A 57671-nucleotide genomic window follows, 5' to 3' on the forward strand; every position below is an offset into this window, starting at 1 on the left:
AGGTAGACCGGAAGGACTGCTGGACTGCATACAAGTGAGAATGCCGGTATGAGTAACGAAAAGATCAGTGAGAATCTGATCCGCCGAAAACCTAAGGGTTCCTGAGGAAGGCTCGTCCGCTCAGGGTAAGTCGGGACCTAAGGCGAGGCCGAAAGGCGTAGTCGAAGGACAACAGGTCGAAATTCCTGTACCACCGTAAATCGTTACGAGCGATGGGGGGACGCAGTAGGGTAGTGACGCAGACTGATGGATGTCTGTCCAAGCAGTGAGGCTGATGTGTAGGCAAATCCGCACATCGTTAAGGCTGGGCTGTGATGGGGAGTGAAAATTACAGTAGCGAAGGTCATGATCTCAGACTGCCAAGAAAAGCCTCTAGCCAGATGAAGGTGCCCGTACCGTAAACCGACACAGGTAGGTGAGAAGAGAATTCTAAGGCGCGCGGAAGAACTCTCGTTAAGGAACTCGGCAAAATGACCCCGTAACTTCGGGAGAAGGGGTACCCCGGTAGTGTGAATAGCACGAGGGGGTCGCAGTGAAAAGGCCCAAGCGACTGTTTAGCAAAAACACAGGTCTGTGCGAAGCCGCAAGGCGAAGTATACGGGCTGACGCCTGCCCGGTGCTGGAAGGTTAAGGGGAGTGGTTAGGAGTAATCCGAAGCTATGAACCGAAGCCCCAGTAAACGGCGGCCGTAACTATAACGGTCCTAAGGTAGCGAAATTCCTTGTCAGGTAAATTCTGACCCGCACGAATGGCGTAACGACTTGGGCGCTGTCTCAACGAGAGATCCGGTGAAATTTTAATACCTGTGAAGATGCAGGTTACCCGCGACAAGACGGAAAGACCCCATGGAGCTTTACTGCGCCTTGATATTGGATTTGGGTACGATCTGTACAGGATAGGTGGGAGCCTAAGAAGCATGAGCGCCAGCTTGTGTGGAGGCAACGTTGGGATACCACCCTGATCGTATCTAGGTTCTAACTTGGTACCGTGATCCGGTGCGAGGACAGTGTCAGGTGGGCAGTTTGACTGGGGCGGTCGCCTCCTAAAGAGTAACGGAGGCGCCCAAAGGTTCCCTCAGAATGGTTGGAAATCATTCGCAGAGTGTAAAGGCACAAGGGAGCTTGACTGCGAGACCTACAAGTCGAGCAGGGACGAAAGTCGGGCTTAGTGATCCGGTGGTACCGCATGGAAGGGCCATCGCTCAACGGATAAAAGCTACCCTGGGGATAACAGGCTTATCTCCCCCAAGAGTCCACATCGACGGGGAGGTTTGGCACCTCGATGTCGGCTCATCGCATCCTGGGGCTGAAGTAGGTCCCAAGGGTTGGGCTGTTCGCCCATTAAAGCGGTACGCGAGCTGGGTTCAGAACGTCGTGAGACAGTTCGGTCCCTATCTGTCGTGGGCGTAGGAAATTTGAGAGGAGCTGTCCTTAGTACGAGAGGACCGGGATGGACATACCGCTGGTGTACCAGTTGTTCCGCCAGGAGCATCGCTGGGTAGCTATGTATGGAAGGGATAAGCGCTGAAAGCATCTAAGCGCGAAGCCCACCTCAAGATGAGATTTCCCAATTAGTAAGACCCCTTGAAGACGACGAGGTAGATAGGCTGGGGGTGGAAGTGCAAAGAATGCATGGAGCTGACCAGTACTAATCGGTCGAGGGCTTATCCTAAATATTAAAATCGCAAAGATTGTTTCGTATCTAGTTTTCAGGGAGCAAATCCTTGAGGAGAACCTGACGCTTGTTTCTTGATTCATACTTCCGTGTTGAACCCAAGTGAACGCGAAGAGCGAATGGATTTTCCGAAGATTTTAAGTCGCATGTCCTTTCTAAGGGCTGATATTTTGCTGGTGAGTATTCACTGAAGATATCACAGCGCAAAAATCACGTTTGGTGGCGATAGCGGAGGGGTTCCACACGTACCCATCCCGAACACGACCGTTAAGCCCTCCAGCGCCGATGGTACTTGGACCGCAGGGTCCTGGGAGAGTAGGACGCCGCCAAGCGAACATCCTTACCTCAGGCAACTGAGGATTGTGTTTACTACTAATGGTTACTATTCCCTGATAGCTCAGTTGGTAGAGCACTCGACTGTTAATCGAGTTGTCACAGGTTCGAGCCCTGTTCGGGGAGCCATTGCTCTCATAGCTCAGTAGGTAGAGTGCATCCATGGTAAGGATGAGGTCACCGGTTCGATCCCGGTTGAGAGCTTGTTTATTAAGGCCCGTTGGTCAAGGGGTTAAGACACCTCCCTTTCACGGAGGTAACAGGGGTTCGAATCCCCTACGGGTCACTTTATATGGAGATTTAGCTCAGCTGGGAGAGCATCTGCCTTACAAGCAGAGGGTCGGGGGTTCGATCCCCTCAATCTCCACCATTCATTTTTGAATGTGTATATAATGTGTGTAAATTACAAATCATATAAGAATGTTGGGGATTAGCCAAGCGGTAAGGCAACGGACTTTGACTCCGTCATGCATAGGTTCAAATCCTATATCCCCAGCCATTTATATGAGCCATTAGCTCAGTTGGTAGAGCACCTGACTTTTAATCAGGGTGTCGAAGGTTCGAGCCCTTCATGGCTCACCATATAATCACATGCGCGTGTGGCGGAATTGGCAGACGCACTAGACTTAGGATCTAGCGTCCTTGACGTGGGGGTTCGAGTCCCTTCACGCGCATTGATTTTTTGCGGACGTGGCTCAGCGGTAGAGCATCGCCTTGCCAAGGCGAGGGTCGCGGGTTCGATTCCCGTCGTCCGCTCCATATTTTGCGCCCTTAGCTCAGCTGGATAGAGCGTTTGACTACGAATCAAAAGGCCGGGAGTTCGAATCTCTCAGGGCGCGCCATTTAAATATCGGGATGTAGCTCAGCTTGGTAGAGCACCTGGGTTTGGACCAGGGGTCGCATGTTCAAATCGTGTCATCCCGATACTTTATATGCGGGTGTAGTTCAATGGTAGAACTTCAGCCTTCCAAGCTGATAGCGTGGGTTCGATTCCCATCACCCGCTCCAATTATTTAACGTAAAGTCTGGTTCAGTAACTAGGCTTTTTTTTGTATATGCAGATATAATTAATGGATCATTATGTGTATTACTTAATGTATGTTTGTTACTAGATTGTACTTGCTTTTATGCAATTGCAAATAAATATTGGATACATTGATTAACATATAGAAGCAATAAATCAGCTTATCCACATGTTGAATAGATCAAGAGAATCTCTAGAAATACGACAAGAAAAGCAGTATTTTACATTAAAAGTTACAAAAAACCTGTATTTTCTATTACAAAACTAAAGATTTTCACTGAATTTTATTGTATTATGTTATGAAGGTGTCATTTTTTACGTAGAATTTGTAATTAGCTGGAGATAGGAGGATAAGCATGACAGAAATTACGGTAACCGCGAACAAAAGCAATTCTAACAACTTGTTGCGCCGGGATGTGCGGTTTCTTGGTAATATACTCGGGGAGGTTCTCGTCCATCAAGGAGGTAATGAACTTCTAGAAGTGGTAGAAAAAATTCGTGAAACCAGTAAGGCTTTACGAGCAGAATATACGCCAGAGTTGTATCAAGAATTCCTTAGTATGATTAAGCAATTAGATTCTGAGAAGCGCCATCAAGTGATACGAGCTTTTGCAGTTTACTTTCAATTGGTGAACATTGCGGAACAGAACCACCGAATTCGTCGCAAGCGTGACTACGAAAGATCTGCAGGAGAGACTGTGCAGCCAGGATCTATCGAAATGGCTGTTAAAACTTTGAAGGAAAAAGGGTTTGAATACAATGATGTTGAAGAAATCCTAAGTTCTCTTTCACTTGAGCTTGTTATGACTGCGCATCCTACGGAAGCCATGCGTCGTGTTATTCTGGATATACATAAACGTATATCGGAAGATGTCATGCTATTAGATAATCCTATACTAACGCTCCGGGAACGTGAACAGCTGCGGGAGAAATTGCTTAACGAAGTCATTACTCTGTGGCAAACGGACGAACTGAGAGATCGTAAACCTACTGTGCTGGATGAAGTAAGAAATGGAATGTACTATTTCCACGAAACTTTATTCCATGTACTACCTGATGTTTATGAAGAACTAGAACGATGCTTACAAAAGTATTACCCAGAAAATCGCTGGCATGTACCTACGTACCTGAGATTTGGCTCCTGGATTGGTGGAGACCGTGATGGAAATCCATCGGTAACTTCTGATGTGACTTGGGAGACACTCCGAGTGCAACGTAAGCTTGCTATACGCGAATATAAACGTATTTTAATTGAGCTGATGGGGAATTTAAGTTTCAGCACTAATATCGTAAACGTATCGGAAGAATTAATGGCTTCTATTGAAGAGGATCGAAAACATGTTGTCATTAAGAAAGCAGACATATGGCGTAATGAGAAAGAACCTTACCGTATTAAACTTGCTTATATGATAACTAAACTTAGTAATGTTTTGGATGAAAGCAAATTGGGTCAGCCGGATCGGTATGACTCGCCAGAGGAATTAATTCATGATTTGAAAGTGATCGATTGTAGCTTGCGTCATCATTATGCTGACTATGTTGCAGATACGTATATCAAAAAGACGATTCGCCAAGTAGAACTTTTTGGATTCCACACTGCTACGTTAGATATTCGTCAACACAGCCAAGAGCATGAAAATGCGATGACAGAAATTCTAGCTCATATGAACATTGTGGAAGATTATTCAGCACTCAGTGAGGAAGAAAAGATTAATTTACTTGCTGGTTTGCTCAATGATCCGCGTCCATTAACATCATCTCACTTTATGTACAGTGAGAATACACATGAATGCTTGGAAGTGTATCGTACCATCTACCGGGCTCAAAAAGAGTACGGAAAGAACTGCATAACTAGTTATCTGATTAGTATGACACGAGGTGCAAGTGATCTGCTCGAAGTAATGGTCCTCGCTAAAGAAGTTGGGTTATACCGTATCGACCCTGATGGTACTGTTGTATGCTCCATTCAGTCCGTACCTTTATTCGAGACGATTGATGACTTACATGCTGCTCCGCAAATCATGAAACGTCTGTTTGATTTGCCAGTCTATCGTAAAAGTGTCCTAGCAAGAAATGACGTACATGAAATCATGCTTGGATACTCTGACAGTAATAAAGATGGTGGAGTAGTCACAGCGAACTGGGAACTGCTTGTAGCCATGAATGATATTACGGCGATGAGTAAAGATTACGGAGTGAAGTTGAAATTCTTCCATGGACGCGGTGGAGCTCTTGGACGCGGTGGAATGACATTAAATCGCAGTATTCTGGCTCAACCGTCTCATACCATTGGTGGAGGTATTAAAATTACCGAACAAGGAGAGGTTATCTCTTCTCGTTATTCACTTAAAGGTATTGCTTATCGCAGCCTAGAGCAAGCTACATCTGCACTATTAACATCAGCGACTGCTGCTCGTACGGAGAAAGTCGATGAAAAAGAAGCAGGGTGGAAAGAGATCATTAGGGAGATATCCGAAGTTTCACTGGAAAAGTACCAAGATCTTATTTTCCGAGACAAAGATTTCTTCGATTTCTTTAAAGAATCTACTCCTTTACCTGAGATTGGGGAACTAAACATTGGTTCTCGTCCATCTAAGCGTAAGAATAGTGACCGATTTGAGGACCTGCGTGCGATTCCATGGGTGTTTGCATGGACACAGAGCCGTTACCTCTTCCCGGCATGGTACGCCGCTGGTACGGGTTTACAGAGTTTCTACCAAGGTAAGGAAGAGAACCTGAAGGTTCTGCAAGATATGTACAATAACTATCCTTTCTTTAGTACCTTGATAGATACAGTTCAAATGGCAGTAGCAAAAGCCGATATGAATATCTCTAAACAGTATACTTATATGGTTAAGGATGAAGAAGTACGTAATCGGATTGTGGGACTTATTAAAGAAGAATATAAGTTAACCAAAGATCTGTTACTTAAAGTGACAGGACAACAAGAGATTTTAGATAACGTGCCTGTTATTCAAGAATCGATTCGTTTACGGAATCCGTATGTTGATCCGTTGAGTTATCTCCAGGTACAACTCCTTAGCGAGCTACGTGAACTGCGTGAGCAAGATGGCGATGATGCGGAGTTACTTCGTGAAGTATTGTTAACCATTAATGGTATTGCTGCGGGATTACGAAATACAGGTTGATAAGTCGTTAAATACAAAATGAAATCATGACTAGAAGTTTTTCAATAAACGGGGGATCTTGCAAAAGAGACCCCGGTTTTTTTTGTGATATTTTTAATGGATTCTTGGCTGAAATGGATTGCAATTTAGGTGTACATCGATTACGATTTGAATGATGTAGGTAAGCCAAATAGGGCGGTACGAAAGACCCATCAGCAAGTCTGGGGGAATAGATGGTGGACAATTTAGAAAAAAGGTTGGTCAAACTCATACTCAAGGGAGATCAGCGAGCGTTTGCTGAGCTTGTTGAGTTATACAAAGACAAATTATTTCATTTGGCATATCGTATGCTCAATAATCGGCACGAGGCGGAAGATATTGTACAGGAAACTTTTTTACGGGTATATCGGAATATGGAGAAATATGATCCTGAACAGAAGTTTTCTACATGGATATACCGTATTGCTACGAACTTGTGTATCGATAGGTTAAGAAGAAAGAAGCCTTCGTATTCACTTGATGCGGAAATTGGTGAGCAGGAAGGAACAGATGGTTATGCCATGCTCCCAAGTGATGATCGTACACCGGAAAGTGAAGCTCTATTATCAGAGACGCAACGAATTATTCGAGATGCCATTGAAACTTTGCCAGCAAAGTATAAATCCATTATGATACTGCGTTATTTGCAGGATCTTTCTCTTCAGGAGATTAGTGAAGTATTGGACATGCCGGTAACAACGATCAAGACAAGAGTACATAGGGGTCGTGAGTTTTTACGTAAAAAACTTGAATATAAACTCTAGGTTGTTTTGTTATTTATAAATTTAATGAAACGATCTTGATCGTCACTGCGTATAACATGAAAACGAGTCTTATGTTTAATACGTAGTTACGCAAACAAGTTTATTTATAGACGTGAGACTTCATAGATCTTGAGGAAAGGATATGCTCATATGGATTGCAATGAAATCACCTCTTTAATGCATGAATATTTAGATGATGAACTTTCGACTGCCCAGAAAAAGGGGCTCGAGAATCATTTGTCAATGTGTCCTGACTGCCGCATGCTTTTTAAAGAGTTAGAACAGACGGATATGCTGCTTTATGCTATGAAACATTATTCCCCGTCTGCTTCAGATGAGCTGACTGATCGGATCATGAGTGCTGTACCACAACCGAAGAAGCAGCAACCTTGGCTGAAATGGGTGAAGCGACATCCGGCATTTACTGCTGCTGCTGTATTTTTGTTAGTCATGTTGTCCAGTACTCTTAGCTTCTGGGATCAGAGCGATCAGCTGATTGTTAAAGGCAGTGATCTGGATCAAATCGTAATTGAAGGGAATAATGTTATTATTCCAGAAGGCAAGTCTATAAACGGCGATTTAACCGTGGAAAATGGGACTGCTCAGATATATGGCAACGTAGAAGGGAACCTTACGGTTATTGATGGTTCTTACAATATGCAAGCTTCTACAGCACATGTTTCCGGGCAGATCAAGAGCATAGACCAGGCACTTGATTGGATTTGGTATAAGGTAACAAACATCATGTCCGTTGTAGCGTATCGCTGAGAAGGTATTAATTGGTAGTCGTTAAGCAATATTTTATAAACATTACCAGGGCACCTCGGTCATGAGGGGCTCTTTTTTTCATAGAACAGGGCATATTTATAATAAATGGGTAATTTGATGGTTGCTCGCTTGCAAGTTGTACTTTAACGTTATAACCTAGATATAAAGAAGAACATACTATAACTACAACTTAAATAGCGTTTACTCAACAAGGGGATAACGGGGGCAAAAGGATGAACTATTTTGCGGACTTAACATGGCAAGAGTCCATTAAAGACATTATAGATATATTAATTGTAGGCTACATTATATACCAGATCATCCTGCTTGTTCGGGGTACACGTGCTGTACAATTGCTGAAAGGGATACTCTTACTTGTGGTGATTTGGGTTGTCAGCACCTGGTTTAATCTCTACACATTAAAGTGGCTCATGAACCAATTCTTTACTTTCAGTGTGGTTGGTCTATTCATCATCTTCCAACCGGAGCTCCGCCGTGCACTTGAACAGTTAGGACGAGGTAAATGGTTTAATCGGATCAGTGCAGATAATGAGGAATTTAGCAGGTTTACGAATGAATTAATTAAAGCCATAAACTACTGTTCTCGCCGTAAGATCGGGGCTTTAATTGTCTTTGAACGAGAGACGGGGCTCAATGAATACACGGAATCAGGTATTAAGATGAACTCTGTGTTAAGTTCGGAACTGCTCATTAATATATTCATACCGAATACACCGCTTCATGACGGGGCTGTTATTCTACAAGGGAAACAGATTGCGGCGGCAGCTTGTTATTTACCTTTATCGGAGAATCCTTTCATTAGTAAGGAGCTGGGCACACGTCACCGGGCGGCCATCGGGGTTAGTGAAGTTGCCGATGCTGTAGCCATTGTAGTTTCTGAAGAAACTGGTCAGATTTCGCTTGCGATTAATGGTCAGGTGGTAAGAGATATTAAAGAAGAATCACTCATTTCTAAATTACATGAAGAACTTCGTCCATCTTCTACTCTTAAAGAGAAGCGCAACCCGTTCTGGAAACGGAAGGGGGGACGTCAGTAATGGATAAATGGTTCAATAATAACAATTTTGCCAAAATATTGGCGTTAGCGGTCAGTCTTTTATTGTGGGCTATGGTTCATTCGAACGATGTTACACCAACACCAACAACAAATACTTCCATAGAACCTCGTGCGATTGATAACGTCAAAATCGAAGCTTATGGAATTGATTCATCAAAATATGTACTGACATCCATGAGTGAAACGGAAGTAGAAATGCAGGTCAGGGGTCAGCGTTCTGTACTCACTTCTGTATTTACGGATGAATATAAAGTAAGACTAGATTTAAGCAATGTTAGTGCGGGTACAACGACGCTTCCTCTTAGTCATGTGGTTCCAAAAGGTGTGGAATTTGTGTCGATGGAACCTTCGAGTGTAACAGTTACGATTGAGGAATTATCGTCCCAAGATTTCGAAGTAAATGTGGTTACCACAGGAACACCCGCAGAGGGATATGCAGCAGGGACACCGGTTATTACGCCAAATGAACCTGTAAGAGTTACTTTGCCAGATAGTCAACTTGCTGCTGTGGGGAAAGTTCAAGGTACGGTTAATATTGATGGGGCGACTGAGAATGTAACTGAGAAAAAAGTGAAGTTAGTGGCTTATGATCTGGAAGGAAAAGAGATAGAAGGAGCGGTTATTGAACCAGCTACAGTCTCTGTGGATATTCCAATATCGGAGAAGTTTACTAAAGTTCCTTTAAAAATTCAGTATGAAGGTCAACTCCCCGAAGGGCTTACTTTAGCTAAAGTGGATTCAAGTGTGAGTGAGGTAACGTTGTTCGGAAGCCAAGAACAGCTAGTAGGGATAGAGTCCTATAGTGGAGTGTCTTTGGACCTTAGCACACTGAAAGAGGCCGGTACGGAGACAATTAATGTGGACTTGACGCCGCCCTCTGGTTTTGAGAAAATCGAGCCGAGCTCTGTTGTACTTACGGTGACTGTTGTTGCATCGGAAGAATCGTCTATTAGCGAAAAAACAATTCAGAACGTTCCCGTTACTCTTCAGGAACCTGGGGGCAGTTTTACTGCGACAATAACTCGTCCCCAGAGTGGAAATAAAGATATAACGGTTTCTGGTCCGAGTGATATGCTGGATAATGTGGATGCTAGTGATATAAAACTTGTGGCGGACGCGAAAAACCTCAAGGAAGGTAACCATGTAGTTTCGTTACAGGTAGAAGCACCTGATTACGTGACGGTTAAAACTTCTTCGGCGGATCTTAAAGTTTCCATACAGGTTAAGGATGATTCTGAAGAAACATCTACAACTCCGGCTGAACCTGAAACGAAGCCGAATGAAGATAGCGGAACGGAAACACCGGATAATCAAGATCCAGAAGAGGATACAGATGCTGGAACCTCTGATGGAAGCACTGAAGAAAATACGGAAAGCGATTCAGAAGAAAACGATAGCTCAGCTGGAGCGAATTCCTCATCAACAGAATAGAAACACTGTATAAGCCATTATTATATTTTTTTTACAAAAGCAGATATGAAAACGAATTTTAATAATTTGATGAAGATGATATAAAAAAAGAGGGGTAAACAAACAATGGGGAAATATTTTGGTACCGATGGAGTTCGTGGAGTTGCCAATAAAGAATTAACAGCTGAAATGGCCTACAGTATTGGCCGCTGTGGAGGGTATGTACTAGCTGGCGGAGTAGAACGTCCAAAAGTCGTAATCGGTATGGATACACGAATCTCTGGATTGATGCTGGAGTCTGCTCTAATCGCTGGTCTATTATCCATCGGAGCAGATGTAATTCGTCTTGGTGTAGTATCTACACCAGCGGTAGCGTATTTGACGCGAACTCTTAAAGCAGATGCGGGAGTAATGATCTCAGCATCTCATAATCCGGTACAAGATAACGGCATCAAATTCTTTGGTGGCGATGGTTTTAAACTTTCTGATGAGACTGAAAATCGCATTGAAGATTTGATGGATGCTTATGAAGATGAACTCCCACGTCCAATCGGGGGTAATTTAGGTGCGCTTACCGTTAATGATCAGGCGAAGTTCGAATATCTTGACTTCTTGAAAACAACGGTTTCATCCCGTTTTGACGGTATGAAAATTGTACTAGACTGTGCACATGGTGCTGCTTATGAACTTGCTCCTAAACTATTTGCTGACCTAGGGGCAGAAGTGATTACAATTGGTGCGGAACCAACGGGCCTTAACATCAATGATCACTGCGGGTCTACACATCCGGAGCAACTAAAAGAAGAAGTTCTGCGTCATGGTGCAGACCTTGGACTTGCTTTTGATGGCGATGCAGACCGTCTGATTGCCATTGATGAGACAGGGGCAGAAGTAGATGGTGACTTTATTCTGTGTATTTGCGGCGATGCAATGAATCGTGCAGGCAAATTAAAAGACGGAACTATTGTTTCCACGGTTATGAGTAATATTGGATTCTATAAAGCAACTGAGAAACTAGGACTTAAGACGGCAAAAACGGCAGTAGGCGACCGTTACGTGATGGAAGAGATGCGCCGCGGGGGATATAACCTGGGCGGAGAACAATCCGGACATGTAATCTTCCTTGATTACAACACGACGGGTGATGGTATGCTGACAGGTATTCAGCTGGTGAATACTCTTAAAGAGTCTGGTAAAAAACTCAGTGAGCTTAAATCGATCATGAAACAATATCCTCAGGTTCTTGTGAATGTTCGTGTAGAAGACAAGAGTAAGTTTGAAGGTAATAAAGGCATTGAAGAAGCCATTATTGCAGTAGAAAACAAGCTTGGCGATAACGGACGTGTCCTAGTAAGGGCATCGGGAACTGAATCACTCATTCGTGTTATGGCAGAAGGTCCAGACCGTGACGAATTGGAACAATTTGTGGAGCAGATTGCAGTTGTCGTGAAAAAAGAGCTTTCTGTATAAACAAATAAACATAAAAAATGAGCCTGCGAGACTAATAAGGGTTTCCCAGGCTCTCTTTTATGGGTATAAATGATGAAAATGAATGTAAGGTATAAAGCGCCATTGCAAAACTCACATGAGATGCATATAATGAGTTGTGTGATTCAGATACAGAAAGTGAGGATTGTGAGGTTACAACGTTTTAAAAGCGCCAGAACTTGTACCAGCGTACGGAACCAGTTGTTGGAATAACAATTGGACGGATGGGCAAGTTGACGAGGTGGAGGTGTTCGGATTGTTCGGCGGGGACCTCCCGGTATTCCACCATACCGTTAATTCGAGTACGGAAAAGAAACAGGTGACTGTTTTTACAACGAATCGATAGGTGATTAAAAATATAAAATTAGAACATGCACGAGGAGAGCATCTTTGCTTAATACTACATGAGGTTGATATGCATTCATCGTGACATGAATCATTATAGAAAATACGGATTAGCTAAAGTAGCTAGGTGCTATCATTTCAGGACATCGTCTTATGAAAAGCTGTGAAATTTACCGTAAAGGGTTTGTCACCCGCATATCAGACAACTATTTCCTCATGCTTATTTTTGCAAAGTATGCATTCATCTCCTTCGCATGATTCAAAATCGGAGGAATTTACCTATGTGTGGAATCGTTGGATATATCGGAACTAAAAATACGCAAAATGTACTAGTCGAAGGTCTTAAGAAATTGGAGTACCGTGGTTATGATTCAGCGGGAATCGCTGTTTTCACTTCAGAAGGTCTTCAAATCACAAAATCTATTGGTCGTCTTGCAAACCTGGAAGCAAAACTGGAAACAGCTCCGCTGCAAGGGAATGCAGGAATTGGACATACACGTTGGGCTACTCATGGTAAGCCTTCGGATGAAAACTCTCATCCACATACAGACAACAGCATGAAATTCTCTGTTGTGCATAACGGAATTATCGAGAACTACTTGGAACTGAAAGATGAATTGATCAGCCAAGGATGCAACTTCACTTCCGAAACAGATACAGAAGTTATCTCTCACTTGGTTGCACGTGAATACGATGGCGATATCGTAAAAGCAGTTCAAAAAGCAATTACTCACATGCGTGGTGCTTTTGCACTTGGAGTACTTACTGAGTATGAGCCAGATAAATTGGTTGCTGTTCGTCAAGCAAGCCCACTGATCATTGGTATTGGTGAAGGCGAGAACTTTATTGGTTCTGACATTCCAGCTATTCTCGAATATACTCGTAATGTGTATATCCTGAATGACGGTGAGATGGCAGTACTCACAAAAGATTCTGTCGAATTGATGACAATCGAGGGGAATTTTATTTCTCGGGAAATGATTCGTGTCGATTGGGACGCTGTTACAGCTGAGAAAAATGGATTCGATCACTTCATGTTGAAAGAAGTTTACGAACAACCAAAAGCATACCGTGAAACAATGCTTGGCCGTATTTCTGAAGATCATAAAAAGATTATTCTTCCTGATCTGAATTTGACAGAAGAGCAAATTAAAAATATTAAAAACATTCAAATCATTGCATGCGGAACTGCATACCATGCTGGTCTTGTAGGACGTACAATGATTGAACAACTGGCACGTATTCCGGTAGAAACAGATGTGGCTTCCGAGTATCGTTACCGTTCACCAATCGTGAACTCTGACACACTCGTAATTGTTGTCAGCCAATCTGGTGAAACGGCAGATACGCTTGCTGCACTCCGTGAAGCTCAAGCTAACGGTGCGCACGTACTTGCAATTACTAACGTAGTAGGGAGCTCCATTGCTCGTGATGCGAACGATGTACTTGCTACACTTGCAGGTCCAGAAATTGCTGTTGCTTCAACTAAAGCTTACAGCTCCCAGCTTATCGCATTTGCACTCTTTAGTTTGTATCTTGCACAAGTACGCGGAACACAAACAGAAGAGACCATTGCAAACATTATTGCAGCAATGCAAGCACTGCCTGAACAAGTTGAACAAATGCTTGATCAAGCAGACACAATCAAAGAATATGCAGAGCAAATCTCCACGCACAAGAACTTGTTCTTCATTGGCCGCGGTGTTGACTACGCTGTAGCACAAGAAGGTTCCTTGAAACTGAAAGAGATCTCTTATATTCACTCTGAAGCTTATGCAGCGGGAGAATTGAAACACGGAACACTTGCTTTGATCGAAGAAGGTATTCCTGTTATTGCTCTTGCTACACAAGAAGATGTTCTTGAGAAAACAGTAAGTAACATCAAAGAAGTGAAAGCACGCGGTGCGGATGTAATGGTCATTACCCATGAAGAGAATGTAACAACACTGCTTAAATCCGTTGACCAAGCTTATGCAATTCCTAAAACATTGCCAATCTTGACTCCAACACTAGCGGTTGTACCACTTCAATTGCTTGCTTACTACGCATCTCTTGCTCTAGGTCTTGATGTGGATAAACCACGTAACCTTGCGAAGAGTGTAACTGTAGAATAATATAGATTAATGTTAGTGTGAGTTTGAGTAGTGTTGTGCTCTAGAAGAAACAAACTGATATCATTATTCTAAAACTCATAATTGAAGTAAATAAATTCATATGAAAACCGAGCAGATGCAGGGGATTTCCCGACATTTGCTCGGTTTTTCTTTTATTTAAAAACAACATATCTTGGCTAAAGCAGCTTGCTAGACATTGGCAAGCGGACTCTAGTAAGCACACAAAGGGTTCATGTGCTGTGTTACAGATGTAGTTTATAGACTATGGAATCTGATGAGCTATCAGCGTATTACCTCTTGAGTGGCTGTATCTGGACTATATCAAAAAATGAGAGAGGAGGATGTTATTTCTGAGTAGAGTGACTTGTTACGGGACCACTAGCGCTTCGTAAATACTGTCATATAGATTCATTACCTAAAAATTAAAGGTGATTAAGCAATACCTATCCATTGGGTTCATTGAATGAATCTAATGGCTCCAAGGAATGAAGCCATTAGTATTATATTAAAGAAGCCTCTTCCTATATTCGGAGGGTGTACAGTTTTTTATTTGTTTGAAAATTTTTGAAAATAAAAGCACATCTTTATAACCTACAGACCGGGCAATATCTCCGATTTTAAGTGAAGAATTGGCTAATAAAAAACATGATTTTTCGATTCTTAGATTCAGTAAAAATTGTTGTGGGGATTTATTGAGGTATTGCTTAAATAATCGATGTAGATAGGAACGATCAATAGAAATGTATTTTGCCACATCATTTACGGTAATAGAATATGCATAATTTTGCTCAATGAATTGGAGTGCATTTTCTATATATTTCTGCTGCTTTACTTCACTCGTGACTTCAAGATTGGGATAGAGCTCACACAATACATAGAAAAATTCATAAAGTTTGGAGGTAAGTAACAGATCTTTATTAGAATTCAGTTCGGTCATGCCTACAATACTATTCATGCAATCAGCCAGCTTGTGCGTTTGATCAAATGTGAAGATGGGATTGTCTGTAGATATACTTGTCCTCTTCAGATATTCTTTTGCTTTTACTCCGCTAAAACCAATCCAAATATATTCCCACGGATCATCAGCGTCTGCCTCATAATAAATTAATACGTTGGGCTCAATTAAAAAGGCTTCATGTTGACCAAGGTGATAAATTTTGTCATGAACTCTAAAAATCCCTTTTCCTTTTAATACATAGTGAATCATATACCCGCTACGAATCGCTGGACCATAGGAGTGTTTTCCCACGCAAGCTTCTCTACCACAAGTGTATAAGTTGAGATCTAGATTGTTATGGGAATGATTGGAGAAACTAGCGTTCATTCGATGTCACCTCTCATTAAAAATCCTAAAAAGTTATCACATTGTTTTATATTCAATCTACATTATTCCATGTCCATTTTCAAATTAAAGTTATAAAATAAAAGCATATTAAATGTAGTATACAAACTACTATGTTGCTTACATCAAGAGTACGCAATAGTTAAAACGCTTTCTTATATATTATGTTTTTTCATTACAACTTATTATTCGTTATGAAACACGCTCTTAAAATTAATAAGAAATACTACATTATTTCTTATTCAGAGAGGTTATTCACTATCTTAAATACATCAATGACATGAACTTGAAGGAGGATTCTATGGCAATTCATATTAATAACGAACAACTTTTATTTCATCTGCAAGGGAAAAATACAAGTTATGTAATGCAGGTTGTTCGGGATGGATATTTAGCACATTTATATTGGGGAAAAAGAGTTCACACCTATCGTGGAAGCAACAAAATTATTTATATGGATAGAGGGTTTTCTCCTAACCCCGATGCTTCGGATCGAACATTTTCACTCGATACGCTGCCTCAAGAATATCCGGCTTATGGAAATGGAGATTTTAGGATTCCGGCATATCAAATTCAGCTAAATAATGGCTCAACGATAACGGATCTTCGTTATAAAGAATATAGACTGTTTAAAGGAAAGCCTAAATTAGAAGGATTGCCATCTACTTATGTAGAGGATGAGAATGAGGCAGAAACACTGGAACTTATCATGGAGGATAAGTTACTGGGACTATCGGTGACGCTAACCTATAGTTTATATCCTGAATTAGATGTAATCACAAGGTCGGTTCATTTTAACAATAAAGGGTCACAAAATTTGAAGTTGCTTCGTGCGCTTAGTGCTAGCGTTGATTTTCGGGATGATGAGTATGAATTGATTACACTATATGGTGCTCATAACAATGAAAAAAATGTAGAGAGACGCAGAATTGTTCCAGGGATTCAACTGGTTGATAGTTGCCGGGGGGCGAGCAGTCCTCAACAAGCACCTTTTTTATCATTAGTAAGAAAAGGAACCGATGAAGATCAAGGGGAAGTTTATGCGTTTAACCTTGTTTACAGCGGCAATTTTACAGCTCAAGTTCAGGTAGACCCCTATCGGAATACAAGAGTGTCGATAGGTATTAATCCTTTTGATTTCTCTTGGCTTTTAGCACCTGGAGAAACTTTTCAAACGCCTGAAGTTGTAATGGCTTACACAGCAAATGGGCTGGGTGATATGTCTAGGGTTTTTCATGAACTATACAGTAAACGATTATGCCGTGGAACATTCCGGGATAAGCTAAGACCCATACTCATTAATAACTGGGAAGCTACTTATTTTGATTTTAACGCGGAAAAAATCGAAGAAATTGCAGTAGAAGCAAAAAAAGCAGGAATAGAGCTGCTTGTACTAGATGATGGATGGTTTGGGAAAAGAGATGACGATAACAGCTCCTTAGGGGATTGGGTCGTCGATCAGCGTAAACTTCCAAATGGATTATTACATCTTGCCAATCGGATTTGTGATCTCGGTCTGGAGTTTGGATTATGGTTTGAGCCTGAAATGATTTCGGTAGACAGCGATTTATATAGAAAGCATCCAGATTGGTGTTTACATGTTGAAAATCGACCACACACACTGGGAAGAAATCAACTTTTCTTGGATTTATCCCGTGAGGAAGTGTGCGAGTATATTATTGAATCCGTATCCGATGTTCTATCAAGCGCACCGATTACCTATGTGAAATGGGACATGAATCGACATATGACAGATATAGGGTCAGCTACGCTACCACCAGAAAGACAACGTGAAACCGCTCACCGTTATATTTTGGGCCTATACAAGGTAATGGAAGAAATCACATCGAGATTCCCTCATATATTGTTTGAAAGTTGTTCTAGCGGTGGTGGGCGTTTTGATGCAGGAATGCTTTACTACATGCCGCAAACATGGACAAGTGATAACACAGATGCGATGTGTAGACTTAAAATTCAGTATGGAACCAGTCTTGTATATCCGCCAATTACAATGGGAGCGCATGTCTCAACTGTCCCTAATCATCAAGTAGGAAGAATAACTCCACTTGAAACTAGAGGGCATGTCGCAATGGCTGGAAACTTTGGTTACGAGCTAGATCTCACCATATTAACAGAACAAGAAAAAGAGGAGATCAAAAAACAAGTTGCATTATATAAGGAGATTCGTCCCATTATCCAATTTGGAAAATTCCATCGAATACTCAATCCTTTTGAAGGAAATGAAGCTGCATGGAACTTTGTTTCTGATGATCAATCAGAAGTAGTAGGTAGTTATTTTAAAGTGCTCTCGCAACCAGGAGCTCCCCTTCGAACTCTTAAATTTAAAGGCCTGAATCCAAACTATATTTATAAAGATGTCGAGACAGGTGAGCTGTTTGGTGGGGACGAGCTTATGAATGCAGGGATTACACTGCCAAGAATCAAGCAAGACTTTCTAAGTATGTTCTGGAGATTTACAAAACATCATAATTGAGCAGTTAGGAAAGAGGGAAAAGCACATGAAAGATAAGAAAAAACAATACAGAATGATATCTGAAGAGATATTAGAGAATATAGGAGGAAAAGAGAATATTGCCGGGGTTGCCCATTGTGCGACCCGATTAAGAATCGTATTAGAGGATAACGATAAAGCAGATTTAAAGAAAGTAGAAGATATAGATTTAGTCAAAGGAGTCTTTATAGCAGGAGACCAACTTCAAATTATTTTTGGAGCAGGGTTAGTAAACGACATTTATGCTGTTTTTCTGAGGTTACAGAAACAGAAAATATGTCGCTAAGTGATGTGAAAACAAAGTCTTCGCAAAAACAAAACTTTTTCCAGCAAGCCATTAAATCTTTATCTGATGTTTTTATTGAGATTATGCCTGGAATTCTTGCTGCCGCATTATTAATGGGGATTACAGGTTTGTTAGGACAACAAGGATTGTTTGGAGATAAATCAGTTATAGAGATGTACCCCGCCTTAGAAGGGATTAACCGACTGTTATCGATTGTATCATCAGGAATATTTACAATACTACCCTTGTTAGTCGTATATTCTGCAACAAAAAGATATGGCGGTAGACCGATTCTCGGTTTAGTTATTGGTGCCATAATGCTTCACCCGAATTTAGCAGATGCATATGAAGTAGCGAAAGGCAATGTTGAGCCAGAGGTTATCAATATTTTAGGGTTGAATATTGAACTCGTTGGGTTTCAAGGCGGCATTATTATTGCTTTGATGATGGGATTTGTAGTTGCAAAACTAGATCAGTTCTTTATTAAAAAAGTACCTAATATGATCAAGCTCTTTTTAGCACCTATGTTAACGGTACTTGTTGCTTCTTTGCTCTTATTTACAATCATTGGGCCACTGGGCCGCGAATTAGCTCAATTAGTAACAACCTCATTATTATGGACTACACAAAACTTAGGTATTTTTGGATTTATGATCTTTGCAGGTATTCAGCAAATTATTGTAATTACGGGGTTACACCATGTTTTAGGTGCTGTAGAAGCACAGCTTCTTATTGATACCGGACGGAATTTTATAAATCCATTAATGTCCGTAGCCTTATTTGGACAAGGGGGAGCGGTATTAGGATATGTCCTTTTGCATCGGAAAAATACGAAAGTAAAAGAACTTGGAATTTCAGCATTTAGTTCCGTCATATTTGGTGTTTCAGAGCCAGCAATTTTTGGAGTCACACTAAAATATAAATTCCCGCTGATCGCCGGCTGTATTGGAGGAGCGATTGCTGGTGGTTATGTGTATTTAGCTAAACTTACTTCAATCGGATTTGGAACCACAGCTCTTCCGGGATTAGCTATTGTATCTGCTGAAAATCATGGACATCTCCATTATATTATCGCTCATTTAATCGCATTATCATGTGGTGTATTATTGACTGTCATATACGGAAACATTAATAAAAAAAGGACAGAACTTAGCTCATAACAGCGTTAGTACAGATAAATAAAGTCCTTGATGGCGAAGCTGATTTCTCGCATCTATAAATAAAGACTTAATGAAAGCGCTTCGCTACAAGATGATTCTGGTTTTACTTAAAGGAGTTTATTATATGGAGTGGACAAGAGAACAGAGATATCGAAAAATAGAAGAGGTAAGTCCAGAAGAAATAAACAAATTGAAAAATAAAGTTAACCATTGCCCATGGCGGCAAACGTTCCATATTCAACCGGAGACGGGGTTGTTGAACGATCCCAACGGATTCTCTTATTATAAGGGAGAATATCATTTATTCTATCAGTGGTTTCCCCTTGGACCGGTACATGGTCTGAAATATTGGTATCACACCAAATCTAAAGATCTTGTCCACTGGGAGAATGCTGGAGTAGGGATAACACCTGGAGATGATTTTGATAGTCACGGGGCTTATTCGGGTAGTGCTATCCAGCATAATGACAAACTATATATAATTTATACAGGAAACACGTGGGATGAACAGTGGATAAGACATCCTTATCAATGTTTGGCAATCATGAATCAGCAAGGGGAAATCACTAAAATTGAAAAACCTATCATCGCTGATGTTCCTGTCGGATATACAGACCATTTCCGTGATCCAAAGGTATGGAAAGCAGGAAATACGTTCTATATGGTTATTGGAGCACAGAGAGTCGATAAAACAGGTTGTGTAGTCTTATATAGCTCGGCCGAACTACTAACCTGGACGTTTGAAGGGGAAATTACGACAGAAATGGACTCCTTCGGATACATGTGGGAATGTCCTGATTATTTCGAACTTCAAGATCAGGGAGCACTCATTTTTTCACCACAAGGATTAGAACCAGAAGGGGACAAATATCATAATATTTATCAATCGGGATATGTCCTTGGAGCGAAACTCGATTTGCATCAAAAAGTATTACAGCATGGTGACTTTATGGAGCTTGATCGAGGGTTTGATTTTTACGCTCCACAAACCATGATCGATCCAGAAGAGCGCCGAATCTTAGTTGGCTGGATGGGGCTACCGGATATAGAATATCCAACGGACCGGAATGAGTGGGCACACTGTTTAACCTTACCGAGGCAATTACTTATTCGGGATGGTAAATTGGTACAACAGCCTGTTAAGGAACTTCAGGCACTACGCAAGCATAAGTATGAGGCAGAAGATACGCTTTATAATGAAACAAGCATGTATGATGGTTTTAAGGGAACAACTTATGAGTTGATTTGCGAATTTGAACAAGCAGATGCAACTACATTTGGAATTGAGTTTAGAGCAAGCAGTGAAGAAAAGACGGTTATTAAGTATGATGTTTCTCAGAAAAAAGTGATCCTTGACCGCACATTATCAGGCGAAGAGGTGGCTGCCATTTATGGAACAACAAGAACATGTGACTTGGCGGCGGATCGAATAAAATTTCATTTGTTTGTGGATTCTTCCTCGGTAGAAATTTTCGTGAATGAGGGAACTGAGGTATTTACGAGTCGGATTTTTCCTAATCAGAACAGCAAAGATATCCGCTTTTTTGCGACAGGAGGAAGCGTAAAGTTCAAAGCAGTTAAGTGGGATTATTGATTATTAGAGAATGAACTAGCAAATTATAATTAAAAACAAACGAGATAAAACTAAATTTAAGAGAAATTTAAAGTTTACCCCACTCTTTATTTAAGAAGTTTCTTATATTCTATGGAAAGTAGAATAAAGGAGGAACGTAAATGAAGAAGTGGGCTTTTTTACTTGTAGGAATTACGTTACTGAACATTCACACTTCTAGTGGGATTGTGGCGGTGGCTTCCTGATGTTAAAAACATATAATAAAAAACTTATGTTAACCACCGTCGTTTGGTTCCTTTTATTTTTGTATACCTATTTTATTTTTAAAGTCATACTGTTCAAGTTCTGTTCTGTGGACCTGGGTAACTTACTGATTCAACTCTCAAAGATATTAGCCCATCCCGATCTCATTGTGGATCGATGGGATACAGCTAATTTAGATCTGTTTAGAACGATTATAAGACAGGCAACACAACCCAACCTGCGTAACGTAGCGAACCTGATAGGGAATTTTGCTATCTTTGTTCCTTTTGGATTGCTCGTAGCTATGACGGTTAGAAAATGGAGTTCGTTTTTTTTAGTTCTGTTACTATCTTTTGGTCTGAGCTTATGCTTAGAAAGTTTGCAACTTGTGCTTTCAATGGGGACTTTTGATATAGATGATCTACTTCTAAACACCGCTGGGGGGATTGCAGGCTACATCATTTTTGGTCTAGGTTATATATTGCTTGAGATCTGGCAATCACAGTTCTCAGTGTCTCCGTAAGCAAATCATTAAAAGAATGGTTTCTTGGCAGATGTAATGATGACTGTTAAATAAGAAGCTTCATCACCTGTACAGCGTAAACAGGAGCAATTCTTCAACAAGAATTGCTCCTGTTTACTTATTAGGCTCGTTAACTATTAACCTCATATATGATGAATGGCATGAAAGATTAACATCATAAGTCAGTATCTACGTTAATCTTTCATATACTTTTATTTGGGGTAATAGGTACGCTTTTAGATAGGGTCATACTTCGCCATAAATATATGGAATAGACCAACAGAATCACAATAATGAGGAAATCCATAACAGCAGGGCCTTTCGCATTACCCATAAATTGCAGGAAATTATTTAGTCCATGAAAGAGGATAGGAATGACGATGGATTGCCGATGAATAACCAGCAGGGAGAGAACAAGCCCGACCATAAATGCATACATGATCTGAAAAACCGTATCCATGAGAGACTGCCCACCGATCAGTTGAAGGGAGTGGGTGATCGCAAAAAGAAAGCTCGTTGTAAAGACGGCAATACGAAAACCTTTGGGGAGGAGTAGCCTCAGCATAAAACCACGGAAGAACATTTCTTCTACTAGACCGATGACTAAAATCTGTATAAGGAGCATCATAAAAAGATCAGGTAAAGAGGATGTGTTTAGTCCCTGGTTTCCAGCAAAAATGAGGATAAGTACAAGGATCAGCGGCAAGGAGTAAAGTAGAGCCTTTTTAGCTGAAGAGGGGGAGGTGAAGAAATAGCGTCTCCACTTGTTGCCCACAAGCAAATAGATGAGGATACCGAGTGCGAGTGGAACAATACCAATAAACTGAAGCAAAGGGCTTTCCGGAGATGTAATGGAAACGTAGGCTCCATTCGCTGTAAAAAAGAGCATTAATAATAATTCGAGTCCAATGATACGAAGTACAATTCTTGTATTCGTTCGCAAAATGACAGCCCCCGTTATGTATTATTTAGTTATTGAAATAAATAGTTAATCAACAATCTATTTCATCTATCTAACTATATTATAAACTTGTAGTTATAAGAAGTTAAATATAAAATTCTACATAAAAAAGCCCATCCTCCCCTATAAGAGAATGAGCTGGTTATACATATTGGAAAGTTTAGAATTGAGAGCGAATTATACCGCTAATTTCTGTGTCTCATTTTTAGACTGTCGTTCACTTACCACAAGCATGATGGCAGCAGCACCAACAAGTACAAAACAGAGTACGAAAGAATAACGGTAACCTACAATACTGGCTACTCCTCCGCCAACAAGGCTACCTACCAGTCTTCCAATCGTAGATGAATTCGAATAGAGTGTCGATGCATACCCAGGCATGCTTGGTAGCAGATCCTGCATGTAGCTGATGCCGATGGCTGAGATGACCGCAACAAAGAAGGCAAGGAGTAACTGTGCAGCAAGCAGTTGCCACATCTCACCTGAAATGACGACAACGAGATAATAAGCTCCTCCTAGAATAGCGCCATACATCATCAGAATGCGATTACTGTATTTTGAACCTAGCAGACCCAGCATAATCATAAAAGGAATTTCCAAAGCAGCACAAATGCTGCTGACAAGACCGACATCTCTTGTTGTCCCCCCTAGATTGTTAGTAATAAAGAGGGCTGTATTTAGACTGCTCATCCAGTGAGCTATATACAGCAGTGTCAGAATAAGAAAAGGAAGTAAGATTGTTCGATTTTGATGTAGCCGTATACTTTGTGCAGTACTTCCTGTTCCGCTGGTTTTGAGCTCAACGTTTGATTTCAGGAATGCAAAAACGAGAAAAGCGACAAGGAGGAAAATCCCGATCGTTCCTGAGAAAATGCCACTAAAACCAACTGCCTCTAGAAGCAGGGTACCAAATAATGGACCTGTAATAAAACCAAGTGAGAAGGCGGAACGTAAGGTAGAATTAGCAAATGAATGATCGGTAGAATGGCTTTTAGTTACAGCCTCTCTAGCAATCGCAAATAATTGAGGCATTCCCGGTGCACCAAGTGCTGTGAACACGGTCATATATACGAACAGGATCGTAAAATCCTTAATGAGCAAGTATCCACTAAAAGCCAAGGCATTACAGAGAGTCGCAACTATATAAATATGTTTCCGATTTAAACCGAGGTCAGAACGTTTCCCAATAAGTATGCTAACCCAGATCCCGGCAATTAAAGTGACTGCGAGAAAAACACCGAATACTCCTACAGATACCCCGAGTTGCTCTGTAAAATAAATCGATAGAAAGGGTGCACTGAGTGAGATAGCCATACCCTGCAGCAGCATACACAAAAAGAGTAGGGCATAAGAAGGAATAGAAAATAGTCCAATGAGTCTTTTTATCATGATTATAAGTTACTCCTCTATGTTGTTTAGAATTAGATAGTCAATCGCGTTATAGTATACTTGAAAAAGACAATAATAATATATACGGTATTTAACTGAAAACCTCAACTATTTGGCTAAAGGGGTTCATTTTCAATGGATATAAGATTACATGCTTGTTCTTATTCTTTACATAATCGTCCTTTTAAAACATCTTATAATCCACCTCCCTTCTATTTAATTCGGCTTCAGGTGCTGGGCTTTGCAAAAGCGCTAGTTCATGGAGAAATGAAACAAATTTCACCAGGAGATCTTCTCATGTATCGACCAGGGGAACCTTATCATTTAAGGGTAGGAAAAGAAGGGGAGAATACGGAAAGTGGAGACTACTTTTTACTATGTGATGGAAGCTGGATGGATGAATGGTGGAAAAGACATGAGCGTGATACGCTAAAACGAATTCCACTAGACGATCACCTTTTGTATCTATGGCAGCAGCTATCTATCGAACAGCATCGTGTAATTCGGAATAATCAGGAGATCATAGGTCATTTGTTATGTACGTTATTACTAACCATGGATCAAGTAACAATGGACTCCCATCAAAAACAAGGACAGGGTTCCGTTCGAAGTAATGAACTTGTTGTCAAGATGAAGCAATATATTAACGATCATGCACTTCGACCTCTCCGTGTGGAAGAAGTGGCTCATCATGTTGGACTGAGTGTATCGAGAGCTGTGCATCTATTTAAAGAGGTAACGGGTTATACGATCATCGGGTATGCGGGTGAGATCCGTTTGTCACATGCTCTCGAGCGGATTCAGTATACAGAAGCAAGTCTAGAAAGTATTGCATACTCCTGTGGATTCGGTACATATTCTTATTTTCACAAATGTTTTAAAGAAAAAATGGGATGTTCACCAAGTGAGTTCCGTAAACGACCTGGTTTATTTGGAAGAGACGATCAGCACCATGGTACGTTACAGACCATTTCTGGAATTTCGCCGGATGCTTATCGGTTTCTCCGCTCCTAAGTCTATTCAGGATTGCTTCTTTCCTATGTTACATGCTGCGTTTGGATACATCAGACCAAGGGTAAATATACTCACAAGATTAGTTGAGAAACTACGTGATGATAGGGAAAGTCAGAATCGGTAAAATGGAATGAAGTTTATTTATTCCTGTTAGGAGGAGAAACGATGGGACGTTATGTACAAGTCGAAGAAAACGTGAAAATTTACGTGGAAGATATAGGAGAAGGTACTCCCGTTATTTTCCTTCATGGATGGCCGGCTAATTATAAAATGTTTGAATATCAATTTTCTCGCTTACCCGCCAACGGATATCGTTGTATCGGCATTGATTTTCGAGGATTCGGTAATTCAGATGCTCCCTGGGAGAGTTATTCCTATGATCGGCTTGCCGATGATGTGAGGACGGTTATTGATGAGCTCGGGATTACAGGTGCGACATTGTTTGGCTTCTCTATGGGGGGCGCGGTAGCGATAAGATATATGGCCCGTCATAACGGACATGGAGTTAAAAGTCTCGTATTAGCAGGTGCAGCGGCACCCGTGTTTACAAAACGGGACGATTTTGACTACGGAATGGATCCTGAGGAGTTCACCGAACAGATGATTGTTGCTACTTTTGAAGATCGGCCGAAGATGCTTGCTAAATTAGGAATTCAATTCACAAAAACGAAAACAAAAGCAGGAATGATGATTTGGCTCCAATCTCTTTGTTTACAAGCTTCGCATCATGGAACGATTAAGGCAGCTCTGTCTTTACGCGATGAAGATTTACGTCCAGATTTGTCTCAGATCAAGGTGCCTACTGTTATTTTTCATGGAGCGAAAGACAAAATCTGTGAACCGAATCTTGCCAAACTCACAAGTGAAGCAATTGCTGGTTCCAGACTGATTATGTTTGAAGAAAGTGGTCATGCCATGATGTTTGACGAGCAGGCTAAATTTAATGAGGAACTTATGCTATTTTTGAATACGGAGGATTTGCTCCATCGGGGCGAAGATATTGACCATGTGAACACCATGTCGGAATAAAAAGGTGGCCGACTCCTTACATATTTTCATGTAAGGAGTCGGCTTATTTTTTTGAAAAAAAAAGAAGGTTGCATTTTAGATGAAAGGGATGTATATTAATAATATCTTAAATTTAAGATAATTAAGGAGAGAGGAATGAAGGTAAATGATTAATAACTCATTATCATTGAAGTTGTTCGTTATTCTCTCTAAAGCTTATAAGATAATTATGGAACAAGCAGTAAAGGATATGAAGAGACAAGGGCTATCAGAGACTGAATTTGCCATGCTGGAACTTTTGTACCATAAAGGGAAAACCCCGATGCAGCAAATGGGTGAGAAACTGCTGATTACGAGTGGTGGTATTACCTACACTGCGGATAAGCTTGAGATCAAAGGACTTCTAAGAAGGGTTGCTTGTCCGTCTGACCGCAGGGTAACTTACGCAGAGATTACCGAACAGGGAGATGGAATGATGGAGAGAATCTTTCCAGAACACCAGAAAGTAATCGAATCTGCAATGACCGGACTGACGGAGGAAGAAAAGGTAGAGCTAATTGATTTGCTGAAGAAACTTGGCTTATCTGCTCAGTACACTTAGCTATTCATACGTTACATACAGAATGGCCAAAGCGGCTGTTAAACTTGTAGATCACTGTACTGGTGGTTTTGATCAAAGTAACAATCAACAAGGAAGAAGGATCCATTTTTTTACGCAAATATCTTAAAATTAAGATAAATGATTCTAAACAACTGTTGATGAATATATTTCAACACATAAACGAACACAGAAAAGGGGAATTACAAATGGTAGGAACAGGATTACTTATTATTCGCTTGGTGGTAGGACTTATTTTTGCAGCACATGGAGCACAAAAATTATTTGGTTGGTTTGGCGGTTATGGTCCCAAAGGTACAGGGGGATGGATGGAGTCCATTGGAATTAAACCAGGGGTGGCTGCAGCAGTGATGGCAGGGCTTGTTGAATTCGTAGGCGGGATTGCTTTTGCAGCAGGACTGTTTACTCCGGTAGTCGCTGTTCTACTTGCACTTACGATGATTGTAGCCATGATCAAGGTGCACGGAGCAAATGGTTTCTGGGCGACAGATGGTGGTGTTGAGCTTAATGTGATTCTCATGGCTGTGCTGATTGGAGTCGCTCTTACAGGTACAGGACATTACTCTGTTGATGCATTGATTAAGTAATACAAAAAAACAGTGAACTTATATATAGAAGATGAGGTGAACAAGATGAGACAACAAACGGCAGGGATTCATCATATTACCGCTTTCGTATCGGACGCGCAGAAAAATGTGGATTTTTACGCAGGGGTTCTTGGACTACGACTTGTAAAAAAGACAATTAACTTTGATGCTCCTGATGTGTATCATCTCTATTTTGGTAATGAACAAGGGAGTCCGGGCACGGTTATCACCTTCTTCCCGTTCCCTACGGGACGTAAAGGAACAATAGGCGGAGGTCAGGTTGGCTGGACAACGTATGCAGTGCCTGTCGGTTCACTTGAGTTCTGGAAGGAACGATTGAAAAAGTTCGGTATTTCATTTACCCTGGTAGAACGTTTTTCAGAAATATATGTTCAGTTTCGAGATGTGGATGGACTACAGCTTGAACTTGTAGAGAGAGCAGAAGGACCTGCTAGCCAGTGGACCTTTGGCGGAGTACCTCCTGAGAAAGCAATTAAAGGTTTCGGCGGGGCTTTGCTCTACAGCACAGATCCAGAGAAAACGATGAAGACTCTCGAGAATACGCTCGGACTTACGAAAGTAGGTGAAGATAAAGGTACGGTTCGTTTCCGCTCAACGGGAAATCTAGGCAATTTGATTGATGTAAGCAAGACACAGGTTGCACCGGGGAGAAACGGTATTGGGATCGTTCACCATATTGCCTGGAGAGCAGCGAATGAAGCAGATCATCTCCGCTGGAGTACTGCGGTAAAAGGGGATGGTTTTGAGCTCACTCCTGTGAAGGATCGCAATTATTTTAAAGCGTTGTATTTCCGGGAACAAGGGGGGATTCTGTTCGAGATTGCTACAGATCCTCCTGGATTTACTGTGGATGAGCCTGAAGCAGAGCTAGGTAAGCGTTTAATGCTGCCAGAATGGTATGAGAATAAACGCACTGCGCTTGAACAGAATCTTGTCCCCATTGTTGTTCGTGTGCTGGATCAGGATCAGATATAAATACAAAAGGAGCTGATTTTCAAATGGACATGTCTATGCGAACGATTGATCCTCTTACACAGACAGAAAGAGAAAATTACAAACTTCTCACAGGAAGTATCATTCCGAGACCGGTGGCTTTTGTAACGACTTTATCGGAGGAGGGAACGATCAATGGAGCTCCTTTTAGCTATTTCAATATCGTAACGGCGGATCCTCCGATGATCTCGATCTCGGTGCAACGGAAAAATGGGCACCCAAAAGACACGACACGTAATGTAGTGCACCAAAAAGAGTTTGTCGTTCATATCACCGACGAGATGAATGTCGATAAGATTAACCAGACTGCGGAGAGTTTACCTCCTTCCGAAAGTGAGATTGAAAAGGCCGGACTCACTGTGGTTCCTAGTGAAATAATACAAGTACCTGGAGTAAAAGATGCGAAATTCCGTATGGAGTGTGTACTTGAAGTAGCTTATCCCTTAGGAGGAACAGAGAATGCTCCGGCCTGTGATTTAATCATCGGCCGGGTTGTCCGTTTTCATGTAGCTGATTCCTTAATCGATCATGGCCGAATCGATGCGAATGAACTTAAACCGGTTAGCCGACTAGCAGGGAATAATTACTCGAAGCTGGGTCAACTGTTTTCGCTAGAGCGCCCTGAATAAAAGAATTTCGTTCTATTTTATACCATTAATTTACTGTTACTGATTATGGTTAACTAATATTCTATAGCAACTATATTGTAGTATTTAATGCTCTGAAATATTCAAAGGATAAGTTGTATTATTCACGAAATAAACTAATGAAAATAGCTCTATTATGAATTTATATAATATATGCGAAATAATTAATTAAATAAGTTACAATAAGTGAGTAACAATATTTTCGGGAGGGTGTAAAATGAAAATCGAAATTTGGTCGGACTATATGTGTCCTTTTTGCTATATTGGAAAACGTCGCTTTGAAGAAGCTTTGGAGTCGTTTCCTCATAAAAATCAAGTTGAAGTCATCTACCGTAGTTATGAACTGAATCCAAACGAACCACGCGACACGGATGAGACAACTTACGACAGTCTTGCGAAAAAGTACGGAATGTCTGTTCAAGAGGCAAAATCAATGACAGAAAATGTCGTAGAGCAAGCGCGTACCGTTGGACTGAACTATAAATTTGACGGTATAAAACCAACCAATTCGTTTGATGCACACCGTCTAACTCATTATGCAGCAGAGCGGGGAAAAGCAAGTGAGATGACAGAATCACTTTTCTCCGCTTATTTTGAAAAAGGCGAACATATTGGCAACAGAGAAGTTCTCATTCGTCTTGCTGGAGAAGTTGGAATGGATACGAAACAGGTGAAGAAAATCCTGGAAGAATCGACCTATGCTGAAGAAGTACGCAGAGATGAGAAACAAGGTGCTGATCTTGGGATTCAAGGCGTTCCTTTCTTTGTAATTGATCGTAAATATGGTATATCAGGTGCTCAGCCACTTCAAGTATTTACAGATGCATTGACGCAAGCTTGGTCTGAGTCGCAGCCACTAAAAGTCTTTGGAGGCAGTGACGATGCTTTATGTACGGATGATTCTTGTGGTTTACCTGGCAAATAAAAAGCAATCATAACCCTTAAAATGAATGTCTTGCAGTTTCTGCGAGGCATTTTTTTGTTTTTATCAACAGGGAGTCATAAAAATTGATAACGCTTACTATATATGAAGAGAAGAAATGAACAAAGAGGAGGTTTACTTAGGTGGAGAAATACAAGAGCTCTATTCCGCTGGGTGTGATTTTGTGTCGGGACTGTTATAGTGAGCTCGGTGTGCAGGAAACAGACCGTGTCCAGATTTTCTACTCATCTTGCGGTTCAGTTCATTGCAAAGAAGCAAGGCTGAATTCGGAGTACGAACAATATATGGACGAATAATGAATTTATTTCACTCTTACTCTTATATAGGTAGATGATGATACAGGGTACCAGGTAATACCCAACATAAAAATTGAAACAGGCTTATACATCCCTTATTTACTGGGTGTATAAGCCTGTTTATTTATATATACTTAGCTGTTGTTCTCTAAGTTAGCTTCCTTCTTATTTGAGAACATAATTTTAAGAAGCGGTGGTGTTACTAGGGTGGTGACAATGACCATAATGATCAGTGAGGTGTAATATTCAGGATCAAGCAGTCCTGCTGCAAGACCTGTACCTGCGATGATTAAAGCTACTTCTCCTCGAGATATCATACCAGCACCGATGGAAAAAGAGGAACGTCCATTAAATCCAGTCAGACGTGCACCCAAAGCTCCACCCAGCAGTTTCGTCAAAATGGCAATGATACTAATTACGATAATGAATCCGATCTGAGATCCGACGCCTTCAAAGTCGACATTTAGTCCAATACTTACAAAGAACACCGGTACAAACAAACTGTAAGCGATCGGTTCAAGCTTACTTTCAACCGTATGTTTAAATTCTGTTTGTGAAATTGCAATACCTGCGGCAAATGCACCAATAATACCTGCTATCCCCATCCATTCAGCAAAATAGGAAAAAGCGAGTGCAATAATGATTCCGCCAGAAATCACGGTTTCCGTTACTCTAAGTTTAGCGAACCATTTCATCACCACGGGTACTACCCAGATCGATGCAGCAATGATGACTGCGAAGAAGAGAACTTTTTTACCAATCAGAGTACCAATACTTACGCTTTCTCCACTTGTTCCGAGGACACTCATCATGATTGCCAGCAAGACGACAACTAGAATATCATCAACAACAGCGGCTCCAAGAATCGTAGTACCCTCTTTCGAACTTAGTTGGTTCATTTCTTTTAGCGTCTGTACAGATATACTTACGGATGTAGCACAGAACAGCAGGCCGAAGAAAAGGGCATGATGATTCTCCATACCGAAGCTCAGTGCTGCCCCATATCCCCCGAAGAATGGTAAGATAACCCCGCCTACGGCAACGGCTAAAGCAGCTTTCCAGTTCCTACGAAGCTGATCCAAATCTGTTTCCAGACCTGCAATGAACATAAGAACAAGTACGCCAATTTCGGAGAATTCATGGATAAACGACGTCTGTTGGACCCAGCCAAGGATCGCCGGTCCGAGAATGACCCCCGCTATTAATTCACCAAGGACAGAAGGCTGTCCCAATTTGACCGATAGATGACCTGCAATTTTGGTGAAGATAAGAATGAGCACGAGGTGTAAAATAAAAATAAAATCCATCGTTGTTCCCCTTTCGAAGTAGGTTTATATTGTCCGCATGTGAGGAGTTTTTTATGTTTGCACACAAAAAAAGCCTATTTACGCAAGATCCCCATAAATACGCCTGAAAATAGACAGAAGGGGGCCTTGTGTGGCAGACTCCTCCTGTGAACAATATATGTAATTGTGTTTTGCTTTACATTTCTCTTTGTATTGTACATTTTTTTATATCAAATGGAAAGGGGAATCCTTATCCATTCCTCGAATCAAACTTTTCGTATAATGATAAAATGTATTTTATTAGTGCGGAAAGGTTCAAAAAAGATACGCTGGAATAAAGTTCAGAGTGTTGTCACTTAACAATTCCCTGTGATGAAGCTTATAATTGAAGTTAGGATTTACCTATAGAGGAGGATAACGTTCGTTATGAGCAAAGGTATTAAAGAGAGTGACTACGTCCCGACGACGAAGAAGAACTTTGCGGGAATAATTATTAGCTTTTCATTGATTGCCAATGTTATTATATTGCTGCTCTTTTTTGCGCCAGTAGGTTATAACGGTGAAGTGCATTTTGATTATACAATACTTCCACGAATTAACGCAGTATTGAACAGTTTCACTTTTATCTTTTTGCTAGCAGCACTTATTGCTATTCTGAAGAAAAATGTGAAGATTCATAAACGATTTGTAATCGCGGCATTTGTTTCTACCTTGTTATTTTTAGTAACCTATCTTACCTTTCATTATATTTCCCCTGAGACATCAAAGTTTGGAGGAGAAGGATTTATTCGTCCTGTCTACTTTACCATTTTGATCACGCATAGCTTTTTAGCTGCTGTCATTGTGCCGCTTGCGCTTTTCTCACTCGTATGGGGCTGGACAATGCAGGTGGAAAAACACCGTAAAATTGCTCGCCGGCGCCCCCAGCTATATCTAAGCGTAAGGGGTCGTCGGCAGCGTCAGATATATATAAGAGACAGTCTATAGTCTCTTAAATGTAATTATGAAATTATAAGTTCCATAAAAGGATAAAAGGCCGTAATGTCTCTTTTCACCGAGATATTTCGGCCTTTTTTGCAAAAAAACTTGCATTTTAAGAAAATAAGGTATATCATTGACCCATCAACCATTGAGGAGTCAATGATTTGAAGGAGGTCTTTACCATCTCTACATGTCGTACGGAAGACCTATTGTATTTGTTTATGCATCTTAATAAACACATCGCTACCCGGTTTGAACGCTGCGCGGGTGTGAGTCCTAATCGGCTTGAACTTTTATGTAAACTGACGGGTGGAGAAATCAGTCAATCGGATTTACAGAAAGCAGTATCGATTGATCCTGCTGCAGTGACACGTCATGTTCAGCAACTGGAGGCGGAAGGAATGCTACACCGCACTAGAAGTGAGAATGACAACCGGATTACGTTAGTTCAGCTGACGGAAGAAGGAAAAAACAAAGTAGCAACTTTTAAAGCAGAAAAAGAAAGGTTCATGGAGGAACTGCAAACAGACCTCACTGAATCGGAGCGTCTTCAGTTTATTGAAACCTTAAAGAAGCTGAACAACCAGATCCACCAAATGAAAGATCCCAAAAAGACGAATAAGTGATATAGATAAAAGGAGCGTAAAACCATGACTGTAAATACTAAAATTAAAGATTACAACGAAGTAATTTCCACCCGCCGTTCGGTGCGAGTGTACGACCCTTCGGTTAAAATCAGCCGTGAAGAAATGACAGAAATTTTGGAGGAAGCAACACTCGCGCCATCTTCTGTTAACCTTCAACCATGGAGATTTCTAGTTATTGATAGCCCAGAAGGCAAAGCAACACTTGAAGAGTTGGCACCAGGAAACTTAAACCAAGTAAAAACTTCATCTGCAGTCATTGCTGTATTTGGAGATATGAATGCATTTGATAATGCAGATGACATTATGAGCAGTGCAGTAGAACGCGGATTTCTTTCACAAGAGATGAAGGAACAGGTTTTGGCGAACTACACCGAATTATTCGGACGTGTTTCACCAGAGGCATTCCGCGAAATGATCGTAATTGACTCCGGATTGGTTTCCATGCAGTTCATGCTTTCGGCTCGTGCTCACGGATATGATACAAACCCTATTGGTGGTTATGATAAATCGCGAATTGCAGAAGCATTTGGAATGGATAAAGATCGTTATGTACCTGTCATGTTGATCTCAATTGGTAAAGCAGCTAAAGAAGCACGTAAATCAACGCGTCTGCCTATAGACCGTGTTGCACAGTGGAAGTGAGGATGATACCTATGATTATTATTCATGCAGAAATGAAAGTGAACCATGCTGTAGAGTCTGAATTTCTTGAATCGGTAAAAGAATTAGTCGAGGCATCTCGCGCTGAAGAAGGCAATGTTTCATACAAACTTTTTAAAGATACAGAGCAAGAGAACACGTTTCTAATGATCGAAGAATGGAAAGATCAGGAGGCTGTAGCTTCTCACAATACGAGTGCTCATTTCCAGGCATTTGTTGCTAAAGCTCCCAAATATCTGACGGCTCCACTGAATGTTCAAGCTTATGCAGGTCAGCTTATCAGTAAATAATTTATTGACTTAAGAAGATAGAAAGAAAAGGTCAATTCATCATAAGATTCGCTTTGACGGCGAAGAAACTAGTTAAATCTAGTTTCTTCGCCATTTTTTTGTTGAGCAAATTTATTGGGGTATAGCATTGACAGAAGAGAATGAGATGATACAATGTAACTTGTGTCCAACTGATAATGAATATCATTATCTGAGGCAATAAATACCAGAGTTTCCTACATAATGATTCATCCGTTTTTTTCAGATGTAAGTAGTAATCCTATCCTCCTGAATAAACGGAGAAGAGGAAGGAACGGTCATGAAGAAGCGATACTTATTTATTCTACTTTTCATCTTATCCCTTCTTTCCGTTTTTATCGGAGTAAAGGATATCCAGCCTTGGCATTTGCTGCAATTAGATGAGATCCAGAAGCAGATTTTACTGGAAAGCCGATTACCAAGGCTTGCAAGTCTACTGATTGCAGGGATCAGCATGAGTATATGCGGACTTATTATGCAACAGATTACACGCAACAAATTTGTCTCTCCAACCACAGCGGGAACAGAAGATTCAGCTAAACTCGGCATTTTGGTGTCCATGTTGCTGTTCGCTACTGCTCCTCCGTTAGTGAAGATGCTTATTGCTTTTGTATTTGCACTGGCAGGGACATTTATATTTACCAAGATTCTAGAGAGAGTTAAATTCAGAGATACGATATTTATTCCGCTCGTGGGAATCATGTTTGGTAATATTGTGGGTTCGATCACTACTTTTTTTGCATACAAACACGATCTGATCCAAAATATTTCCTCTTGGCTGCAAGGAGATTTCTCCATGATCATCTCTGGCCAATATGAGCTCATCTATATCAGTATACCGCTTGTCATTATCGCTTACTTTTATGCGAACAAGTTTACGGTAGCGGGTATGGGAGAGGAATTCGCTGTCAATCTCGGTCTTAACTATAAGTGGATTGTCAATATCGGTCTTATCATCGTTGCGATGGTTACCTCTGTCGTTATTCTGACGGCAGGTATGATCCCTTTTCTTGGTCTGATCATTCCTAACATCGTGAGTATGTATATGGGTGATAACCTTAAGAAAAGTCTCTCTCACACTGCTTTAGTGGGTGCAATTTTCGTATTGATCTGCGATATCCTGGGTCGGATCATTATATACCCATATGAGATACCGATCGGTTTAACGGTTGGCGTGCTCGGCAGTATCATCTTTATTTTCTTGCTGATGAGGAGAAAGGCCTATGAATAACAAGACTAAGATTACACTTCTCGCTGCTCTAGCTGTTGCTCTTATTGGAATCTTTGTCTTTGTCGATCTAGGCAGTAGCTGGCGTTATGTTCTTCCTAGAAGAGCAATGAAGATTCTCGCTATTGTGATAACAGGAAGCGCCATTGCGTTCTCATCCATGATATTCCAGACCGTCACGAACAACCGGATTTTAACACCAAGCGTGCTGGGGCTCGATTCACTTTATATGCTTATCCAAACCTTTATTATTTTTATGTATGGATCAGCACAAGTATCTTCCCTTAGCAAAAATATGAATTTTGTTATATCGGTAGGTCTTATGGTGATGTTTGCAGGGGTCTTGTATAAACTGCTGTTCAAACGTGAAGGAAGAAATCTATTCTTCTTGCTCCTCATCGGTTTAGTTATGGGAACGTTATTCCAGAGTATGTCGACCTTCATGCAGGTTATTATGGACCCGAATGAGTTTTTAATTGTGCAGGATCGCATGTTCGCAAGCTTTAATAACGTGAATACTGATCTTGTCATTGTATCGATTATTGCCTTTGTCGCAATTGGTGTTTATTTTACAAGATACAGTAAGTATATGGATGTCATGTCGCTAGGACGGGAACATGCCGTTAATCTGGGAGTTCCTTATAATCTGGTTGTACGGCGGATGCTGATCATTGTTGTGATTCTTGTATCTGTCTCTACAGCACTTGTAGGACCCATTACTTTCCTAGGACTTCTTGTCGTCAATGTAACTTATCAAATGTTTAAGACTTATCAGCACAAAGTAATGATTCCAGCAGCGATGCTAATCAGTATTAGTGCGCTCGTAGGCGGTCAGATGATTGTTGAGCGAGTCTTTACTTTTTCAACAACACTAAGTGTCATCATTAATTTTATCGGCGGGGTTTACTTTATTTATCTGCTACTTAAGGAGAATAAATCGTGATAGATGTGAAAGAGGTATCCAAACTATACGGTAACAAGTATGTGGTGGAGAATATAACTACCAACATCAAAAAGGGGAAAATCACTTCTTTTATCGGGCCTAACGGTGCGGGAAAGAGTACCTTGTTGTCTATGGTAAGTAGGCTCATAAGCAAAGATCACGGTGAAATCTTCATTGATGGAATGGATGTAAGCAAGTCTAAAAGTGGAGACCTTGCAAAGAAAATAGCAATTCTCAAGCAATCCAACCACATAAATGTAAGACTAACAATACGTGATTTGGTTAGTTTTGGCCGGTTTCCTTACTCTCAAGGCAAGCTAACAAAAGAAGATTGGGCATTTGTTGATGAGGCTATCGAATACATGGAACTTCAGGATATGCAGCACAAATTTTTGGATCAGCTGAGTGGAGGCCAGAACCAAAGAGCCTTTATCGCCATGGTTATCGCCCAAAACACGGATTATATTTTGCTGGATGAGCCGCTGAATAATCTGGATATGAAACATTCAGTTCAGATCATGAAAGTACTGCGGAAACTTGCAGATGAACTGGGTAAGACGGTTGTCATTGTTATCCATGATATCAATTTCGCATCCTGTTACTCAGATTACATCGTAGCACTAAAGGATGGCCAAATCGTAAAAGAAGGTCCGACGGATGAAATTATTGATCCTGTTGTTCTGAAAGAAATCTATGAGATGGATATCCCTGTCCAGGTCATTGATGGGAACAAAATTTGCGTATACTTCAAGTAAAAAATATATTGTTCACTATTAACCAAATAATATACGAGGTGATTCTAATGAAAAAATTCAAGTTATCTTCTATTTTGACACTGGTTATGGTTATGATGCTTACGGTAGTACTGGCAGCTTGCGGCAGTAACTCCAAAGAAGCAGAAGGCGGAGCTGAGACGAACGCAGCGGCTGGCAGTAATGGAACAGCAGAACAAGCACAAAACTCGGAAGTAACGATTACTCATAAACTGGGTGAAACTACACTTGAGACCAATCCTGAGAAAATCGTTGTTTTCGATATGGGAATTCTCGATTCTCTCGACAAATTGGGTATTGAAGTTACGGGGGTTCCACAAGTGAACATTCCTTCTTACCTAGAAAAATATAAAGATTCCAAATATGAGAATGTAGGAAGCTTAAAAGAACCGGATTTCGAAAAAATTGCAGAAATCAGCCCTGACCTGATCATTATCTCTGGTCGTCAGTCCGATTCTTACGAAGAACTTAGCAAAATCGGAAAAACCATTTATCTTGGAGTAGATACAACTCGCTACATGGATTCTTACAAAGAAAACATGCAAGTTCTTGGACAAATTTTCAACAAAACAGATGAAGTAAATACAGAGATTGCGAAAGTTGAAGATGAAATTAAAGCACTAAATGAAAAAGTAACAGCAAGCGGTAAAAATGCCCTGATCATCCTTGCTAATGAAGGTAAAATCAGTGCGTACGGTACAGGTTCCCGTTTTGGAATTATCCATGATGTGTTTGGTTTCAAACCAGTAGATGAAGCGATTGAAGTTTCTACACATGGTCAAAGCGTCTCGTTTGAGTACATTGTAGAGAAAGATCCAGACTACCTGTTTGTTGTCGACCGCGGTGTGGTTGTTTCATCGGATGAAAAAGCAGCTTCTTCTGCTAAGGATTTGGTTGAAAACAGCTTGGTGAAAAATACGAAAGCATATAAAGAAGGTCACATTGTTTATCTAGATGCTAACTACTGGTACTTGTCCGGTGGAGGTCTTACTTCTGTATCTGGAATGGTAAAAGAAGTAAGTGCTGCATTTGAAGAATAATAACAAAAAATAATAGTTGATGATGAATGCGCAAAGGGTACAGGTAAAGGAAGGTTTACCTTCTACCCTCTGCGTATTTTTGTGTTCTTTACTCTTCATGCTACAATACTAATATTGTCATCTTATCTTTATTTCAAAATTGGAAGGAGGTCTCACAGTGAAGATAAATAGGCTTGGTTCATCTGATTTAATGGTAAGTGAAATTGGACTCGGATGCATGTCACTAGGAATAGATGAGAAGGTAGCGATCCCGCTCATACATGAAGCAATTGCTCATGGCGTTAATTTTCTGGATACGGCTGATATTTACGATGATGGACGTAATGAAGAACTGGTGGGGAAGGCGCTCAAAGGGCGCAGACAAGATGTGATCATCGCTACGAAAGTAGGTAACAGGCGTTTGGCTGGTCAAGAGGGACTACGCTGGGATCCGAGTAAACAGCATATTAAGAACGCTGTAAAAGATAGTTTACGCAGGCTTCAGACTGATTACATTGATCTATATCAGCTGCATGGCGGTACTATGGAAGATCATATAGAAGAAACGATTGAGGCCTTTGAGGAACTAAAGCAAGCCGGACTCATCCGGTATTATGGAATTTCGTCTATACGTCCAAATGTGATCCGGGAGTATACCCAGCATTCTTCGATCGTAAGTGTGATGAATCAGTACAGTTTACTGGATCGTCGCGGAGAGGAAGAGGTGTTTCCTTCTCTTCATGAACATGGTATAAGTGTCATAGCGAGGGGGCCGGTGGCTGGTGGAGCACTAGCAGATGGTAGAGATGATAAAGCTCTAAAAGGGTATCTTGATTATACACCTGAACAAATCAAAGAGATTCGCAAAAAGTTAGCAGCATTTGTTACAGAAGAACGGAGTATGTCCCAGCTAGCTATTCGATATGCGCTCTCTCACCCGGCTGTTGCTACTGTCATTCCTGGTGCTAGCTCGAGGGAGCAATTGCTCAGTAATATCGGGGCTTCAATGACAGAGCCACTAACCGATAAAGAAAATGATAAGCTTAAAAGATTGACTAGAGCCAATCAATATACACAGCATTTATAATATGATCCTATAGGTTAAGAAAAGAGGGAAAAAGATATGGAACGAATTCAAAGTGAAGAACAATACCAGGATTTAATTAACGGTGATCGTCTGACGGTTATTAAATTTGATACGAACTGGTGCCCAGACTGTAAAAATCTAGACCGTTTTATCGGTGATGTAATAGACAAGCATCAAGACAAACAATTTTTCGCTCTAGATGCTGAGAAATTCCTGACGATTGCGGAACAAAATCAAGTACGCGGTATTCCAAGCTTGCTTGTCTTCAAAGATGGGGAGAAAATTGCGCATTTGCATAGTAAATGGGCGAAAACACCAACCCAAATCTCTGATTACTTGGAGACTTTGGAATCGAAACAGTAATGTAAGATGACGGAAAATGAAAAAGGAGCTTTTCCTAAGCTGATCAGCAGCAAAAGGAGAGGCTCCTATTTTTATAAGATGATAAACAAGAGAACAAGGGCAAGGCCAAAACGGTAATATGCAAAGGTGGAAAGTTTCCATTTTTTCAAAAGGGAAAGGAATGTTTTAATCGCCAGCATACCGACACAGAAAGAAGTCAGAAGCCCGATTGTAAAATAAGGGATATCTTTTACCGATAGAATGTCTGCACTTTTCCATAAGTCGAGGGCGGTAGCTCCAAACATAATAGGCACAGAAACAAGAAAAGTGAATTCAGCCGCTGCCGTATGACTGACTCTTGCAAGAAGTCCGCCTGAAATCGTGGAACCGGAACGAGAGAACCCTGGCCAAAGCGCTAAAATTTGAAAGAGCCCAATCATAAATGCTTGTTTGTAGGTGATATCATCTACTGTTTGTGCTATCGGTTTCTTGTGCCATTTTTCTGCTGCAATCATAAGCAGACCGCCGGCAATGAGGCTGTAAACAACAGTGGTTGGACCAAATAAATATTGTTTTATAACATCACGAAACAGTACCGCAGTAATAGAAGCAGGTATCATCGCTAGAAAGATGTGAAGCAGGTTCAAACGAGGCATCACACGATCACCCGGTTTGACGGTGAAAAAACCGACAAAGGTTCTCCAGTAAAGAACGACGACAGCAAGTACAGCCCCAAGCTGAACAACAACTTCGAATGTTTTGACATTTTCCTGATCCGTAGAGAGTCCGAGCAAGTGAGCTGTGATAATCATATGACCCGTCGACGAAACAGGAAGAAACTCAGTCAGCCCTTCCACAATTCCCATTATAATTGATGAAAAAATATCCATTGCTTGTCCCCTTTCCCATCGGTAAATTAGCAATCGGGAGAGATTCTATACTCATCAATATATAGTACTCATCAGTTTGTCCTGTAAGAACTAAAGAAATATGTATTTATTTGTCGAGAATGAACAATCCGGACATTACATTTTATGATAAAATAAGTAGTATCGATGTGTAAGCGCTTATATAGATCTGGGGTGTGGAGATTGCTGTCAAAGATTGTACGGCGTACGAATGATTTAAAGCTTAAACATAAGCTTGTCATCAGCTATGTGCTTGTCGTCATGATTCCCGTACTCATCATAGGTGTAGGGGTGACCTACTATTTCAGACAGCAGGCGATGGATCAGGCAATACAGCAGGCAGAAAACAATGTAGAGCGTATCAAAAATCAGACCATGACGCTGCTTCGAGTACCTATGGATATTTCTAATCTGCTTATGTTTAATAGCCAGATAAAAGAAATCGCGAACACCCAGTTTGCGAATATGCTGGAGCTGACACGAAGTTATCACTCTTTTACCTTGTTTAACGATTATTTACAGCAATATAGAGAATTATATGGGATTCGCTTTTTCTCTTTTAACTCAACCTTGGTTAATAATTATGAATTTATCCCTGTTGATGCTCAGATCGAGAGTGCTTCTTGGTTTAAGAAAGCAATGGAATCGACGAGTATAGGTTGGTTCTATATTCCGAATTCAGAAGATTATCCGGCAGGTACATTGAGTCTTGTGCGAGGCGTTCAATTTCCTGAATATCAGAGCCGAGGAGTGCTCATGGTACTCATTAACCGAGATGAACTCAATAATATGCTGAGCCAGGAACCTTTTAATACGATGATTGTAGACAGTCAGGGATATATTGTCGCTGCAAAAGATACGAAACTTGTAGGGTCTACTTTTGAGTCTCTGAATATGGGTGTTGATCTTCGATCTCAAAAAAAAGGACTTATTGAAGCGAACGTGTATGATGAACCTTCGAACATTATTGTCGATGAAATGATCCCATCTTCGAGTATGAATGGTTTTCAAATCGTATCTATTTTTTCGAAGGAAAGTATAGTAACCAACGCAAAGCAAATCAGTCAAATTGGGATGCTGTTTATTATTCTTGTGCTCTTTGTCGCGATGGCTCTTGTATACGTTATATCGCTGCTTACGACCAATCGTTTACTGCGTCTCAGCAGGCAGCTTAATCGATTAGCACTAGGAGATTTAAAGGTTGTATCACAAGTAGATGGTAATGATGAAATCGGTCAATTATCAAGACAGTTTAATCATATGGTGTCGAGTATTAATGGGCTTATGGAACAAGTTGTGGAGACAAGTGAGCAGAACAATCGGCTTGCGATCGCCCAAAAGGAAATTAAACTTAAAATGATGGCCAGTCAAATCAATCCTCATTTTTTGTTTAATGCACTAGAGTCTATTCGAATGAAAGCACATATTAAAGGAGAAGCAGAAATTGCGAATATTGTACGTTTACTAGGTAAACTCATCCGTAAAAGTCTTGAAATCGGTAGTGGTAAAACTACGATTAAAGCAGAAATGGAAATGGTTCGATCCTATTTACAAATTCAAAAGTTTCGCTATGAAGACCGGCTTGATTTTGAACTTACCATCCAAGAAGGAATAGAAAAAGAACAAATACCGCCGCTTATTATTCAGCCGCTTGTAGAAAATGCGATTGTGCACGGTTTGGAGAATCAAGAAGAAGGAGTTAGAGTAGAGGTCACTATTTATGAAGAAAATGACCTCGTTCATTTTACAGTCCAAGATAATGGATCGGGCATTCGCCCAGAACGATTGAAGGAAGTAGTCACGTCTATAACGGGCTCTGATGAACAAGAGAAAAGTAGAATTGGTCTGCGGAATGTACATCAGCGTCTAACTTTGTCCTATGGGGAAGAGCATGGTCTAATCATATCCAGTGAGCCCGGAAAAGGTACAAAAATTGTCTTTACGGTTCCTAAAGGAGGCAGCAAATAATGTATAGCGTATTAATAGTTGATGATGAACCTATGATTAGAGAAGGGCTCAAAACGATTATTAACTGGGAAGAAGAGGGCTATACGGTGATAGATACCGCTTCTAACGGAAGAGAAGCTATTGAAAAGCATCATCATTTGAACCCGGACCTTACGATATTAGACATCCGTATGCCAGGTCTTACTGGACTTGAAGTGATCGAACATCTCCGCAGAGAAGGGAAAAAGGGTCAATTTCTTATCCTAAGTGGACATGCAGATTTTGATTATGCCAAAAAAGCGATCAGTTTTGGTGTAGGCGGCTACTTATTAAAACCAGTAGATGAAGAAGAAATGGTGGAAGAACTGGAGCGTATTAAAGCACGTCTAGATAAAGAACAAAGTGTAAAGCAGCGCAATACGAATGAAGATTTTTTTTATCGTGAACATGTAATTGAGTCTATACTACATGGTGGACAAGTGTGGGCCGCAGAAGATATGAAAAAATATGATTTATATTGGCCTTCCTATCAGGTAGTCCTTATAGAAGTATTTAATGAGTCTTCTACTCACATGAGTGCAGAAATAAAGAAGGATATGACAGATCTGCTTGCTTCATCGAAGAGAGGGATTGTTTTTACAGCAGGAAAGTACATTGGCTGTTTGCTTAAAACACCTCTGCTTACGAGTGAAGACCAGCATCGCTTTTATGATGAAACCGTTATGACTCTTAAGAGATTCTCAAGCCCTGTGTATATAGCAGCGGGGACGGGTGTGTTACATATTGAAGAGATGAAGACATCATATAATGAAGCTCTGCACCTACTTGAAGATCGATTCTTTTTTAGTAAACAATCGGTTTTGATGAGAAGAGAAGATTATCGGCTAAGTATGCACATAGAAGAAAGAGAAGAAGAATTACAAGGACTAGACGAAGATAAGATCACAGATACACTCTACTATGCTCTAGACATACGAAGTAAAGATTTATTATCACGTGTCCTAGATCAATTCCAGCAGTGGGTGTTGACGGAGGACTACACGGAACATGAGATCAAGAACAAGATTACTAAAATTGCTGCGGTTGCTTTGAACAAGCTTTCTCTAGTGAATTCCGAGACGAAACTCATTGCGACAGAACATACAGCTATGTTATCGGCATTATATCAACAGCCAACGCTCATTGCGCTTTTGGATACATTGCAACTTCAATTCTCGGAATTGATTCAGCAGCTTGGTGTAAATAGTAAAGATACCGTAATCAAACAGATGATTGATTTTATAAAAAGGAATCCAGGCGATCATCTCAAACTGGAGGTTCTTGCTGAAGTTTTTAATTATAACAGCAGTTATTTGGGGAAATTGTTCAAAAATTATACGGGTGAGTCCTTTAATGTATTCTTAGATAAGGTTCGTATGGAGAAAGCAAAGTCGCTACTTGAAGAAGGACTAAAAGTCCATCAAGTATCAGACCAAATCGGTTATGCTAACGTAGATTATTTCCATACCAAATTCAAAAAATATATGGGTATTTCTCCTTCAGCTTATCGAGATCAGTATAAACAGAGTCAAAAGTAGACGCATCATTTCATACTCTTTTACGAAAACGTTTTACATAAAGTATAAATTTCTTGATTTCCTCTATCTTTAATAGAAAAGGTTTATTTTTTAGACATTCTGCACAATGGGAATTGGGAATATATCTAATTTTTATATGATTTTCTCTGAAATTCATTGGGTATTGATCCGCAATATCTTGGAGTATGATTATTTTATCAAACAGAGGAGGGGTTATTTCATGGAAACGCTAACAAAGCCCGCTTCCACGGATTCCGAGGCCTCCGCCGCGAAACAAGTTAAGCGAAAGTGGCCGAACGGTTTATGGAAAACTGTGAAAGATCAGAAGTTTTTATTACTTATGTCCTTACCTTTTGTAATCTGGGTCTTCATATTTAACTATTTGCCACTTTGGGGCTGGACAATGGCCTTCCAGAATTACAAACCTGCTAAAACCTTTACAGAACAAAAGTGGGTTGGATTTGAACACTTCATTGAATTGTTTAGTGATGAACGGTTTTATCTAGTACTCAGAAATACACTGGCAATGAGTTTGATGGGACTTTTAGTAGGATTTGTATTCCCGATCTTCTTTGCAATCTTGTTGAATGAACTTCGCGGTACGATCTTCAAAAGAACTGTGCAAACGGTATCATATTTGCCTCACTTTGTATCCTGGGTCGTTGTTGCTGGGATTGTGACAAAAATGCTTTCTACGGATGGCGGCATTATTAATGATATCCTAATCGGATTAAATATTATTAATGAACCCATTCAGTTCATGGCGCAAGGGAATTTGTTTTGGTACATTGTAACCGCTTCCGATCTGTGGAAAGAAATGGGCTGGAACGCAATTATCTATTTAGCTGCCATTACCGGTATTTCTCAAGAACTTTACGAAGCAGCAAGGGTGGATGGAGCAAGCCGCTGGAGACAAATGTGGCACATTACACTGCCAGGTATTCGATCAACCATTTCAGTCTTGTTCATTATGTCTATCGGACACTTGATCAGTATCGGGTATGAGAAACAATTCCTCTTAGGAAATAGTCTGGTAACTGATTATTCAGAAGTGCTTGATCTTTATGCGCTTAATTATGGTTTACAAATGGGCAGGTACTCTTACGGTACAGCCATCGGCATATTCAATTCGGTTGTCAGCGTAATCTTGTTGTTCGTTGCAAACGGTCTCTTCAAGAAATTCACGAAGGAAAGCATCATGTAGAAGGGAGGAAATAACATGAGTGTTAAAGCTTTTAATGCGACTAAATCGGAAAAGGTATTTGATATTGCAAACTATATACTAATGGCAACGATACTTACTGTAACCCTGTATCCCTTTCTGAATGTACTAGCCATTTCTTTGAATGATTCAACCGATACAGTTCGAGGGGGCATTTACTTATGGCCTCGAGAATTCACACTGGAAAATTACAAAACGATCTTTCAATATGATGGATTGATCCAGGGAGCCAAGATTTCATTTGCTAGAACGATTATAGGTACAATCCTGGGTCTACTCAGTTCCTCTATGCTTGCTTATACCCTGAGTCGTCCGGATTTCAGAATCAAGAAATTTGTATCAACATTCCTTGCACTTACGATGTATTTCTCCGGTGGTTTGATTCCGGGATACATTCTGATGAAAGACTTGCACCTAATCGGTACATTCTGGATTTATATCTTGCCGATGATGGTCAGTGCATTTAACGTGTTCGTCATCCGATCCTTTATCGACGGTTTACCATATGCGCTTCAAGAATCAGCAAAACTTGATGGTGCGAATGACCTCACTATTTATTACAAAGTTATTCTGCCATTATGTAAGCCAGTACTCGCCACCATTGCATTGTTCCTCGCAGTAGGTCAATGGAACTCTTGGTTTGATACGTATCTCTACAACGGATCAAAACCTGAACTTACGACACTTCAGTATGAGTTGATGAAAGTTCTGCAAAGTACACAGCAAGGCGGATCTAATATTAATGCCAATGATTTGGCTCAACAAATGGCGCAAGTATCGCCTGAATCCATTCGGATGGCAATTACGATTGTTGTAACTTTACCAATCCTGGTTGTATATCCATTCCTTCAAAAATACTTTGTTGGCGGTATGACACTCGGTGCTGTAAAAGCGTAATCGAAGTTTACTTTTAAATAACAACTAGATAGACGTGGAGGACATACGAATGGCTAGTAAAACAACGAAATATGCAATGATACCTTTGCTAGGAATGTCGCTGCTTGCTGCAGGTTGCGGTGGAGGATCATCCTCTGGAGAGTATAAGGATACGAGTAACGAAACAACACCTATTACATTTACTTACTTTAGTGCAGATGCGTCTCCTAACTGGAATCGGATGCAAGATGCAGTTGGTAAAAAAATAACGGAAGCAACAGGTGTTACATTAAATGGTGAATTCGCAGTAACAGGTGGAGGACAAGACCGAGTTGCACTTATGGCAGCCAGTGGTGAATATCCAGATATCATCTCTGCAAAAGGGGAAGTAAACAAGTTGGTTGATGCAGGGGCACTGATTGATCTGGCTCCACTGATTGAACAGTATGCACCAAACTTGCAAAAACTATATGGAGACTATATGGATCGTTTGAAATATAGTAACGAAGATCAATCAATCTATGTTCTGCCCACGTATTCTGGAGTAGGACAGACTTATTTTGATGCTACAGGTGGATTTAAATTGCAACACCGGGTTTTAGAAGAGTTAGGTTATCCTGAAATTCGTACGACAGAAGATTTTGAAAATGCGCTGAAAGAGTATGTGAAGCTACACCCAACAACAGATGGACAACCAACGATCCCGCTGACACTCGATGCAGATGACTGGAGAATTCAAATCACGGTAACGAATCCTGCGTTCTGGGCAACCGGTGCCTCAGACGACGGTGAGTATTATATTAATCAAGATACGTATGAAGCTATGCTTCATGTAAAGCGCCCAGAAGAAAAAGAATACTTCCGCTGGTTAAACAAACTTTATAATGAAGGTCTTCTTGATCAAGACAGCTTTGTACAAAAATCAGATCAATATAAATCGAAGATTGCAAGCGGCCGAGTTCTTGGTTTAATTGACCAGGATTGGGGATTCTCCGATGCGGAAAATGCACTTAAAACATCAGGGAAAAATGATCAAACCTATGCAACTTTCCCGGTAACTCTCTCTGAGGAATACCTCGAACATTCTTTTCAGGATACTGGATTTATGTCGGGATGGGGGGTTGGGATCTCTGAAACAAACCCGGACCCTGTTAGAACAATTAAATTCTTTGATTATCTAGCCTCTGAGGAAGGTCAGGTACTGATCAACTGGGGTATTGAAGGTGAACACTATAACACGGAAGATGGCCAGCGTGTCATTCCTAAAGATGTGTTAAACGAGAAAAATAACAATGCTGGACCATTCCAAAAAGAAACAGGTATTGGTCTATACGGTAATATGGCTCCTCACTATGGAGACGGAGTGAAAGATTCAACAGGAAACTACTATACTACGAACTTCCCAGAACAAATCGTAGCATCTTATTCAGATACGGATCGCAAGACACTAGCTGAATACGGAGTTTCTACGTACAAGGAGCTATTCCCACAAGAAGATGAGTTCCCAGTGAAACCTTGGGGAGCAGCATTTAATCTGCCTGTACCCTCTGGATCAAGTTATAGTGTAGCATTCCAAAAATCACAAGATATCATTAGAAAACGGGTTCCCGAAGCTATTTTAACGACCCCAGAGAAGTTTGATGATGTGTATCAGAAGATGCTGGATGAGCTGGATAGAGCAGGGGTAACAGATATGGAGAAAGAATACACGGAGCTCGTAAAAGCCAGAGTAGAGCTCTGGAATGGATCTGACAAGGACAACTAAATAACAAAAGCCTTTTGTCCGATATGATAGGTAGACAACTAGAAAAAAAAGACTTTATTTAATTAAAAATATTAATTTAATTAAAGTCTTTTTTTTCTATATAAAATAGATATTGACAATCTAATAGAAATTCAATATTATTTTAATGTAAAGCGCTTACAAACAGTGTTAAGACAACATAAGAAACGAAAACGTTTAACCTCAGTAGTTTACTAGATCCTAATCTTCTATCCGACCATCTTCCTTGGTTCCTTCTTCATAAATGACAACCTAGAATCCCAACTCGAGTTTTGAACATTTACTAAAACGCTTTAATTGTAATATAAGAATCAAATTTACAATTATACGAATTTTCTTTGGTATATACAGGGTGACCTGTTATGCATATATAAGCTATTTATATTAAGGGGGATTATGTCAAATGAAACATAAAGCGCCGAAAACGATAGCAATGTTGCTACTTGCCAGTACCATGCTGTTTACTGCTGCTTGTGGAAATACCAAAGGAGAGGAACCAAGTACGGCGGACCCAGATTCAAACGCGCCGATCACATTTAGCTTCTTTGGAGCAGATACAAGTCCATACTGGAATAAAATGCAAGATGCTGTAGGTAAGAAGATTACGGAAGCAACGGGCGTAACGATTAATGCAGAATATGATATTGCTAGTGGTGGCGGAGATGATAAAATTGCTTTAATGGCTGCTAGCGGCGATTATCCCGACATTATCTTCCCTAAAGGAAACTTGGCTAAACTAGTCGATGCAGGAGCTATGATTGACCTGACAGATCTTATCGAAGAGCATGCACCTAATATTAAAAAAATGTACGGCGAAGAAATGAATCGTTTGAAATATAGCAACGAGGATCAAGCAATCTATACGATTCCTACGAATGGATCAGTAGACCAACAGACTTTTGATAATACAGGTGGATTCGAACTGCAGCACCGTGTGGTAAAAGAACTTGGTTACCCTGAGATCAAAACGGTAGAAGATTTCGAAAATGCACTACGTGAGTATTATAAAGCGCATCCAACAACAGAAGATGGTCAACCAACCATTCCACTTACACTGAGTGCCGATGGATGGAGAAGTATGATTACGGTTACTAACCCTGCTGTTTCTGCAACAGGAGCACCTGATGACGGTGAGTACTATATTAATCCAGAGACTTATGAAGCACAGCTTCATTACAAACGTCCAGAAGAGAAAGAATATTTCCGCTGGTTGAACAAAATGTATAACGAAGGTCTGCTGGACAAAGACACATTCATTCAAAAAGAAGATCAATATAAAGCAAAAATCGCAAGTGGTCGTGTTCTTGGTCTGATTGACCAAGAGTGGGCTTACAATGATGCTGAAGTTGCACTGAAAAACCAAGGTAAAGACGAAATGACTTATGGTCATTATCCGGTTACCCTATCCTCCGAATTTAAACGGGCAGATTTCCAACCTGTTGGTTCCGATGGTTATGGTATCGGGATTACGGAAAATTGTGAAGATCCCGTTCGAGCAATTAAATTCTTAGACTGGATGGCTTCTGAAGAAGCACAGGTACTTCGTAACTGGGGAGTCGAAGGAGAACATTATAAAGTAGAAGACGGTGTTCGTGTGATTCCAGCTGATGTGCAGGAACGTAAAAATAACGATAATGCGAACTTCACGAAAGAAAGCGGAATCGGGCTTTACTTTGTCTTTGGTCCGCATTATGGAGATGGTGTTAAAGACTCAACAGGCAACTATTATACTACGAATTTCCCTGAACAAATTGTAGCAAGTTACTCGGACGCAGAAAAAGAAGCATTAAAAGGATACGGGATTTCTACTTGGAAAGAGTTGTTCCCAACGGAAGAAGATTTCGAAGTGAAAGAGTGGGGAGCGGCTTACAATATGCCGGTACCATCTGACGGTAAATATCAAGTTATCTACCAAAAAACACAAGATATCATTCAAAAACGCGTTCCTGAAGCTATTGTTTCATCCTCAGATAAATTTGATCAAATCTATGACAACATGCTAGCTGAAATTGATAAAGCAGGCGCTGTAGAAATGGAAGAACAATATACAGAGTGGATTAAAGAAAGAGTAAGATTGTGGACAGGTAAAGAAGTGCAATAAGACTTAAAAAGAGAAGGGGATTCCAAAAGGTCCCCTTTTCAATAATAAATAACGGATTTTTTCATTGACTGATAGGTGAGATTGAAATATAATGAAAGCGTTTCATACTAGAGTAGCAACGAGAATGCATATGAAAAAAGTAAGGATAATTAAATGTGGTTATCTATTTTTTTGCATTGCTTCGAAAACGTTTTAGTAATTCATATTTTCTATTAGTTACATAGTTGTTAAGAACTAAAAAATGGAGGGAATTACATTGACAATTTTTCAGTTTCCAAGTGATTTTAAGTGGGGAACAGCAACGGCATCATATCAGATCGAAGGAGCAACGAAAGAGGATGGAAGAGGAATTTCTATCTGGGATACCTTTGCAAAGACGCCTGGAAAAGTTTTTAATGGCGATAATGGGGATGTAGCTTGTGACAGCTACCACAAATATGAAGAAGACATAGCTTTAATGAAGGAACTCGGTATTAAGACGTATCGTTTCTCTATAGCTTGGCCTCGTATTATCCCTGATGGGGACGGAGAAATTAATCAAAAGGGACTCGATTTTTATCATCGCTTTGTAGATAAATTGATTGAAAATGATATTGAACCCTTCTGTACTCTCTATCACTGGGATCTTCCGCAAGCTCTTCAAGATATCGGTGGTTGGGAGAACAGACGGACAGTAGATGCCTTTGTAAAATACTCTGAAGTCATGTTCCGTGAATTCGGTGGTAAAATCAAATATTGGCTTACGTTTAATGAACCATGGTGCATTGCATTTCTATCTAACTTCATTGGCGCTCATGCCCCTGGAAATAGAGATTTACAAGTTTCTTTAAATGTAGGACACGGAATTTTAGTTGCTCATGGTAAGTCCGTACAAAAATTTCGTGAGCTCGGAATAGACGGCAAGATTGGAATCGCACCAAATATGGAGTGGTCAGTACCTTATAGCAAAAATGAGGCGGATCAGGCAGCAGCGGATCGAAATATTGCTTGGTTTGCTGATTGGTTCCTAGATCCTGTTTTTAAAGGGTCCTATCCACAGTTTATGCTGGACTGTTTTGAAGCGGCTGGAGCGAAGCCTGACATTCAGCCAGGGGATATGGAGACGATCTGTCAGCCAATTGATCATCTCGGGATCAACTATTACACGATGAGTGTAGTACGTTCTAATCCAGGTAGTGGAATCCTGCAGTTGGAGCCGCTCGATATGGGGCTTGTCCGTACCGATATAGGCTGGCCTGTTGAGTCACGTGGATTATATGAGGCGCTGCATTATTTGCAAAAATACGGCAATATAGATATCTACATTACCGAGAATGGCGCATGCATTAATGATGGTGTGGAGAATGGAGAAGTGAAAGATTTTCGCCGAATTTCTTACTTGCAACAGCATATAGCTCAAGTCCACCGTGCAATTAGTGACGGTATTAATCTTAAGGGGTATATGGCCTGGTCTCTCATGGACAATTTCGAATGGGCAGAAGGTTACCGGATGAGATTTGGACTAGTACATGTAGATTATCGTTCTTTGGTTCGTACACCAAAAGAAAGCTTCTATTGGTATCAGAATGTAATTCGTAATAACTGGCTTGAAACGAAAGACGTTTTGAATTGCAATCGTAAAATGACACGAATGATCGCACCTGCGCTCCATCAAATAGCACACTCTGTTATTATTCATAGCTTATAAGTTATAGAACCGCCGAGGATTCATTCTCTTAGGCGGTTTTTTGCTGTGGTCTTATAACATGAAAACCTTAAAATTACATTAAACGAACTAAAGTCAACTACAAAAGTCATGATTATATATGTAAAAATAAGGGTAAAAACCTTAAAGTGTAAAAATAATGAACAAACTTTGACTAAATTTTGAACAAACAGTGAACAATTTAGTCAAAGTGTGATATATTAAATGTAGTAAGCACTTACAAATATTAGAAGGAGTTGAAAAATAATGATTGTTAACAAACCGGTACGTGTAAGTGATAATAAGGAGAATGACGCTCGTTTAACTCAGATGGTTTTTATGATGACGGTTATGGCTTGGGTGGCTTTGATCACTGGGGTGGTCATTTGTTTATTTAACCTTCATGCTTTGACGAACAGCAATACAGGAATCATGGTGGGCATTGGATTCTTGGTAGGTAGCGTCTATATTTATTTCATCGGGAAAGCGATGGGTCTTCTTAATATTAGAAGAAATGAACGGGATACTGATTAAGGAAGATGAGTTCATCGGGGAATAAGAGGAGCATTGATTCAAACCTATATTTAAAAGGTAAAAAACCTTAGTTACTTGGCACCCACCGTGTCCAATGGCTAAGGTTTTTTGTGTTTGAAAATCAAGGGAGAATATCATTTGTGAGAAAAGATTCACAAATGGTATGATGAATTTCGACAAATTTGTTAACAAGACGTTCATCTCTGTTGATATCTGATATCTTTAGGTAGAAGATAATATAGTATCGTTTTGTAATAGCGCGTAAGGAGAGGGGATCAAGATGAACAAAAAACCTAGGTCGCTTTCCAAAATCATTATCGCTGCTGTCCTATCACTCGTCACTATTGGTGTCATTGTATGGGCTATGTTTGCGGATGAAAGAGGAAGATACGTTGTTCTCGATCCGAAAGGACCGATCGGCGATGCACAAAGGGACTTAATCATTATTTCGACTATTTTGTGCGCGATCATTATTGTACCAACCTTAATACTCGTAGGTGTCATTGTATGGAAATATCGTGATACACCGGACAACAAATCAAAATACACACCTAATTGGTCGCACAATACGACTGCCGAGGTGATTTGGTGGGGGATTCCAATCCTTATCATTATCATTCTTGGTGCGGTTACTGTGCGATACACCTATGCCACAGAGCCTTCAAAACCACTGGCATCGGACAAAGAGCCAATTACGATTCAGGCTGTCTCACTAGACTGGAAATGGCTGTTTATGTATCCGGAAGAAGATATAGCGAGTGTGAATACACTTACGATTCCGGAAGACACACCAATTCGCTTCGAACTTACCTCAGATGCACCAATGAACTCGTTCTGGATACCTGAACTTGGTGGACAGATGTATACGATGTCCGGTATGGCTATGGTACTTCACTTGCAAGCTGATGAGCCTGGTGTATATAAAGGTTCAGGTGCCAACTTCTCCGGAGAGTACTTCCAAGAGATGAGATTTGATGTTAACACTGTATCGGATGAAGAGTATGAAGCTTGGGTGAACGAAGTTAAAGACCATTCAGAGCCTCTTACCGAAGAATCTTATGAAGACCTTGCATTGCCAAGTGTCGAAGATGAACAATATTTCTCTGCAATTCCAGATGAAATGTTCCAGAACATCGTTACGAAATATGTAGTTGATAAGAACGAAGATGCTTCAGAAGAAGCTGTAAAAGAATAAATGAATAGCTCGAAAGGAGGCCCTCATCCATGCTAAGTGAGTTTTGGGAGTTCCTGACTACTGAATTCCTCGTTACGGGTGACCCCCTCATTCTAGGGGCACAGGTTTCGATTGGTCTTGCATCTATTGCAATTATAGTCGGGCTCACCTACTTTAAAAAGTGGAAATGGCTCTGGAAAAACTGGTTAACTACGGTTGACCATAAGAAAATCGGTATCATGTATATTTTGGCGGCTATCCTGATGATGTTCCGCGGCGGGGTTGACGCCCTGATGATGAGATTCCAATTGGCCATGCCGAATATGGAATTCCTTCATGCGGATCACTATAACGCCGTATTTACAACTCACGGTACGATCATGATCCTGTTTATGGCCATGCCATTTATGTTCGGATTATTCAATATCGTTACACCGCTGCAAATTGGAGCGCGTGACGTTGCATTCCCTTATTTGAATGCACTGAGTTTTTGGTTATTCTTCTTAGGAGCTATGCTCTTTAACGTTTCATTTATTATCGGGGGTTCACCAGCAGCAGGTTGGCTGAGTTATCCGCCTCTATCAGGACTACAATTTAGTCCGGGGGTAGGACAGAACTTCTATATATGGGGTATCCAGATATCAGGTATTGGTTCCCTGGCAACCGGGATTAACTTCTTGGTAACGATTATCAAAATGCGTGCACCAGGCATGACTTGGATGAAAATGCCGATGTTTACTTGGTCCGTTTTTGCAACAAACATTATTATCTTGTTTGCATTCCCGATTTTGACTGTAACATTGTTCCTTCTGTTTATGGATCGTTTTGCAGGAACACACTTCTTCACATTGGATCTCGGGGGTAACCCGATGATGTATATCAACTTGATCTGGATGTGGGGTCACCCTGAAGTTTATATCGTAGTCTTACCGGCGTTCGGTATTTTCTCCGAAATCGTTGCTACGTTCTCGAGAAAGAGACTGTTCGGATATAAATCGATGGTTTTCGCAATGCTGATCATTAGTGTATTGTCCTTCTTCACTTGGGTCCATCACTTCTTTACAATGGGCTCGGGAGCGGATGTCAACGCGTTCTTTGCGATAACGACAATGCTCATATCTATCCCTACGGGGGTTAAAGTCTTTAACTGGCTGTTTACGATGTATCGCGGACGGATTCGCTTTACACTTCCGATGATGTGGACCATTGCCTTCTTCCCATGTTTTATTATCGGGGGGATGACAGGGGTAATGCTGTCGGTAGCGCCAGCAGACTTCCAGTTCCACAACAGTTACTTCCTGATAGCTCACTTCCACCAAGTACTTATCGGTGGTGTCGTGTTCGGTTACTTTGCAGGAATGTACTACTGGTGGCCTAAATTGTTCGGCTTTACATTGCCGGATCGCTGGGGACACTGGGCATTCTGGACTTGGAACATTGGTTTCTACCTTACATTTATGCCGCAATATGCGCTGGGTCTGATGGGTATGACTCGTCGTCTGAGCACATATGGTTGGGATACAGGATGGATGCCGCTCAACCTCGTTTCTTCCGTCGGGGCATTCTTGATGGGGGCAGGTTTCTTGTTCCAACTTCTGCAAATTGCAGATGGTATTCGTAAGCATAAAGAAAATAAAGTGGGAGCGGATCCTTGGGATGCACGTACCCTGGAATGGTCTATTCCGTCTCCTGTACCTGAATATAACTTTGCTATCGTACCTAAGGTTGACTCCGTTGACCAATTCTGGGAAGACAAACAGCGTAGAGCTAACCAAGAGGCTGTAACACCGCCAGCATATGAACCCATTCATATGCCTAAAAACACAGGAATTCCGATTGTTATGGCAGTATTCTTCTTTATTGCAGGTTTCGGATTTGTGTGGGGCTGGTCTTGGATGTACATTCCGGGTCTCATCGGTGTAGCGGCATGTTTAGTTGCCCGCTCATTCCAGTACGATACGGATTATTACATTCCGGCTGAAGAAGTAAATCGTACCGAAACAGCCTTGAGGGGGTCGGTATAATGGCAAATACAGTAACAAACCAACATTCAAATGAACATGATCACGATCATGGACATCACGATCCACAAGAACTGAAAATGCTCGGCTTCTGGCTATTCTTGATTTCTGACCTTATTCTGTTTGCTGTGTTCTTCGCGACATTTATTGTTCTGCGGGACAACACAGCAGGCGGACCTACGGGTGCTGAACTGTTTAAGATGCCAGGTGTCATCGCAGAAACATTCATTCTTTTGACAAGTAGTTTTACCAGTGGTCTGGCTGTACTCGCTATGAACCGCGGGGATAAAAAAGGTCTAATCAACTGGCTTATCGTAACTGGGGTTCTCGGTCTTGCTTTCTTGGGTCTTGAAATTTTCGAGTTTGTTGAAATGGTTCATGAAGGTGCTACGATTACAACAAGTGCTTTCACTGGTGCATTCTTTACCCTGGTAGGAACGCACGGGGCTCACGTTACCTTTGGTCTCGTATGGATGTTTGGACTTTTGCTTCAACTCAAGAAACGCGGCATTACGTCTGTAACTCGCGGTAAAGTAATGGCACTTAGCTTGTTCTGGCACTTTTTGGACGTCGTATGGATCTTCTTACTTACCGTCGTCTACTTGATGGGGGTGATGTAAGATGGCAGAGCAACATAACCATACACATGATTCTCATGAGAACCACGGGTCGTTCAAATCTTACCTCATCGGATATCTAATTTCGATCGTGCTCACGATTATCCCGCTTGTGGTTGTTTTGAACGATATGTTCGATAAAACAGTAAACATGATCATTATTTTGATTATGGCAATACTGCAGTTTATTGTTCAGCTCTTCTTCTTTATGCATGTTCGTGAAGGAGAACCGGGTAAACCAAAATGGAATGTCATGGCTTTGATTCTTGGACTTTTGTTGGTACTTACGATTGTTGTAGGTTCCATCTGGATCATGATGAACAACGCGGTTGCTCACTAATCCAATAGTTAACCTTACTACCTTGTCTGCTCATTACTGAGCGGGCAAGGTATTTTTTATTTGCTCGGCGAAATGAAATCTGCTAACTACCTGAATGGAAAGAAAGCAGGTTACACAAACTGTACTATAAAATTGGTGTATGACCTTTACTTTACGAAGATAGTCTTGTTATGATTACAGATGAACTTTTAAAGAATTCAACTAACACATCTAGGATTGATATTAGAAGGGACGATTCCAATCATGACACAAACCGCGATTGCTCCATTAATTGACCATACATTACTTAAGGCTGATGCGCGCCGTGAAGATATTATTAAGCTTGCAGAAGAAGCAAAAACGTATGGATTTGCTTCTGTATGTGTGAATCCAGGATTTGTATCCACTGCTTATGAAGTATTGAAAGATACACCACAGGTAAAAGTGTGTACGGTAATTGGATTCCCTCTGGGAGCGAATACGTCAGAGGTCAAAGCCTTTGAAACCAAGGATGCGATTGCTAACGGAGCTACTGAAGTAGATATGGTGATTAATATTAGCGCATTGAAAGACGGCAATGATGACTATGTTGCTGCTGATATCAAAGCTGTTGTTGATGCTGCCAAAGGAAAAGCTTTGACGAAAGTAATTATTGAAACTTGTCTGTTGACTGAGGAAGAGAAAGTACGTGCATGCAAACTTGCAGTCCAAGCAGGAGCAGATTTTGTTAAAACATCAACTGGTTTCTCTACTGGCGGGGCAACGAAAGAAGACATTGCTCTTATGCGCAAGACAGTTGGTCCTGATATTGGCGTGAAAGCCTCCGGCGGTGTCCGCAGTAGCGAAGATGCACTAGTAATGATCGAAGCAGGAGCTACCCGAATTGGGACAAGCGGCGGCGTAGCGATTGCAAAAGGTGAACGTTCTAACAGCAGCTACTAAGAACTTAGATTTAAAAATACAGCGAAAACGACCTCTTTTGGGGTCGTTTTTTGTCTTTATTTACAAGATTCAGCGATTTATTTTATCTTTATTTAAAAAAGGTATACACAAATGAAACGAAATGAACTAATATAAACCTATATGAACGAATAAAATACAATATCCAATATGGAAAGGGTTGAAGAGAAAATGCAAAACCGTTATGCGTCCCATCCCAATGAAGTGAAAAAATTTGATACCAAACGTTTACGTGAGGAGTTTCTGATTGAACAACTGTTTACTAAGGATGAACTCGTTACGGTATATTCGCATGTGGATCGTTATATTATAGGTTCCGCTGTTCCTGTATCCAAGGATATTAAACTGGAAGTTCCTCTGAAGGATATCGGTACGGACTTCTTCCTTGCTCG

General features: G+C 40.7%; 49 protein-coding genes, 11 tRNA genes and 2 rRNA genes (2 of these 62 running past the window's edge). 57 read left to right on the forward strand and 5 right to left on the reverse strand.

What is annotated here, in order from left to right:
* From ACWPWY_RS21780 to glmS, 20 genes are all read left to right on the forward strand, one after another.
* Positions 1-1671: ribosomal RNA gene (locus tag ACWPWY_RS21780) — 23S ribosomal RNA — on the forward strand (it extends 1260 nt beyond the left edge of the window).
* A gap of 218 nt (positions 1672-1889) precedes the next feature.
* Positions 1890-2006: ribosomal RNA gene (gene rrf / locus ACWPWY_RS21785) — 5S ribosomal RNA — on the forward strand.
* Positions 2007-2060: 54 nt separating this feature from the next.
* Positions 2061-2136 (forward strand) — tRNA-Asn (locus ACWPWY_RS21790).
* Between the two features lie 2 nt (positions 2137-2138).
* A tRNA-Thr gene (locus ACWPWY_RS21795) sits at positions 2139-2211 on the forward strand.
* 10 nt (positions 2212-2221) lie between these two features.
* Positions 2222-2293 (forward strand) — tRNA-Glu (locus ACWPWY_RS21800).
* Between the two features lie 8 nt (positions 2294-2301).
* A tRNA-Val gene (locus ACWPWY_RS21805) sits at positions 2302-2377 on the forward strand.
* Between the two features lie 54 nt (positions 2378-2431).
* Positions 2432-2506: transfer RNA gene (locus ACWPWY_RS21810), tRNA-Gln, on the forward strand.
* Positions 2507-2513: 7 nt separating this feature from the next.
* A tRNA-Lys gene (locus ACWPWY_RS21815) sits at positions 2514-2589 on the forward strand.
* Positions 2590-2600: 11 nt separating this feature from the next.
* A tRNA-Leu gene (locus tag ACWPWY_RS21820) sits at positions 2601-2681 on the forward strand.
* A gap of 10 nt (positions 2682-2691) precedes the next feature.
* Positions 2692-2766 (forward strand) — tRNA-Gly (locus ACWPWY_RS21825).
* A gap of 6 nt (positions 2767-2772) precedes the next feature.
* A tRNA-Arg gene (locus ACWPWY_RS21830) sits at positions 2773-2849 on the forward strand.
* 9 nt (positions 2850-2858) lie between these two features.
* Positions 2859-2931, forward strand: a tRNA-Gln gene (locus tag ACWPWY_RS21835).
* Between the two features lie 10 nt (positions 2932-2941).
* Positions 2942-3015 (forward strand) — tRNA-Gly (locus ACWPWY_RS21840).
* A 372-nt stretch (positions 3016-3387) separates the two neighbouring features.
* Positions 3388-6180, forward strand: coding sequence for a phosphoenolpyruvate carboxylase (ppc, locus tag ACWPWY_RS21845; RefSeq protein ID WP_454193630.1), 2793 nt, complete (start codon positions 3388-3390; stop codon positions 6178-6180).
* A 215-nt stretch (positions 6181-6395) separates the two neighbouring features.
* A complete protein-coding gene (gene sigW / locus ACWPWY_RS21850; RefSeq protein ID WP_454193916.1) occupies positions 6396-6962 on the forward strand; it encodes an RNA polymerase sigma factor SigW in 567 nt (188 codons plus the stop codon).
* A 150-nt stretch (positions 6963-7112) separates the two neighbouring features.
* A complete protein-coding gene (locus ACWPWY_RS21855) occupies positions 7113-7730 on the forward strand; it encodes a zf-HC2 domain-containing protein (RefSeq protein WP_191803885.1) in 618 nt (205 codons plus the stop codon).
* 233 nt (positions 7731-7963) lie between these two features.
* Positions 7964-8788, forward strand: a complete 825-nt coding sequence (gene cdaA / locus ACWPWY_RS21860; RefSeq protein ID WP_191803887.1) for a diadenylate cyclase CdaA — start codon at positions 7964-7966, stop codon at positions 8786-8788.
* Entirely contained in the window at positions 8788-10239 is a 1452-nt protein-coding gene (locus ACWPWY_RS21865) for a CdaR family protein (protein WP_454193631.1), read from the forward strand. Before cdaA ends, ACWPWY_RS21865 begins: the two co-directional genes overlap by 1 nt.
* 105 nt (positions 10240-10344) lie before the next feature.
* Complete coding sequence (gene glmM / locus ACWPWY_RS21870) at positions 10345-11688, forward strand: phosphoglucosamine mutase (protein ID WP_454193632.1); 1344 nt, start codon at positions 10345-10347, stop codon at positions 11686-11688.
* Positions 11689-12332: 644 nt separating this feature from the next.
* Positions 12333-14165 (forward strand): glutamine--fructose-6-phosphate transaminase (isomerizing), encoded by a 1833-nt coding sequence (gene glmS, locus ACWPWY_RS21875; RefSeq protein ID WP_454193633.1) that lies wholly within the window; start codon positions 12333-12335, stop codon positions 14163-14165.
* A gap of 505 nt (positions 14166-14670) precedes the next feature.
* Here the strand turns inward: glmS and ACWPWY_RS21880 are convergent.
* On the reverse strand, positions 14671-15489 hold the full coding sequence (locus tag ACWPWY_RS21880; protein WP_454193634.1) for an AraC family ligand binding domain-containing protein: 819 nt from the start codon (positions 15487-15489) through the stop codon (positions 14671-14673).
* 319 nt (positions 15490-15808) lie between these two features.
* Between ACWPWY_RS21880 and ACWPWY_RS21885 the strand changes: the two genes are divergently transcribed.
* The 5 genes from ACWPWY_RS21885 to ACWPWY_RS21905 all read left to right on the forward strand — a co-directional run bounded on the left by ACWPWY_RS21885 (position 15809) and on the right by ACWPWY_RS21905 (position 21804).
* A complete protein-coding gene (locus ACWPWY_RS21885) occupies positions 15809-18001 on the forward strand; it encodes an alpha-galactosidase (RefSeq protein ID WP_454193635.1) in 2193 nt (730 codons plus the stop codon).
* A gap of 25 nt (positions 18002-18026) precedes the next feature.
* On the forward strand, positions 18027-18305 hold the full coding sequence (locus ACWPWY_RS21890; protein ID WP_454193636.1) for a PTS transporter subunit EIIB: 279 nt from the start codon (positions 18027-18029) through the stop codon (positions 18303-18305).
* A complete protein-coding gene (locus ACWPWY_RS21895) occupies positions 18296-19465 on the forward strand; it encodes a PTS transporter subunit EIIC (protein ID WP_454193637.1) in 1170 nt (389 codons plus the stop codon). Before ACWPWY_RS21890 ends, ACWPWY_RS21895 begins: the two co-directional genes overlap by 10 nt.
* 124 nt (positions 19466-19589) lie before the next feature.
* A complete protein-coding gene (locus ACWPWY_RS21900) occupies positions 19590-21059 on the forward strand; it encodes a glycoside hydrolase family 32 protein (protein ID WP_454193638.1) in 1470 nt (489 codons plus the stop codon).
* Between the two features lie 223 nt (positions 21060-21282).
* Positions 21283-21804 (forward strand): VanZ family protein, encoded by a 522-nt coding sequence (locus ACWPWY_RS21905; RefSeq protein ID WP_454193639.1) that lies wholly within the window; start codon positions 21283-21285, stop codon positions 21802-21804.
* Positions 21805-22006: 202 nt separating this feature from the next.
* Here ACWPWY_RS21905 and ACWPWY_RS21910 read toward each other — a convergent pair whose 3' ends face one another.
* Positions 22007-22747, reverse strand: a complete 741-nt coding sequence (locus tag ACWPWY_RS21910) for a CPBP family intramembrane glutamic endopeptidase (RefSeq protein ID WP_454193640.1) — start codon at positions 22745-22747, stop codon at positions 22007-22009.
* Positions 22748-22942: 195 nt separating this feature from the next.
* Complete coding sequence (locus tag ACWPWY_RS21915; protein ID WP_454193641.1) at positions 22943-24154, reverse strand: sugar efflux transporter; 1212 nt, start codon at positions 24152-24154, stop codon at positions 22943-22945.
* Between the two features lie 135 nt (positions 24155-24289).
* Here ACWPWY_RS21915 and ACWPWY_RS21920 point away from each other — a divergent pair, with 135 nt between their 5' ends.
* The 8 genes from ACWPWY_RS21920 to ACWPWY_RS21955 all read left to right on the forward strand — a co-directional run bounded on the left by ACWPWY_RS21920 (position 24290) and on the right by ACWPWY_RS21955 (position 30282).
* Complete coding sequence (locus ACWPWY_RS21920) at positions 24290-25168, forward strand: helix-turn-helix transcriptional regulator (protein WP_454193642.1); 879 nt, start codon at positions 24290-24292, stop codon at positions 25166-25168.
* 165 nt (positions 25169-25333) lie between these two features.
* Entirely contained in the window at positions 25334-26197 is an 864-nt protein-coding gene (locus tag ACWPWY_RS21925) for an alpha/beta fold hydrolase (protein ID WP_454193643.1), read from the forward strand.
* Positions 26198-26342: 145 nt separating this feature from the next.
* Entirely contained in the window at positions 26343-26777 is a 435-nt protein-coding gene (locus ACWPWY_RS21930) for a MarR family winged helix-turn-helix transcriptional regulator (RefSeq protein WP_454193644.1), read from the forward strand.
* Positions 26778-26983: 206 nt separating this feature from the next.
* Positions 26984-27382, forward strand: coding sequence for a DoxX family protein (locus ACWPWY_RS21935; RefSeq protein WP_454193645.1), 399 nt, complete (start codon positions 26984-26986; stop codon positions 27380-27382).
* 45 nt (positions 27383-27427) lie between these two features.
* On the forward strand, positions 27428-28378 hold the full coding sequence (locus ACWPWY_RS21940) for a ring-cleaving dioxygenase (protein ID WP_454193646.1): 951 nt from the start codon (positions 27428-27430) through the stop codon (positions 28376-28378).
* Positions 28379-28413: 35 nt separating this feature from the next.
* Complete coding sequence (locus tag ACWPWY_RS21945) at positions 28414-29025, forward strand: flavin reductase family protein (protein ID WP_454193917.1); 612 nt, start codon at positions 28414-28416, stop codon at positions 29023-29025.
* A 235-nt stretch (positions 29026-29260) separates the two neighbouring features.
* The gene (locus tag ACWPWY_RS21950) at positions 29261-29968 is read left to right on the forward strand and encodes a DsbA family oxidoreductase (protein WP_454193647.1); all 708 of its coding nucleotides are present in this window, start codon (positions 29261-29263) and stop codon (positions 29966-29968) included.
* A 140-nt stretch (positions 29969-30108) separates the two neighbouring features.
* On the forward strand, positions 30109-30282 hold the full coding sequence (locus ACWPWY_RS21955; RefSeq protein WP_454193648.1) for a hypothetical protein: 174 nt from the start codon (positions 30109-30111) through the stop codon (positions 30280-30282).
* Positions 30283-30416: 134 nt separating this feature from the next.
* On the opposite strand, the gene ACWPWY_RS21960 is transcribed toward ACWPWY_RS21955, so the two are convergent.
* Entirely contained in the window at positions 30417-31589 is a 1173-nt protein-coding gene (locus ACWPWY_RS21960) for a cation:proton antiporter (RefSeq protein ID WP_454193649.1), read from the reverse strand.
* A 405-nt stretch (positions 31590-31994) separates the two neighbouring features.
* On the opposite strand from ACWPWY_RS21960, the gene ACWPWY_RS21965 reads away from it, so the two are divergent.
* From ACWPWY_RS21965 to ACWPWY_RS22010, 10 genes are all read left to right on the forward strand, one after another.
* Positions 31995-32555 (forward strand): DUF420 domain-containing protein, encoded by a 561-nt coding sequence (locus ACWPWY_RS21965; protein WP_454193650.1) that lies wholly within the window; start codon positions 31995-31997, stop codon positions 32553-32555.
* A gap of 158 nt (positions 32556-32713) precedes the next feature.
* Entirely contained in the window at positions 32714-33175 is a 462-nt protein-coding gene (locus tag ACWPWY_RS21970) for a MarR family winged helix-turn-helix transcriptional regulator (protein ID WP_454193651.1), read from the forward strand.
* 24 nt (positions 33176-33199) lie between these two features.
* A complete protein-coding gene (locus ACWPWY_RS21975) occupies positions 33200-33838 on the forward strand; it encodes a nitroreductase family protein (RefSeq protein WP_454193652.1) in 639 nt (212 codons plus the stop codon).
* 11 nt (positions 33839-33849) lie between these two features.
* Entirely contained in the window at positions 33850-34146 is a 297-nt protein-coding gene (locus ACWPWY_RS21980; RefSeq protein WP_454193653.1) for a putative quinol monooxygenase, read from the forward strand.
* 298 nt (positions 34147-34444) lie between these two features.
* Complete coding sequence (locus ACWPWY_RS21985) at positions 34445-35395, forward strand: ABC transporter permease (protein WP_454193654.1); 951 nt, start codon at positions 34445-34447, stop codon at positions 35393-35395.
* Positions 35388-36335 (forward strand): iron chelate uptake ABC transporter family permease subunit, encoded by a 948-nt coding sequence (locus ACWPWY_RS21990; RefSeq protein ID WP_454193655.1) that lies wholly within the window; start codon positions 35388-35390, stop codon positions 36333-36335. The genes ACWPWY_RS21985 and ACWPWY_RS21990 overlap by 8 nt, the downstream gene beginning before the upstream one ends.
* Positions 36332-37090 (forward strand): iron ABC transporter ATP-binding protein, encoded by a 759-nt coding sequence (locus ACWPWY_RS21995; RefSeq protein WP_454193656.1) that lies wholly within the window; start codon positions 36332-36334, stop codon positions 37088-37090. The genes ACWPWY_RS21990 and ACWPWY_RS21995 overlap by 4 nt, the downstream gene beginning before the upstream one ends.
* A 47-nt stretch (positions 37091-37137) precedes the next feature.
* Positions 37138-38148, forward strand: coding sequence for a siderophore ABC transporter substrate-binding protein (locus ACWPWY_RS22000; protein ID WP_454193657.1), 1011 nt, complete (start codon positions 37138-37140; stop codon positions 38146-38148).
* 157 nt (positions 38149-38305) lie between these two features.
* Entirely contained in the window at positions 38306-39214 is a 909-nt protein-coding gene (locus ACWPWY_RS22005) for an aldo/keto reductase (RefSeq protein ID WP_454193658.1), read from the forward strand.
* Between the two features lie 36 nt (positions 39215-39250).
* The gene (locus tag ACWPWY_RS22010) at positions 39251-39577 is read left to right on the forward strand and encodes a thioredoxin family protein (RefSeq protein WP_454193659.1); all 327 of its coding nucleotides are present in this window, start codon (positions 39251-39253) and stop codon (positions 39575-39577) included.
* A 71-nt stretch (positions 39578-39648) separates the two neighbouring features.
* Here ACWPWY_RS22010 and bacA read toward each other — a convergent pair whose 3' ends face one another.
* On the reverse strand, positions 39649-40446 hold the full coding sequence (bacA, locus tag ACWPWY_RS22015; RefSeq protein WP_454193660.1) for an undecaprenyl-diphosphate phosphatase: 798 nt from the start codon (positions 40444-40446) through the stop codon (positions 39649-39651).
* Positions 40447-40638: 192 nt separating this feature from the next.
* Between bacA and ACWPWY_RS22020 the strand changes: the two genes are divergently transcribed.
* The 14 genes from ACWPWY_RS22020 to kduI form a co-directional block, all read left to right on the forward strand.
* Positions 40639-42432, forward strand: a complete 1794-nt coding sequence (locus ACWPWY_RS22020; protein WP_454193918.1) for a sensor histidine kinase — start codon at positions 40639-40641, stop codon at positions 42430-42432.
* Positions 42432-43988 (forward strand): response regulator transcription factor, encoded by a 1557-nt coding sequence (locus tag ACWPWY_RS22025; protein ID WP_454193661.1) that lies wholly within the window; start codon positions 42432-42434, stop codon positions 43986-43988. The genes ACWPWY_RS22020 and ACWPWY_RS22025 overlap by 1 nt, the downstream gene beginning before the upstream one ends.
* Before the next feature lie 220 nt (positions 43989-44208).
* Complete coding sequence (locus ACWPWY_RS22030) at positions 44209-45192, forward strand: ABC transporter permease (protein WP_454193662.1); 984 nt, start codon at positions 44209-44211, stop codon at positions 45190-45192.
* Between the two features lie 15 nt (positions 45193-45207).
* Complete coding sequence (locus ACWPWY_RS22035) at positions 45208-46107, forward strand: carbohydrate ABC transporter permease (protein WP_454193663.1); 900 nt, start codon at positions 45208-45210, stop codon at positions 46105-46107.
* A 49-nt stretch (positions 46108-46156) separates the two neighbouring features.
* Positions 46157-47851: an ABC transporter substrate-binding protein gene (locus ACWPWY_RS22040; protein WP_454193664.1), complete on the forward strand. Its 1695-nt coding sequence runs from the start codon at positions 46157-46159 to the stop codon at positions 47849-47851.
* Between the two features lie 421 nt (positions 47852-48272).
* Positions 48273-49970 carry an ABC transporter substrate-binding protein gene (locus tag ACWPWY_RS22045; RefSeq protein ID WP_454193665.1) on the forward strand — a complete coding sequence of 566 codons (1698 nt, stop codon included), beginning with the start codon at positions 48273-48275 and terminating at the stop codon, positions 49968-49970.
* A 256-nt stretch (positions 49971-50226) separates the two neighbouring features.
* On the forward strand, positions 50227-51657 hold the full coding sequence (locus ACWPWY_RS22050) for a GH1 family beta-glucosidase (protein ID WP_454193666.1): 1431 nt from the start codon (positions 50227-50229) through the stop codon (positions 51655-51657).
* A gap of 264 nt (positions 51658-51921) precedes the next feature.
* The gene (locus ACWPWY_RS22055) at positions 51922-52188 is read left to right on the forward strand and encodes a hypothetical protein (RefSeq protein WP_225229484.1); all 267 of its coding nucleotides are present in this window, start codon (positions 51922-51924) and stop codon (positions 52186-52188) included.
* 280 nt (positions 52189-52468) lie between these two features.
* Positions 52469-53383, forward strand: a complete 915-nt coding sequence (locus ACWPWY_RS22060; protein WP_454193667.1) for a COX aromatic rich motif-containing protein — start codon at positions 52469-52471, stop codon at positions 53381-53383.
* 29 nt (positions 53384-53412) lie between these two features.
* Positions 53413-55386: a cbb3-type cytochrome c oxidase subunit I gene (locus tag ACWPWY_RS22065; RefSeq protein ID WP_454193668.1), complete on the forward strand. Its 1974-nt coding sequence runs from the start codon at positions 53413-53415 to the stop codon at positions 55384-55386.
* A complete protein-coding gene (gene cyoC, locus ACWPWY_RS22070; RefSeq protein WP_191803967.1) occupies positions 55386-56003 on the forward strand; it encodes a cytochrome o ubiquinol oxidase subunit III in 618 nt (205 codons plus the stop codon). Before ACWPWY_RS22065 ends, cyoC begins: the two co-directional genes overlap by 1 nt.
* A gap of 1 nt (position 56004) precedes the next feature.
* The gene (cyoD, locus tag ACWPWY_RS22075; protein WP_191803969.1) at positions 56005-56340 is read left to right on the forward strand and encodes a cytochrome o ubiquinol oxidase subunit IV; all 336 of its coding nucleotides are present in this window, start codon (positions 56005-56007) and stop codon (positions 56338-56340) included.
* A 243-nt stretch (positions 56341-56583) separates the two neighbouring features.
* A complete protein-coding gene (deoC, locus tag ACWPWY_RS22080) occupies positions 56584-57261 on the forward strand; it encodes a deoxyribose-phosphate aldolase (RefSeq protein WP_454193669.1) in 678 nt (225 codons plus the stop codon).
* A 189-nt stretch (positions 57262-57450) separates the two neighbouring features.
* Positions 57451-57671: the 5' portion of a 5-dehydro-4-deoxy-D-glucuronate isomerase gene (gene kduI, locus ACWPWY_RS22085; protein WP_454193670.1), read on the forward strand. 610 nt of this gene lie beyond the right edge of the window; only the first 221 of its 831 coding nucleotides appear in the window; it begins with the start codon at positions 57451-57453; its stop codon lies beyond the right edge, outside the window.

Source organism: Paenibacillus sp. Marseille-Q7038 (assembly GCF_965111595.1).

Excerpts from the sequence above, each read along its gene's own strand:
- ACWPWY_RS21935 (WP_454193645.1), top strand. The coding sequence starts at position 26,984 with ATGGTAGGAACAGGATTACTTATTATTCGCTTGGTGGTAGGACTTATT.
- ACWPWY_RS21855 (WP_191803885.1), top strand. The coding sequence starts at position 7,113 with ATGGATTGCAATGAAATCACCTCTTTAATGCATGAATATTTAGATGAT.
- ACWPWY_RS22055 (WP_225229484.1), top strand. The coding sequence starts at position 51,922 with ATGATTGTTAACAAACCGGTACGTGTAAGTGATAATAAGGAGAATGAC.
- ACWPWY_RS21915 (WP_454193641.1), bottom strand. The coding sequence starts at position 24,154 with ATGATAAAAAGACTCATTGGACTATTTTCTATTCCTTCTTATGCCCTA.
- ACWPWY_RS21940 (WP_454193646.1), top strand. The coding sequence starts at position 27,428 with ATGAGACAACAAACGGCAGGGATTCATCATATTACCGCTTTCGTATCG.
- ACWPWY_RS21920 (WP_454193642.1), top strand. The coding sequence starts at position 24,290 with ATGGATATAAGATTACATGCTTGTTCTTATTCTTTACATAATCGTCCT.
- glmS (WP_454193633.1), top strand. The coding sequence starts at position 12,333 with ATGTGTGGAATCGTTGGATATATCGGAACTAAAAATACGCAAAATGTA.
- ACWPWY_RS21900 (WP_454193638.1), top strand. The coding sequence starts at position 19,590 with ATGGAGTGGACAAGAGAACAGAGATATCGAAAAATAGAAGAGGTAAGT.
- ACWPWY_RS21925 (WP_454193643.1), top strand. The coding sequence starts at position 25,334 with ATGGGACGTTATGTACAAGTCGAAGAAAACGTGAAAATTTACGTGGAA.
- cyoC (WP_191803967.1), top strand. The coding sequence starts at position 55,386 with ATGGCAAATACAGTAACAAACCAACATTCAAATGAACATGATCACGAT.
- deoC (WP_454193669.1), top strand. The coding sequence starts at position 56,584 with ATGACACAAACCGCGATTGCTCCATTAATTGACCATACATTACTTAAG.
- ACWPWY_RS21945 (WP_454193917.1), top strand. The coding sequence starts at position 28,414 with ATGCGAACGATTGATCCTCTTACACAGACAGAAAGAGAAAATTACAAA.
- bacA (WP_454193660.1), bottom strand. The coding sequence starts at position 40,446 with ATGGATATTTTTTCATCAATTATAATGGGAATTGTGGAAGGGCTGACT.
- ACWPWY_RS21905 (WP_454193639.1), top strand. The coding sequence starts at position 21,283 with ATGTTAAAAACATATAATAAAAAACTTATGTTAACCACCGTCGTTTGG.
- ACWPWY_RS21980 (WP_454193653.1), top strand. The coding sequence starts at position 33,850 with ATGATTATTATTCATGCAGAAATGAAAGTGAACCATGCTGTAGAGTCT.
- ACWPWY_RS22025 (WP_454193661.1), top strand. The coding sequence starts at position 42,432 with ATGTATAGCGTATTAATAGTTGATGATGAACCTATGATTAGAGAAGGG.
- ACWPWY_RS22040 (WP_454193664.1), top strand. The coding sequence starts at position 46,157 with ATGGCTAGTAAAACAACGAAATATGCAATGATACCTTTGCTAGGAATG.
- ppc (WP_454193630.1), top strand. The coding sequence starts at position 3,388 with ATGACAGAAATTACGGTAACCGCGAACAAAAGCAATTCTAACAACTTG.
- ACWPWY_RS21990 (WP_454193655.1), top strand. The coding sequence starts at position 35,388 with ATGAATAACAAGACTAAGATTACACTTCTCGCTGCTCTAGCTGTTGCT.
- ACWPWY_RS21885 (WP_454193635.1), top strand. The coding sequence starts at position 15,809 with ATGGCAATTCATATTAATAACGAACAACTTTTATTTCATCTGCAAGGG.
- ACWPWY_RS21865 (WP_454193631.1), top strand. The coding sequence starts at position 8,788 with ATGGATAAATGGTTCAATAATAACAATTTTGCCAAAATATTGGCGTTA.
- ACWPWY_RS21950 (WP_454193647.1), top strand. The coding sequence starts at position 29,261 with ATGAAAATCGAAATTTGGTCGGACTATATGTGTCCTTTTTGCTATATT.
- ACWPWY_RS22060 (WP_454193667.1), top strand. The coding sequence starts at position 52,469 with ATGAACAAAAAACCTAGGTCGCTTTCCAAAATCATTATCGCTGCTGTC.
- ACWPWY_RS21890 (WP_454193636.1), top strand. The coding sequence starts at position 18,027 with ATGAAAGATAAGAAAAAACAATACAGAATGATATCTGAAGAGATATTA.
- ACWPWY_RS22030 (WP_454193662.1), top strand. The coding sequence starts at position 44,209 with ATGGAAACGCTAACAAAGCCCGCTTCCACGGATTCCGAGGCCTCCGCC.
- ACWPWY_RS22000 (WP_454193657.1), top strand. The coding sequence starts at position 37,138 with ATGAAAAAATTCAAGTTATCTTCTATTTTGACACTGGTTATGGTTATG.
- ACWPWY_RS22045 (WP_454193665.1), top strand. The coding sequence starts at position 48,273 with ATGAAACATAAAGCGCCGAAAACGATAGCAATGTTGCTACTTGCCAGT.
- ACWPWY_RS22010 (WP_454193659.1), top strand. The coding sequence starts at position 39,251 with ATGGAACGAATTCAAAGTGAAGAACAATACCAGGATTTAATTAACGGT.
- glmM (WP_454193632.1), top strand. The coding sequence starts at position 10,345 with ATGGGGAAATATTTTGGTACCGATGGAGTTCGTGGAGTTGCCAATAAA.
- ACWPWY_RS21880 (WP_454193634.1), bottom strand. The coding sequence starts at position 15,489 with ATGAACGCTAGTTTCTCCAATCATTCCCATAACAATCTAGATCTCAAC.
- ACWPWY_RS21985 (WP_454193654.1), top strand. The coding sequence starts at position 34,445 with ATGAAGAAGCGATACTTATTTATTCTACTTTTCATCTTATCCCTTCTT.
- ACWPWY_RS21960 (WP_454193649.1), bottom strand. The coding sequence starts at position 31,589 with ATGGATTTTATTTTTATTTTACACCTCGTGCTCATTCTTATCTTCACC.
- ACWPWY_RS21895 (WP_454193637.1), top strand. The coding sequence starts at position 18,296 with ATGTCGCTAAGTGATGTGAAAACAAAGTCTTCGCAAAAACAAAACTTT.
- ACWPWY_RS21965 (WP_454193650.1), top strand. The coding sequence starts at position 31,995 with ATGAGCAAAGGTATTAAAGAGAGTGACTACGTCCCGACGACGAAGAAG.
- ACWPWY_RS21975 (WP_454193652.1), top strand. The coding sequence starts at position 33,200 with ATGACTGTAAATACTAAAATTAAAGATTACAACGAAGTAATTTCCACC.
- ACWPWY_RS22065 (WP_454193668.1), top strand. The coding sequence starts at position 53,413 with ATGCTAAGTGAGTTTTGGGAGTTCCTGACTACTGAATTCCTCGTTACG.
- cyoD (WP_191803969.1), top strand. The coding sequence starts at position 56,005 with ATGGCAGAGCAACATAACCATACACATGATTCTCATGAGAACCACGGG.
- cdaA (WP_191803887.1), top strand. The coding sequence starts at position 7,964 with ATGAACTATTTTGCGGACTTAACATGGCAAGAGTCCATTAAAGACATT.
- ACWPWY_RS21930 (WP_454193644.1), top strand. The coding sequence starts at position 26,343 with ATGATTAATAACTCATTATCATTGAAGTTGTTCGTTATTCTCTCTAAA.
- ACWPWY_RS22035 (WP_454193663.1), top strand. The coding sequence starts at position 45,208 with ATGAGTGTTAAAGCTTTTAATGCGACTAAATCGGAAAAGGTATTTGAT.